Source organism: Streptomyces sp. NPDC057877 (genome assembly GCF_042796855.1).
Taxonomy (GTDB): Bacteria; Actinomycetota; Actinomycetes; order Streptomycetales; family Streptomycetaceae; genus Streptomyces.
The window spans coordinates 167234-223093 of record NZ_JBHVMS010000008.1; the positions used below are offsets into that span (position 1 = coordinate 167234).

Annotated in this window: 53 protein-coding genes (2 of these 53 only partly in view); 23 read left to right on the forward strand and 30 right to left on the reverse strand. The window is 72.4% G+C overall.

Annotation, left to right across the window (positions count from 1 at the left end; all coding sequences use genetic code 11):
• Positions 1 to 63, forward strand: partial view of a DUF5707 domain-containing protein gene (locus tag ACFVQG_RS24985; protein WP_383387477.1) — the 3' end only. The gene continues 792 nt to the left of window position 1, outside the view; 63 of the gene's 855 nt are visible here — the last part of the coding sequence; the start codon falls outside the window, past its left edge; the stop codon is at positions 61 to 63.
• A gap of 131 nt (positions 64 to 194) precedes the next feature.
• On the forward strand, positions 195 to 1076 hold the full coding sequence (locus tag ACFVQG_RS24990; RefSeq protein ID WP_383387481.1) for a hypothetical protein: 882 nt from the start codon (positions 195 to 197) through the stop codon (positions 1074 to 1076).
• Positions 1077 to 1146: 70 nt separating this feature from the next.
• On the opposite strand, the gene ACFVQG_RS24995 is transcribed toward ACFVQG_RS24990, so the two are convergent.
• Together ACFVQG_RS24995 and ACFVQG_RS25000 are read right to left on the reverse strand one after the other, a co-directional pair.
• Positions 1147 to 3549 (reverse strand): HAD-IC family P-type ATPase, encoded by a 2403-nt coding sequence (locus ACFVQG_RS24995; RefSeq protein WP_383387483.1) that lies wholly within the window; start codon positions 3547 to 3549, stop codon positions 1147 to 1149.
• Positions 3550 to 3655: 106 nt separating this feature from the next.
• On the reverse strand, positions 3656 to 3940 hold the full coding sequence (locus tag ACFVQG_RS25000) for a DUF2530 domain-containing protein (protein WP_383387484.1): 285 nt from the start codon (positions 3938 to 3940) through the stop codon (positions 3656 to 3658).
• Positions 3941 to 4113: 173 nt separating this feature from the next.
• On the opposite strand from ACFVQG_RS25000, the gene ACFVQG_RS25005 reads away from it, so the two are divergent.
• The gene (locus tag ACFVQG_RS25005) at positions 4114 to 5568 is read left to right on the forward strand and encodes an NCS2 family permease (RefSeq protein ID WP_383387486.1); all 1455 of its coding nucleotides are present in this window, start codon (positions 4114 to 4116) and stop codon (positions 5566 to 5568) included.
• A gap of 16 nt (positions 5569 to 5584) precedes the next feature.
• Here ACFVQG_RS25005 and ACFVQG_RS25010 read toward each other — a convergent pair whose 3' ends face one another.
• Positions 5585 to 5767 carry a ribbon-helix-helix protein, CopG family gene (locus tag ACFVQG_RS25010; protein WP_383387488.1) on the reverse strand — a complete coding sequence of 61 codons (183 nt, stop codon included), beginning with the start codon at positions 5765 to 5767 and terminating at the stop codon, positions 5585 to 5587.
• Between the two features lie 166 nt (positions 5768 to 5933).
• Here ACFVQG_RS25010 and ACFVQG_RS25015 point away from each other — a divergent pair, with 166 nt between their 5' ends.
• Both ACFVQG_RS25015 and ACFVQG_RS25020 read left to right on the forward strand, forming a co-directional pair.
• The gene (locus ACFVQG_RS25015) at positions 5934 to 6371 is read left to right on the forward strand and encodes a MarR family winged helix-turn-helix transcriptional regulator (RefSeq protein WP_383387490.1); all 438 of its coding nucleotides are present in this window, start codon (positions 5934 to 5936) and stop codon (positions 6369 to 6371) included.
• 76 nt (positions 6372 to 6447) lie between these two features.
• Positions 6448 to 7821 (forward strand): MFS transporter, encoded by a 1374-nt coding sequence (locus ACFVQG_RS25020; RefSeq protein WP_383387492.1) that lies wholly within the window; start codon positions 6448 to 6450, stop codon positions 7819 to 7821.
• On the opposite strand, the gene ACFVQG_RS25025 is transcribed toward ACFVQG_RS25020, so the two are convergent.
• Positions 7822 to 8409: a Uma2 family endonuclease gene (locus ACFVQG_RS25025; protein WP_383387493.1), complete on the reverse strand. Its 588-nt coding sequence runs from the start codon at positions 8407 to 8409 to the stop codon at positions 7822 to 7824. It abuts the gene before it with no gap.
• Between the two features lie 113 nt (positions 8410 to 8522).
• Here ACFVQG_RS25025 and thpR point away from each other — a divergent pair, with 113 nt between their 5' ends.
• A complete protein-coding gene (gene thpR / locus ACFVQG_RS25030; protein ID WP_383387495.1) occupies positions 8523 to 9095 on the forward strand; it encodes an RNA 2',3'-cyclic phosphodiesterase in 573 nt (190 codons plus the stop codon).
• A 126-nt stretch (positions 9096 to 9221) separates the two neighbouring features.
• On the opposite strand, the gene ACFVQG_RS25035 is transcribed toward thpR, so the two are convergent.
• From ACFVQG_RS25035 to ACFVQG_RS25045, 3 genes are read right to left on the reverse strand one after another with little or no spacing between them, the layout of a single operon-like run.
• Positions 9222 to 10217: an aldo/keto reductase gene (locus ACFVQG_RS25035; RefSeq protein ID WP_383387497.1), complete on the reverse strand. Its 996-nt coding sequence runs from the start codon at positions 10215 to 10217 to the stop codon at positions 9222 to 9224.
• A gap of 5 nt (positions 10218 to 10222) precedes the next feature.
• Positions 10223 to 10420: a DUF397 domain-containing protein gene (locus ACFVQG_RS25040; protein ID WP_383387499.1), complete on the reverse strand. Its 198-nt coding sequence runs from the start codon at positions 10418 to 10420 to the stop codon at positions 10223 to 10225.
• Entirely contained in the window at positions 10417 to 11193 is a 777-nt protein-coding gene (locus ACFVQG_RS25045) for a Scr1 family TA system antitoxin-like transcriptional regulator (RefSeq protein ID WP_383387501.1), read from the reverse strand. Before ACFVQG_RS25045 ends, ACFVQG_RS25040 begins: the two co-directional genes overlap by 4 nt.
• A 119-nt stretch (positions 11194 to 11312) precedes the next feature.
• Between ACFVQG_RS25045 and ACFVQG_RS25050 the strand changes: the two genes are divergently transcribed.
• Positions 11313 to 11738: a hypothetical protein gene (locus tag ACFVQG_RS25050; protein WP_383387503.1), complete on the forward strand. Its 426-nt coding sequence runs from the start codon at positions 11313 to 11315 to the stop codon at positions 11736 to 11738.
• Here the strand turns inward: ACFVQG_RS25050 and ACFVQG_RS25055 are convergent.
• Both ACFVQG_RS25055 and ACFVQG_RS25060 read right to left on the reverse strand, forming a co-directional pair.
• Positions 11710 to 12297: a Uma2 family endonuclease gene (locus tag ACFVQG_RS25055; RefSeq protein ID WP_383387505.1), complete on the reverse strand. Its 588-nt coding sequence runs from the start codon at positions 12295 to 12297 to the stop codon at positions 11710 to 11712. The genes ACFVQG_RS25050 and ACFVQG_RS25055 overlap by 29 nt on opposite strands.
• An 87-nt stretch (positions 12298 to 12384) precedes the next feature.
• Complete coding sequence (locus ACFVQG_RS25060; RefSeq protein ID WP_383387507.1) at positions 12385 to 13059, reverse strand: SGNH/GDSL hydrolase family protein; 675 nt, start codon at positions 13057 to 13059, stop codon at positions 12385 to 12387.
• A gap of 88 nt (positions 13060 to 13147) precedes the next feature.
• On the opposite strand from ACFVQG_RS25060, the gene ACFVQG_RS25065 reads away from it, so the two are divergent.
• Positions 13148 to 14143, forward strand: coding sequence for a WD40 repeat domain-containing protein (locus ACFVQG_RS25065; RefSeq protein ID WP_383387509.1), 996 nt, complete (start codon positions 13148 to 13150; stop codon positions 14141 to 14143).
• On the opposite strand, the gene ACFVQG_RS25070 is transcribed toward ACFVQG_RS25065, so the two are convergent.
• A complete protein-coding gene (locus tag ACFVQG_RS25070; protein WP_383387511.1) occupies positions 14121 to 14882 on the reverse strand; it encodes a TetR/AcrR family transcriptional regulator in 762 nt (253 codons plus the stop codon). The two genes, ACFVQG_RS25065 and ACFVQG_RS25070, sit on opposite strands and share 23 nt — an antisense overlap.
• A gap of 90 nt (positions 14883 to 14972) precedes the next feature.
• Between ACFVQG_RS25070 and ACFVQG_RS25075 the strand changes: the two genes are divergently transcribed.
• The 3 genes from ACFVQG_RS25075 (at position 14973) to ACFVQG_RS25085 (ending at position 17231) form a co-directional block, all read left to right on the forward strand.
• Entirely contained in the window at positions 14973 to 15983 is a 1011-nt protein-coding gene (locus ACFVQG_RS25075) for an ATP-binding cassette domain-containing protein (RefSeq protein WP_383387514.1), read from the forward strand.
• Positions 15980 to 16801 (forward strand): ABC transporter permease, encoded by an 822-nt coding sequence (locus ACFVQG_RS25080; protein ID WP_383387516.1) that lies wholly within the window; start codon positions 15980 to 15982, stop codon positions 16799 to 16801. The genes ACFVQG_RS25075 and ACFVQG_RS25080 overlap by 4 nt, the downstream gene beginning before the upstream one ends.
• A 64-nt stretch (positions 16802 to 16865) precedes the next feature.
• Positions 16866 to 17231, forward strand: a complete 366-nt coding sequence (locus tag ACFVQG_RS25085) for a hypothetical protein (protein ID WP_383387518.1) — start codon at positions 16866 to 16868, stop codon at positions 17229 to 17231.
• Between the two features lie 31 nt (positions 17232 to 17262).
• Here the strand turns inward: ACFVQG_RS25085 and serC are convergent, their stop codons facing one another.
• The 7 genes from serC to ACFVQG_RS25120 all read right to left on the reverse strand — a co-directional run bounded on the left by serC (position 17263) and on the right by ACFVQG_RS25120 (position 24115).
• A complete protein-coding gene (gene serC, locus ACFVQG_RS25090; RefSeq protein WP_383387520.1) occupies positions 17263 to 18381 on the reverse strand; it encodes a phosphoserine transaminase in 1119 nt (372 codons plus the stop codon).
• Between the two features lie 100 nt (positions 18382 to 18481).
• Complete coding sequence (locus ACFVQG_RS25095; RefSeq protein ID WP_383387522.1) at positions 18482 to 19732, reverse strand: cytochrome P450; 1251 nt, start codon at positions 19730 to 19732, stop codon at positions 18482 to 18484.
• A complete protein-coding gene (locus ACFVQG_RS25100) occupies positions 19729 to 20961 on the reverse strand; it encodes a cytochrome P450 (RefSeq protein ID WP_383387524.1) in 1233 nt (410 codons plus the stop codon). Before ACFVQG_RS25100 ends, ACFVQG_RS25095 begins: the two co-directional genes overlap by 4 nt.
• A complete protein-coding gene (locus ACFVQG_RS25105) occupies positions 20958 to 21611 on the reverse strand; it encodes an ATP/GTP-binding protein (protein ID WP_383387525.1) in 654 nt (217 codons plus the stop codon). The genes ACFVQG_RS25100 and ACFVQG_RS25105 overlap by 4 nt, the downstream gene beginning before the upstream one ends.
• A complete protein-coding gene (locus ACFVQG_RS25110; RefSeq protein WP_383387527.1) occupies positions 21592 to 21939 on the reverse strand; it encodes a DUF742 domain-containing protein in 348 nt (115 codons plus the stop codon). Before ACFVQG_RS25110 ends, ACFVQG_RS25105 begins: the two co-directional genes overlap by 20 nt.
• Entirely contained in the window at positions 21936 to 22346 is a 411-nt protein-coding gene (locus tag ACFVQG_RS25115; protein ID WP_383387529.1) for a roadblock/LC7 domain-containing protein, read from the reverse strand. Before ACFVQG_RS25115 ends, ACFVQG_RS25110 begins: the two co-directional genes overlap by 4 nt.
• Complete coding sequence (locus ACFVQG_RS25120) at positions 22343 to 24115, reverse strand: ATP-binding protein (RefSeq protein ID WP_383387531.1); 1773 nt, start codon at positions 24113 to 24115, stop codon at positions 22343 to 22345. Before ACFVQG_RS25120 ends, ACFVQG_RS25115 begins: the two co-directional genes overlap by 4 nt.
• 223 nt (positions 24116 to 24338) lie before the next feature.
• Here ACFVQG_RS25120 and ACFVQG_RS25125 point away from each other — a divergent pair, with 223 nt between their 5' ends.
• Complete coding sequence (locus tag ACFVQG_RS25125) at positions 24339 to 27362, forward strand: FAD-linked oxidase C-terminal domain-containing protein (RefSeq protein ID WP_383387533.1); 3024 nt, start codon at positions 24339 to 24341, stop codon at positions 27360 to 27362.
• 16 nt (positions 27363 to 27378) lie between these two features.
• On the opposite strand, the gene ACFVQG_RS25130 is transcribed toward ACFVQG_RS25125, so the two are convergent.
• Positions 27379 to 27831, reverse strand: a complete 453-nt coding sequence (locus ACFVQG_RS25130) for an NUDIX hydrolase (protein WP_383387534.1) — start codon at positions 27829 to 27831, stop codon at positions 27379 to 27381.
• Positions 27832 to 28042: 211 nt separating this feature from the next.
• On the opposite strand from ACFVQG_RS25130, the gene ACFVQG_RS25135 reads away from it, so the two are divergent.
• Positions 28043 to 28993 carry a DMT family transporter gene (locus ACFVQG_RS25135; RefSeq protein ID WP_383387536.1) on the forward strand — a complete coding sequence of 317 codons (951 nt, stop codon included), beginning with the start codon at positions 28043 to 28045 and terminating at the stop codon, positions 28991 to 28993.
• A gap of 12 nt (positions 28994 to 29005) precedes the next feature.
• On the opposite strand, the gene ACFVQG_RS25140 is transcribed toward ACFVQG_RS25135, so the two are convergent.
• Positions 29006 to 30220: an MFS transporter gene (locus tag ACFVQG_RS25140; protein ID WP_383387538.1), complete on the reverse strand. Its 1215-nt coding sequence runs from the start codon at positions 30218 to 30220 to the stop codon at positions 29006 to 29008.
• 316 nt (positions 30221 to 30536) lie between these two features.
• On the opposite strand from ACFVQG_RS25140, the gene ACFVQG_RS25145 reads away from it, so the two are divergent.
• Genes ACFVQG_RS25145 through ACFVQG_RS25180 form a run of 8 tightly spaced genes read left to right on the forward strand, consistent with a single transcriptional unit; the run spans position 30537 to position 40651 of the window.
• Positions 30537 to 31331, forward strand: coding sequence for a TIGR03084 family metal-binding protein (locus ACFVQG_RS25145; RefSeq protein ID WP_383387540.1), 795 nt, complete (start codon positions 30537 to 30539; stop codon positions 31329 to 31331).
• Positions 31328 to 33043, forward strand: coding sequence for an acyclic terpene utilization AtuA family protein (locus tag ACFVQG_RS25150; protein ID WP_383387541.1), 1716 nt, complete (start codon positions 31328 to 31330; stop codon positions 33041 to 33043). The genes ACFVQG_RS25145 and ACFVQG_RS25150 overlap by 4 nt, the downstream gene beginning before the upstream one ends.
• A complete protein-coding gene (locus tag ACFVQG_RS25155) occupies positions 33040 to 34638 on the forward strand; it encodes an acyl-CoA carboxylase subunit beta (protein WP_383387543.1) in 1599 nt (532 codons plus the stop codon). Before ACFVQG_RS25150 ends, ACFVQG_RS25155 begins: the two co-directional genes overlap by 4 nt.
• Positions 34639 to 34649: 11 nt before the next feature.
• Positions 34650 to 36494 carry an acetyl/propionyl/methylcrotonyl-CoA carboxylase subunit alpha gene (locus tag ACFVQG_RS25160; protein ID WP_383387545.1) on the forward strand — a complete coding sequence of 615 codons (1845 nt, stop codon included), beginning with the start codon at positions 34650 to 34652 and terminating at the stop codon, positions 36492 to 36494.
• A gap of 53 nt (positions 36495 to 36547) precedes the next feature.
• Complete coding sequence (locus ACFVQG_RS25165; RefSeq protein ID WP_383387547.1) at positions 36548 to 37681, forward strand: acyl-CoA dehydrogenase family protein; 1134 nt, start codon at positions 36548 to 36550, stop codon at positions 37679 to 37681.
• A gap of 41 nt (positions 37682 to 37722) precedes the next feature.
• Positions 37723 to 39291, forward strand: coding sequence for a 4-coumarate--CoA ligase family protein (locus tag ACFVQG_RS25170; RefSeq protein WP_383387549.1), 1569 nt, complete (start codon positions 37723 to 37725; stop codon positions 39289 to 39291).
• Positions 39288 to 40022 carry an enoyl-CoA hydratase family protein gene (locus tag ACFVQG_RS25175; RefSeq protein WP_383387550.1) on the forward strand — a complete coding sequence of 245 codons (735 nt, stop codon included), beginning with the start codon at positions 39288 to 39290 and terminating at the stop codon, positions 40020 to 40022. Before ACFVQG_RS25170 ends, ACFVQG_RS25175 begins: the two co-directional genes overlap by 4 nt.
• A complete protein-coding gene (locus tag ACFVQG_RS25180; RefSeq protein WP_383387552.1) occupies positions 40010 to 40651 on the forward strand; it encodes a TetR/AcrR family transcriptional regulator in 642 nt (213 codons plus the stop codon). The genes ACFVQG_RS25175 and ACFVQG_RS25180 overlap by 13 nt, the downstream gene beginning before the upstream one ends.
• A gap of 9 nt (positions 40652 to 40660) precedes the next feature.
• Here the strand turns inward: ACFVQG_RS25180 and pdxH are convergent, their stop codons facing one another.
• Positions 40661 to 41344, reverse strand: coding sequence for a pyridoxamine 5'-phosphate oxidase (gene pdxH / locus ACFVQG_RS25185; RefSeq protein ID WP_383387554.1), 684 nt, complete (start codon positions 41342 to 41344; stop codon positions 40661 to 40663).
• A 298-nt stretch (positions 41345 to 41642) separates the two neighbouring features.
• Between pdxH and ACFVQG_RS25190 the strand changes: the two genes are divergently transcribed.
• Complete coding sequence (locus tag ACFVQG_RS25190) at positions 41643 to 42743, forward strand: citrate synthase 2 (protein ID WP_383387556.1); 1101 nt, start codon at positions 41643 to 41645, stop codon at positions 42741 to 42743.
• A 468-nt stretch (positions 42744 to 43211) separates the two neighbouring features.
• On the opposite strand, the gene ACFVQG_RS25195 is transcribed toward ACFVQG_RS25190, so the two are convergent.
• The 3 genes from ACFVQG_RS25195 to ACFVQG_RS25205 form a co-directional block, all read right to left on the reverse strand.
• Positions 43212 to 43535, reverse strand: a complete 324-nt coding sequence (locus ACFVQG_RS25195; RefSeq protein ID WP_383387558.1) for an HIT family protein — start codon at positions 43533 to 43535, stop codon at positions 43212 to 43214.
• A gap of 170 nt (positions 43536 to 43705) precedes the next feature.
• Entirely contained in the window at positions 43706 to 44578 is an 873-nt protein-coding gene (locus ACFVQG_RS25200; protein WP_383388089.1) for an alpha/beta fold hydrolase, read from the reverse strand.
• Between the two features lie 611 nt (positions 44579 to 45189).
• On the reverse strand, positions 45190 to 45882 hold the full coding sequence (locus ACFVQG_RS25205) for a metal-dependent transcriptional regulator (protein ID WP_383387560.1): 693 nt from the start codon (positions 45880 to 45882) through the stop codon (positions 45190 to 45192).
• Positions 45883 to 46143: 261 nt separating this feature from the next.
• Between ACFVQG_RS25205 and ACFVQG_RS25210 the strand changes: the two genes are divergently transcribed.
• A complete protein-coding gene (locus tag ACFVQG_RS25210) occupies positions 46144 to 46899 on the forward strand; it encodes an SIS domain-containing protein (RefSeq protein WP_383387562.1) in 756 nt (251 codons plus the stop codon).
• A 56-nt stretch (positions 46900 to 46955) separates the two neighbouring features.
• Here ACFVQG_RS25210 and ACFVQG_RS25215 read toward each other — a convergent pair whose 3' ends face one another.
• From ACFVQG_RS25215 to ACFVQG_RS25245, 7 genes are all read right to left on the reverse strand, one after another.
• Entirely contained in the window at positions 46956 to 48353 is a 1398-nt protein-coding gene (locus ACFVQG_RS25215) for a PAS domain-containing protein (protein WP_383387564.1), read from the reverse strand.
• A gap of 170 nt (positions 48354 to 48523) precedes the next feature.
• Positions 48524 to 48994, reverse strand: a complete 471-nt coding sequence (locus ACFVQG_RS25220; protein ID WP_383387566.1) for a GNAT family N-acetyltransferase — start codon at positions 48992 to 48994, stop codon at positions 48524 to 48526.
• A gap of 13 nt (positions 48995 to 49007) precedes the next feature.
• The gene (locus ACFVQG_RS25225; RefSeq protein WP_383387567.1) at positions 49008 to 49733 is read right to left on the reverse strand and encodes a hypothetical protein; all 726 of its coding nucleotides are present in this window, start codon (positions 49731 to 49733) and stop codon (positions 49008 to 49010) included.
• The gene (locus ACFVQG_RS25230; protein ID WP_383387569.1) at positions 49730 to 49900 is read right to left on the reverse strand and encodes a hypothetical protein; all 171 of its coding nucleotides are present in this window, start codon (positions 49898 to 49900) and stop codon (positions 49730 to 49732) included. The genes ACFVQG_RS25225 and ACFVQG_RS25230 overlap by 4 nt, the downstream gene beginning before the upstream one ends.
• A 30-nt stretch (positions 49901 to 49930) precedes the next feature.
• On the reverse strand, positions 49931 to 54202 hold the full coding sequence (locus ACFVQG_RS25235) for a CHAT domain-containing protein (protein WP_383387571.1): 4272 nt from the start codon (positions 54200 to 54202) through the stop codon (positions 49931 to 49933).
• 3 nt (positions 54203 to 54205) lie between these two features.
• Complete coding sequence (locus ACFVQG_RS25240) at positions 54206 to 55024, reverse strand: hypothetical protein (protein ID WP_383387573.1); 819 nt, start codon at positions 55022 to 55024, stop codon at positions 54206 to 54208.
• Between the two features lie 85 nt (positions 55025 to 55109).
• A protein-coding gene (locus ACFVQG_RS25245; RefSeq protein WP_383387575.1) for a transporter crosses the window boundary here: on the reverse strand, positions 55110 to 55860 show its final stretch. It continues 842 nt past the right edge of the window; only the last 751 of its 1593 coding nucleotides appear in the window; its start codon lies beyond the right edge, outside the window — the gene reads right to left on this strand; it ends in the stop codon at positions 55110 to 55112.

Genomic DNA, 55860 nt, shown 5'->3' on the forward strand with positions numbered 1-55860 from the left:
TTCGCGGGTCTGACGAGCACCTCCGCGGTCAACGCCACCGGTGACTTCGTCGACGTGAAGTAACCGCCCCCGCGTCACCCGCCCGGTCCCGGAAGCCGTCCGGGGCCGGGCAACCGATCCTCCGCCGCCCCCATCTGACCGGGTGGAGCCGACAACCGGCCCCACGACCACCGGACTTCACCTGGGGGAAGCCCATGCCCACCCGCATCACCGCCGCCGTCTGCGGCGCCCTGACCCTGACCGCCCTCGCCGTCCCGGCGGCACACGCGGACGACGACGGCACGAGGGGCGCGTACCGGGCCCCCGGCCTCGGCAGAGCGGCGGAGGCGGAGGCCCCGTACGACCTCGACGTCACCTTCTCCGCCGTCAAGGTCGCCAAGGCCGTCAAGGTGGGCCCCACCGGCCACCACTCCACCACCGTCACCTACAAGCTGACGCACGGCGCGGACGTCGACATCACCGCCGAGGACTTCCTCACCGGCCCCTACCTCTACCGCGGCGCCTACGGCAGCCCGGACAACACCCTCTTCGGCAACAAGCCCGCCACCTGCACGGCCACCTCGGCGACCACCGCCAAGTGCACCGGGAAGATCGACGTCTATCCGGCCCAGGGCGATCTGCTCAACTCCGAGGCGGGGACGTGGAAGGGCGCCGCCCTCGCGATCGCCTACAACGGCCAGGACCCCGACGGCGACGACTTCGACATCACCAAGGTCGGATACGCCGACCAGGGCGCCCTCGCCACCACCAAGGTCCAGCGCGCCTCGAAGCTGACGGTGAACGCCTCCCCGGAGCCGGTCAGGAAGGGCAGGACCCTCACCATCACCGGCAAGCTGTCCCGCGCCAACTGGGAGACCCGCAAGTACGCCGGATACGCCACCCAGCCGGTGAAGCTCCAGTTCCGCAAGGCGGGCACGAGCACCTACACCGACGTCAGGAACGTGACGACCACGAGCAAGGGCGAACTGAAGACGACCGTGAAGGCCTCCGCCGACGGCCACTACCGCTTCACCTTCGCGGGGACCGGGACGACTCCGGCCGTCAACGCCAAGGGCGACTTCGTCGACGTCCGGTAAGGCCCTACGACACGGGCAGGCTGGCCCTACGACACGGGCAGACGGGCCCTACGACACGGGCAGGCGGGCCCTACGACACGGGCAGGCGGCGGCCCACCCACCTCCACAGCACCTCCAGGGTGGCCGCCGCCACCGCCGCGATCGCCACCGCGATCCACGGCATCGTCATCCCGACCAGCTTCAGCGCGAAGAACTCCTGGAGCCACGGCACCACCAGCACCAGCAGGAACCCGGCGCCCATCGCCGCGACCAGCGCGATCCGCCACCAGGTGTAGGGGCGGGCGATGATCGCCAGGACCCACATGGAGATCAGGAACAGGGTCAGCGTGGCCGCGCTGGTCTCCGCGTCCAGGGCCCCGGCGCCGGTGTAGTGCTCGCGGGCGATGAGGTACGAGGCGAAGGTGGCCGTCCCCGCCACCACGCCGCCGGGGATGGCGTAGCGCATCACCCGGCGGACGAAGTGCGGCTGCGCCCGCTCCTTGTTGGGGGCGAGGGCGAGGAAGAACGCCGGGACGCCGATCGTCAGGGTGGAGAGCAGGGTGAGGTGGCGGGGCAGGAACGGGTACTCCACCTGCGAGCAGACCACCAGCACCGCCAGCAGCACCGAGTAGACCGTCTTGACGAGGAACAGCGTCGCCACGCGCGTGATGTTGCCGATCACGCGGCGGCCCTCGGCGACCACCGACGGCAGGGTGGCGAAGCTGTTGTTCAGCAGCACGATCTGCGCGACCGCGCGGGTGGCCTCGGAGCCGGAGCCCATCGCCACGCCGATGTCGGCGTCCTTGAGGGCGAGGACGTCGTTGACGCCGTCGCCGGTCATGGCGACCGTGTGCCCGCGGGACTGCAGGGCGCCGACCATGTCCCGCTTCTGCTGCGGGGTGACCCGGCCGAACACCGTGCCCTCGTCGAGCGCGGTCGCCATGCCGTCCTTGTCGGCGGGAAGGCTGCGGGCGTCGACGACCGTGCCGGACAGCCCGAGCTTGCTCGCCACCGCGCCGACCGAGACCGCGTTGTCGCCGGAGATGACCTTGGCGTGCACGTCCTGCTCGGCGAAGTAGCGCAGGGTGTCGGCGGCGTCGGGGCGCAGCCGCTGCTCCAGGACGACCAGGGCGGCGGGCTTGGCGTCCCTCGTCGGCTCGGGGTCGTCTAGGTCGCGGGCGGCGCGGGCCAGCAGGAGGACGCGCAGGCCCTGCTCGTTGAGGCGGTCGGTCTCGGCCAGGGCGGGGTCGTCGGGGGGCAGCAGGACGTCGGGGGCGCCGAGCAGCCAGGTGCTGGTCTCGCCGTTGCCCTCGCTGAAGGAGGCGCCGCTGTACTTGCGGGCGGAGGAGAAGGGCAGCGACTCCACGCACCGCCATTCCTCGCTGTCCGGGTAGGCGTCGATGATCGCCTTCAGGGATGCGTTGGGCCTCGGGTCGGACTCGCCGAGGGCGCCGAGGACCTGGCGGACGTACGACTCGTCGTTGCCGCCGAGGGGGCGCAGGTCGGTGACGTCCATGCCGCCCTCGGTGAGGGTGCCGGTCTTGTCCAGGCAGACCGTGTCGACGCGGGCGAGGCCCTCGATGGCGGGGAGTTCCTGGACCAGGCACTGCTTGCGGCCGAGCCGGATCACGCCGATCGCGAAGGCGACGGAGGTGAGCAGGACCAGGCCCTCGGGGACCATCGGGACGATGCCGCCGACGGTGCGGGCGAGGGAGTCCTTGAAGGCGTTGTCCTTGACGACGAGCTGGCTGATGATCAGGCCGATCGCGGTCGGGACCATCATCCAGGTGACGTACTTGAGGATGGTGGAGATGCCGCTGCGCAGCTCGGAGTGGACGAGGGTGAAGCGGGACGCCTCCTCGGCGAGCTGGGCGGCGTAGGCCTCGCGGCCGACCCTGGTCGCCTGGAACGCGCCGCCGCCCGCGACCACGAAGCTGCCGGACATCACCTGGTCGCCGGGTTGTTTGACGACCGGGTCGGCCTCGCCGGTGAGCAGCGACTCGTCGATCTCCAGGCCGTCGGCCTCGACGCACACCCCGTCGACGACCACCTTGTCGCCGGGGCCGATCTCGATCAGGTCGTCCAGCACGATCTCGGAGGTGCTGATCCCGGCCGCCGTCCCGTCGCGGCGGACGGTGGGTCTCACCTCGCCGATCAGGGCGAGGGAGTCGAGCGTCTTCTTCGCCCGCCACTCCTGGATGATCCCGATGCCGGTGTTGGCGAGGATCACGAAGCCGAAGAGGCTGTCCTGGATCGGCGCGACGAAGAGCATGATCACCCAGAGCACGCCGATGATCGCGTTGAACCGGGTGAAGACATTGGCGCGGACGATGTCGGCCATGGACCGGCTGCTGCGCACGGGCAGGTCGTTGACCTCGCCGCGCGCGACCCGCTCGGCGACCTCACTCGCGGTCAGTCCGGCCATGGCGGTCGGCGTGGGCACGCGCACGGGGTGCACGGGATCGAGTTCGGCGCCCGCGTCGATGTGGGTCATGCCATCGACGGTACGTGCGGAGGCGGGCGTTCACCCCTGGAACGGGGTGAAGATCCGACTACGGGAGGACGGCCGTAGTGCGGAGGTTGTAGAGCGGTACGAGTGCTCAGGCGGTGGTCTCCGGGTGGGCGCCCTGAGCGCCCTGAGCGCCCTGGGCCCGCTTGAGGGCGGTGTCCCTCTTGCGGACGTACCAGATGCCGATCAGACCGAGGCCGCCCCCGGCCAGGCAGGTCCACAGCCACCAGGTGTGGCCGTGGTCGTCGAACCAGCCGTAGAACGGCAGCTGGGCGAGGAAGAGGACGAACCACAGGATGGTGCCGCCGGTGATGGTGGCGACCACGGGGCCCTCCAGGGGCTCCGGCGCCTCGTGCTTGGGGGTCCACTTCGCCATGGGCACAGCTTACGAGGCGGTCGGTGTGAGGCAGATCGCGACCGTTTCTACGCGCGGAGATGTGCCTTCGGGGCTCTCATATGTTCATACTGAAACCGTTTGCCGTTGACCGCTTTCATTCGTAGAAAACTCCAAGGGCCCCGGGGGGAAGGCCACTGGAGATGAGGTCCCGCATGTCCACCTCGGCCACCGACGCCAAGGTCCCCGCCCCCGAGCAGCCGGGCGGCCGTCCCGCGTACGGCGCGCTCGACCGCTACTTCAAGATCTCCGAGCGTGGCAGCACGCTCGCCCGTGAGGTGCGCGGCGGCTTCGCCACCTTCTTCGCGATGGCCTACATCATCGTGCTGAACCCGATCATCCTCGGCAGTGCGAAGGACATCTACGGGAACCAGCTCGACAACGGGCAGCTCGTCACGGCCACGGCGGTGACAGCGGCGTTCACCACGCTGCTGATGGGTGTCATCGGCAACGTGCCGATCGCGCTCGCCGCCGGACTCGGTGTGAACTCGGTCGTCGCGCTCCAGCTCGCCCCGCGGATGTCCTGGCCGGACGCCATGGGCATGGTGGTGCTCGCCGGTTTCGTGGTGATGATCCTGGTGGCCACGGGTCTGCGCGAACGCGTCATGAACGCCGTCCCCTACGGCCTGCGCAAGGCCATCGCCATCGGCATCGGCCTGTTCATCATGCTGATCGGCCTGGTCGACTCCGGCTTCATCAGCCGCATCCCGGACGCCGCCCACACCACCGTCCCGATGCAGCTCGGCGCCGACGGTCACCTCAACGGCTGGCCGGTGCTGATCTTCATCCTCGGCGCGCTGCTGACGTACGCGCTGATCCTGCGCAGGGTGGCCGGTGCGATCCTGCTCTCGATCGTCGCCATGACGGTCCTGGCCATGATCATCAACGCGGTGGCCGAGGTGCCGTCCTGGGGTCTGACCACCCCGACCTGGCCCGGCAACCCCGTCGCCAGCCCCGACTTCGGGCTGATCGGCGAGGTCAGCCTGTTCGGCGGCTTCGAGAAGGTCGGACTGCTGACCGGCGTCCTGTTCGTCTTCACCGTCCTGCTGTCCTGCTTCTTCGACGCCATGGGCACGATCATGGGCGTCAGCGACGAGGCCAGGCTGACCGACGCCCAGGGACAGATGCCCGGCATCAACAAGGTGCTGTTCATCGACGGTGTCGCGGTCGCCGCGGGCGGTGCCAGCTCCTCCTCGGCCACCACCGCGTTCGTGGAGTCCACGGCCGGTGTCGGCGAGGGCGCCCGGACCGGCTTCGCGAACGTCGTCACCGGCGCGCTGTTCGCCGTGGCCCTCTTCCTGACGCCGGTCGCCACGATGGTCCCGTCCCAGGCCGCCACCCCGGCGCTGCTCGCGGTGGGCTTCCTGATCCTGGCCGGTTCGATCAAGGAGATCGACTGGGCGGACCACACGATCGCCATCCCGGCCTTCGTGACCATGGTGATGATGCCGTTCACGTACTCGATCACCAACGGCATCGGCATGGGCTTCATCACCTTCACCGTGCTGCGGCTGGTGGCGGGGCGGAGCCGGGAGGTTCCGGTGGCGATGTACGTGGTGTCGGCGGTGTTCGCCTTCTACTACCTGATGCCCGCCCTGGGTCTTACCTGAGCGAGGGCGGCTTGGCTCAGGTGAGCCCGTAGAACCTCTCCGTCTCCTCGACGGCGGTCTGGAACCGTTCGTCGAAGTCATCGCGAATGAGCGTCCGGACCACATAGTCCTGGACGCTCATTCCGCGTTTGGCGGCATGGTGCCGCAGGCGTTCGAGCAGGTCGCCGTCTATCCGCAGGCTGAGCACGCTGGTCCCCATGGAGACGAGGGTCGGGGACGGGTCCCCGGTGGTGCGCCGGTTTCCGCTTCCAGATCACCCGTATGGGCGATGGGGATGGCGCCGTGGCGAGCGTCACGTCATAGGGGGCCGTTCCGGAGGCACCCCAGGTGGTCCTTAGGGAGAGTAATGAGTTACCCTAAAGAACATGCCGGACCTCACCCATGGCGACGACGCTGCCGCCGTGAACTCCCTGCGCTCCGCGATCATGCGGCTGTCCCGTCGGCTCAAGCACCAGCGGGTCGACGAGTCGCTCAGCCCCACCGAGATGTCGGTGCTGGGCACCCTCGCCAAGCACGGCCGGGCGACCCCGGGCGAACTGGCCCGCAAGGAACATGTGCAGCCGCCGTCCATGACCCGCATCGTGGCGCTGCTCGAAGCCAAGGGGCTGGTCCGTCTGGAGCCACACCCCGAGGACCGACGGCAGAAGGTCGTCACCCAGACCGAGCAGGCCGAGGCCATGCTGGAGGAGAGCCGCCGCAAGCGGAACGCCTTCCTGGCCACGCTGGCCGAGGACCTCGACGAGGACGAGTGGGCGAGGCTCCGCGCCGCCGCGCCCGTGCTGGAGAAGCTGGCACACCTGTAGGCGCTGCCCACCCGCTCGTCAGCACTGTCCGCCCACCCGTGGACACCGTCCGCCCACTGCCCAGGAGGCGACCCTTTTGAGTACGGGACCCGGAGCACACTCCGCCCCCGGACCTGACACCACCGACCCGCTGACCGCCCCCCACGACCGCACCACCCGCAAGTCCTCGATGTTCAGCTCCCTGAAGATCCGCAACTACCGGCTGTTCTTCATGGGCCAGGTCGTCTCCAACATCGGCACCTGGATGCAGCGCATCGCCCAGGACTGGCTCGTCCTCAGCCTCACCGGCTCCGCCACCGCCGTGGGCGTCACCACCGCCCTCCAGTTCCTGCCGATGCTCCTCTTCGGCCTCTACGGCGGTGTCCTCGTCGACCGGCTCCCCAAGCGCCCGGCGCTCCTCGTCACCCAGACGTCGATGGCCGTCACCGGCCTCGCGCTCGCGCTGCTGACCATCACCGGGCACGTCGAGGTCTGGCACGTCTACGTCGCCGCCTTCGCCGTCGGTCTGGCCACGGTCGTCGACAACCCGGCCCGGCAGTCCTTCGTCAGCGAGATGGTCGGCCCCGGCCAGCTCCAGAACGCGGTCAGCCTGAACTCCGCCAACTTCCAGTCCGCCCGCCTGATCGGCCCCGCCGTCGCGGGCCTGCTGATCACCGGCGTCGGCACCGGCTGGGCGTTCCTCTTCAACGGCCTGTCCTTCATCGCGCCCATCACCGGCCTGCTGCTGATGCGGGCCCGCGAACTGCACGCCGTCGAGCGCGCCCCCAGGAGCAAGGGCCAGCTCCGCGAGGGCCTGCGCTATGTCGCCGGACGCCCCGACCTGATCTGGCCGATCATCCTCGTCGGTTTCGTCGGCACCTTCGCCTTCAACTTCCCCGTCTACCTCTCCGCCTTCGCCGACGACGTCTTCCACGCGGGCGCGGGCGCGTACAGCCTCTTCAACACGCTGATGGCGGTCGGCTCGGTGACGGGCGCCCTGATCGCCGCGCGCCGGGGCCGGGCCCGGCTGCGCGTCCTGAGCACGGCGGCCGTGGTCTTCGGCGCCCTGGAGATAGTGACGGCGCTGACCCCGGCCCTCTGGATCTTCGCCCTGATGATGATCCCGCTCGGCATCTTCGGCATGACGGTCAACGTCACCGCCAACACCAACATCCAGATGTCCACCGACCCCGCCATGCGCGGTCGGGTCATGTCCCTCTACATGATGGTCTTCCTCGGCGGCTCCCCCGTCGGCGCCCCGATAGTCGGCTGGATCACCGACACCTACGGCGCCCGGGTGGGCCTGGCGACCGGCGGCGCGATCGCCGCGCTGGCCGCCGTCGTCATCGGCCTGATCCTGGCCCGGGTGGGCGGGCTACGGCTGGCGGTGGGCTGGCACCGGGGGCATCCGAGGGTGCGCTTCGTGCCGCGCGAGGAGGGGGAGCCGGAGCGGGTGGCCGTGGCGGCGTGATCAGTCGCGGGGGAAGTCGTCGGTCTTGAGGGTGAGACCGACGACCGTGCCCGTCAGGTCGATGTCGTCGCCGAAGCCGAAGCTGACCTCGGCGTGGTACTCGCCGTCCTTCGGGAGGGTGTGCAGGTGCCACTCCGCGGTGTACGGGTTCACGATCAGGTACACCGGTACGTCGGCGAGAGCGTAGGCGGTCTTCTTGGGGCCGTAGTCGTTGGCGGCCGTGTCCTTGGAGATCACCTCGGCGACGAACTCGACGTCCTTGTACTGCCAGCGGCCCTTGTCGTCCTTCTGGGCGTCCTCCGCAAGGGCCGTCACGTCGGTGGCGAACCCGTTGAGATGCCCGGGATAGTCGATGCGGACGTCGGACTTGACGCGCTTGCGCGGGTACTTGGTGCGTAGTTGCTCGACGATTTCCAGGATGATGTCCCAGTGGCTGTCTCGCTGCGGCGACATGAAGATGTGCCCCCCGACGATCTCGGTCTTGTATCCCTCGGGGACGGGCATTTTCTCCAGCCACTCGAACAGCATGTCGAGCGTGAGTTCGCTGCTGCTTTCGGCCATCTCGATCCTGTCGTCAAGGACGGTCATCGTGGCGCTCCTCCCCGGCCGCCGCTCGTTCACGACAACCGCGCGGTACAACGATACGAACGGCGGCCGGGACACGCCCGGACGTACATGTGTACGGCGGGCACACTGGCCCCATGAGACTCTTCGCCGCCGTGCTCCCGCCCGACGAGGTGACCCGGGAACTCGCCGCCGAGATCGACCGGCTGGGGAAGCTGCCCGGGGCGGACGGGCTGCGGTGGACCGGGCGGCCCGGGTGGCACTTCACGCTCGCCTTCTACGGGGAGGTGGACGACGCCGTCGTACCGGAGCTGTCGGCGCGGCTGGAGCGGGCCGCGGGCCGGAGCGAGCCGTTCGGGCTGGCGTTGCGCGGTGGGGGGCAGTTCGGGCGAGGGCGGGCCCTGTGGGCCGGGGCCGAGGGCGACCTGGACGCGCTGCGGCTGCTGGCCGAGCGGTCCGAGGCCGCGGCCCGTCGGGCGGGCGTGGACATGGGCGAGCACCGGCGGTACAAGCCCCACCTCACCATCGCCCGCAGCCGGGACGCGACGGACGTACGGCCGTATGTCGCGGCCCTGGCCGATTTCACCAGCAGCACCTGGACCGTCGCGGAGCTGGTGCTGGTGCGCAGCAACCTGCCGAGGTCCGGGGAGGCGGGCGAGCAGCCCCGTTATGAGGCGGTCGCCCGCTGGGCGCTCGGCGGGGCGGGTTAGTCTCGGTACGTGGACCCGAAAACCCGGAACCGGATCATGGCCGGTGCGCTTGTGCTGATGTTCGTGGTGGTGGCGGTGGCGGCGGCCTTCGGAGGCTAGCCGCCGCCCCCGCCGTGCTCGCGCTGACTACCAGGCGAAGGCTTCCGGAGACGGCCCCGGCCCCGGGAAGATCTCGTCCAGCCCGGCCAGCACCTCCTCGCTCAGCTCCAGCTCGACCGCCCGCAGCGCCGACGCGAGCTGCTCCGCCGTGCGCGGCCCGACGATCGGGCCGGTGACGCCGGGACGGGTGAGCAGCCAGGCCAGCGCGGCCTCGCCGGGTTCGAGGCCGTGCTTCTCCAGCAGGTCCTCGTACGCCTGCACCTGCGCCCGCACGGCGGGGTCGGTGAGCGCCTGGGCCGTACGGCCGCTGGACCGGCGACCGCCCTCCGCCTCCTTCTTGATCACCCCGCCCAGCATGCCGCCGTGCAGCGGCGACCACGGGATGACGCCGAGTCCGTAGTCCTGTGCGGCCGGGATGACCTCCATCTCGGCGCGGCGCTCGGCGAGGTTGTACAGGCACTGCTCGCTGACGAGCCCGATGGTCCCGCCGCGCCGGGCGGCGATCTCGTTGGCCTGGGCGATCTTGTAGCCGGGGAAGTTGGAGGATCCGACGTAGAGGATCTTCCCCTGCTGGACGAGGGTGTCGATCGCCTGCCAGATCTCCTCGAACGGGGTCGCCCGGTCGACGTGGTGGAACTGGTACACGTCGATGTAGTCCGTCCGCAGCCGTCGCAGGCTGGCGTCGACCGCCCGCCGGATGTTCAGCGCGGAGAGCTTGTCGTGGTTGGGCCAGGCGGGGGCGCCGTCCAGCCCCATGTTCCCGTACACCTTGGTCGCGAGGACGACCTTGTCCCGACGGTCACCGCCCTTGGCGAACCAGTTCCCGATGATCTCCTCGGTACGGCCCTTGTTCTCGCCCCAGCCGTACACGTTCGCGGTGTCGAAGAAGTTAATGCCCGCGTCCAGCGCCGCGTCCATGATGACGTGACTGTCGGCTTCCTCGGTCTGCGGGCCGAAGTTCATCGTCCCGAGGACGAGTCGACTGACCTTGAGCCCGGTGCGTCCTAGCTGCGTGTACTCCATGGGACTCAAGCCAACGGCTTGGAGTGCGCTTCAGGCAAGTGACGGAGGAAGGCGGACCAGGTGGTGGGGGTGAGGTGGATGGTGGGGGTGGGGTGTTTGGAGTCGCGGATGTGGATGGTGGTGGGGGTGAGGGCTATTTCGAGGCATTCGCCGCCCTGGTCGCCGCTGTAACTGCTCTTGAACCAGTTCAGTTCGGTACTCATAGTTCGCGTGCCACCCGTTCGATCAGCTTCATGGACTCTTCGGGGCTGAGGGCCTGGGCTCGCAGGATGCCATACCGCGCGAACAGGTCTCCAAGGTCGGGCTGTTCGGCCACGAAGTAGCCTCCGCTCGGTCCGTCGACGTAGGCGACTTGGGTTCTCTCGGCCGTCTCCAGAAGAATCATCGGGCCGTTCAGTCCGGCATGTGCCTCACGGTTCAGCTCGATCACCGTGATCTGCACGTTGCGCCGTTGGCCGATGTCGAGAATGTGGGCCAACTGCTCCTTCAGAGCCACCGATCCGCCCAGTGGGCGGGACAGAATGTGCTCCTCCAGTACGAAGCTCACGGTCGGAGCGGGCTTGCGCTGCAACACCTGCTGTCGTCCCAGCCGAGCCGCCACGCGGGCCTCGATCTCGTCGTCCTCGGGAGCGGGCAAATGTGAGCCGAAGATGGCCCGGGCGTACGACTCGCTCTGGAGCAGGCCCGGGATCACGTGGGTGGCGTACATGTAGATGCCGATGGCTTGCGCTTCCAACTCGGCGTAGTCCTCGAACCATGACGGGAAACGGCTGACCTTGAGCTTCTGCGCCGCCGCGAGAAGTGCACCTTGTGCACTCAGGGTTTGGTCGGCGACTTCGACGAACCGCCCCTTCGGGGGCCGTTCTCCCCGCTCCACCATGGCCACTTGCGACTTGGAGTACCCGACGTACTTGCCCAGCGCCTCCTGCGTCATCCCGGCCCGCTCGCGAGAGAACCGCAGCAACGAGCCGAACATCTCCAGGTTCCCCGTACTCCGTCCACCGGAACGCACACCGACCTCCCCAACTGCACAGCGCGGCACCACCCTTGCGTACCCCCGGTCACAGTATGTGACCGCACGCAACGATCTGCGTCATGAACGAGAGAATCACCGCCCCCTGGATCCCGACGTGGATCCCCGCCTCCGGCCACACCCTCCGTCACGCGGGCGTCCACTTCGACGCCGTACGGATCAGAGGCGAACTGGGCGCGCGCGTCGCCACGGAGTTGGTGCTCTGCACGGACTTCCGGGCGGGCCCGATCGTCCAGGAGGTCTCGGGCGAGCGGGGCATGTACTTCCTGCTCCCGCCCGGCACCGCGTCGGTCTTCGACTGGCCCCCCGGCGTCCGGGCGCTGACCCGCAGGGCCGGCGTCCAGGCGTACGTCGGCGTACCGGCGCTGACGGGCGTGACCTGGCCGCGGGGCTGGCGCTCGGTGCCGTCGCCGGAGGCGTTGTTCGTGGAGGGCGAGGTGCTGTGGGACGCGGTGGCCCTCAGTCGCGGGGGAAGTCGGTGGTTTTGAGGGTGAGGCCGAGGGGGGTGTTGGTGAGGTTCACGTCTGCGCCGAAGGGGACCGTCGTTTGGGTGATGTAGTCGCCGTCCTTGGGGTCGGTGAAGGTGTGGCACCTGCCCTGATAGGGATCGACGATGAGGTAGACGGGAACCTCGGCCTCGGCGTAGGCGGTCTTCTTGGGGCCGTAGTCGTTGGCTGCCGTGCCCTGCGAGATGACCTCGGCGACAAATTCGATGTCGTCGCACCGCCAGCGACCTTCTTCGTCCTTCGTGGCGCTGTCCCGGAGCTTGGCCAGGTCAGGGCAAAAGGCGTTCTGGTGGCCTGGGAAGTCCATGCGGACGTCAGAGAAGATCGGCGCGTCCATCCCGTACTTGTCTTCCAGGGGCCGTGCGATTCGCCGGATGATGTTCCAGTGGATGTCCCGCTGCGGTGTCATGTAAACGCTGCCCTCGACGATCTCGACCCTGAAACCTTCGGGGACGGGCATCCGCTCTAGTCGCTCGAACCACTCGTCCAAGCTCTGATGGTCGACCTCGGCCATGGCGATCCTGTCGTCTACGACGGTCATCGTGGCGCTCCTCCCCGGCTGCCCCTGAACAAGTGCAGCCGCGCAGTACAACGATACGCACGGTGACCGGGCAACGGCGGGATTCGGTCAGCCCGCGTACTCGCCGCCCAGCCCCCACCCCTGGAACAACGCCTCCGCGAACGCCCCCGCGATCTTGTGTTCGCCGCTGGCGTTGGGATGCGTGCCGTCGTACGTGTCGGAGTGGATGTCGTACGAGGCCGGAAGCGAGGCCAGCAGCAGGGGGGAGCGGGGTTCGTCCAGGTCGGCGAACGTCTTCGCGAGGAGGTCGTTGAAGGTGGACACCTGCTCGGCGAAGGGCGCGTCCGACGCCGCCCGGATGTTGGGGATCACCGGCAGCACTGCCATCCGCACGCGCGGGTTGGCCTCCCGCGCCCCGGCCACGAACCCCCGCACGTTCTCCGCCGTCTGTTCGGCGTTCGTGTAGAAGCCCAGGTCGATCAGGCCGAGGGAGATCAGCAGCACGTCCGCGCGGGACGTGCGGACCGCCTCGCCGATGAGGGGGGCCATGTGCAGCCAGCCCTCGCCCCAGCCCGCGAGGTGGCCGCGGGGGAAGTCGGGGTCGGCGTAGGCGTGGGAGGTGGGGGCGTCGGCGGTCTTGTCGTGGAGGGTCTCGCGGGGGCCCACGATGCCGAACGGGCCGCCGTACGTACGGCACAGGTGCTGCCACAGCCGGTAACGCCAGGTGTGCTCGCCCGCGCTGCCGATCGTCATGGAGTCGCCTACGGGCATGAACCTGAGCATTCGCTCATGATGGACGATCGCGGGGGCGGGCGGGGCGTGAGGTCCACCACCCTCCGTCAACCCTCGCCCGGGGTGGCAGTCTTGGGGCATGCGCCGATCCTTCGTTCGCCTGCTGAGGGCCCTGATCCCGGTCCTCCTCGTCAGCGCGGTCGCCGCGCCGTCCGCCTCCGCCGCCGACGGCGACGACGGCTTCACCATCAAGGACGCGCGCATCACCGAGTCCAGCGGACTCGCCGCCTCCCGCCAGCACCCCGGCATCTACTGGACCCACAACGACAGCGACGACGGTGCGTATCTGTATGCCGTGGACGGGGGGAGTGGTGAGACCGTCGCCACCATCACCCTGACCGGGGTGGGGCAGCCGCGTGATGTCGAGGCCATTTCCATTGGGCCCGGGAATCAGATCTTCGTGGGGGACATCGGGGACAATCTCGGCGGTACGTGGGATTACGTATGGATCTATCAGCTTCCCGAGCCCGCGCAGCTCAAGGATCAGACCATCCGGGCCACTCAGTACGTCGTGAACTATTCCGACGGGGCCCGTGACGCCGAGTCCCTCGTCGTGCATCCCAAGACCGGGCGCGTTTATATCGTCGACAAGAACGCGGAGGGCGGGCGGCTCTATCGGGGGCCCGAGGGACTGTCCGCCTCCGGGCGTAATGTCTTCACCCCCGTCGCCGAGCTGCCCGACCTGGAGGCCACCGACGCCACCCTCTCCCCGGACGGCGAGATCCTCGTCGTCCGCAGTTACTTCGGGTCCGTCGCCTACGAGTGGAACGACGGGAAGCCGAAGAAGCTCCAGCGGGTCGGGGTGCCCTTTCTCGGGCAGGGGGAGTCCGTCACCTTCACCGCCGACGGGGAGCGGTTGATGTACGGGGCGGAGGGCGCCGACAGCCGGGTGGAGCCCGAGGACGCGCCGGGGGCGGCGGCGGACGGGTCCTCGCCGTCCGGTGAAGGCGGCGCGTCCGAAGCCGCCGACGAGAGCGACGGCAGCCAAGGGCTGAAGATCGGTGCCGTCGCCGCGGCGGCCCTGCTGCTGGTGGCGTTCGGGTTCCGGCGCGCTACTCGTTCGCGCGGCGAGTGACCGCGACCTCCAGGCCGTCCAGGATGCGCTGGAGGCCGTACTCGAAGTGGTCGAAGTCGGGGCCCCAGGTGTTCTCGTCGAGGCCCATCAGCAGGGGATAGCGGCCGGTCGTCATGACCTCCTGGAGGACCGGCCACTGGGCCTCGAAGAACTCCGCGGTGGTCAGGCCCGTCGTGCGTTCCGCCTCCTCCGCGTAGACCTGGGTGCGTGCGGCTCCGACCACGTAGGCGTCGATCATGATGATCGCGGAGACCAGTTCGGGGTCGGTCAGGCCCATGGGCTTGATGCGGGCGAGGACTTTCTCCATGCCGTCCAGGGCGCTCGGCCCGAGGATCGGGCGGGACTGGTTGACCTTGAGCAGCCAGGGGTGGCGGCGGTACAGGGCGAGGGTGGCGCGGCCGAGGGCCTGGAGGGCCGAGCGCCAGTCGCCCTCTCCCAGGTCGGCGGGGTTCTCGGAGGGGCGCTGGACGCGGTCCAGCATGAGGTCGAGCAGTTCGCCCTTGCCGGGGACGTAGCGGTACAGGGACATCGTGCCGGTGCCCAGTTCCGTGGCGATACGGCGCATGGAGACGGCTTCCAGGCCGTCGCGGTCGGCGACCTCCACGGCCGTGTCCACGATCCGCTCCAGCGTCAGGCCCGGCTTGGGGCCACGGCTCCGCCGCTTCCCGGTGATCCACAACAGTTCTAGCGTGCGGCCGATGTCGCCGCTGCCGCTGGTCCCGTCCGTGCTGCTCGCCATGGGTGCAGTCTAGGTCCGCCGAAAAAACTGGGTACGGCGTACGCGCAATCGGGTACGGTGTACCCAGTTACAGGGAAGGGGGACTCACTCATGACGAGCGACACGACCGGCTCGACCGGCACGACCGACGGCGACGGATACGCCGTACTCGCCGAAGGGCTCCAGAAGCGCTACGGCGACAAGCGCGCCCTCGACGGCTTCGACCTCGCCGTGCGCGAGGGCACGGTGCACGGACTGCTCGGGCCCAACGGCGCGGGAAAGACCACCGCCGTCCGCATCCTGTCCACGCTGGTCCGGCTGGACGGCGGGCACGCGCGCGTGGCGGGGCTCGACGTGGCCCGGCAGCCGCGTGCGGTGCGCGCGCGGATCGGGCTGACCGGGCAGTACGCGGCGGTGGACGAGGTGCTCACCGGACGGCAGAACCTGGAGATGTTCGGGCGGCTGTTCCACCTGGGCGGCAGCCGGGCCCGGCAGCGGGCCGTCGAGCTGCTGGAGCAGTTCGACCTGACCGACGCCGCCGACCGGGGCGTGGGCAAGTACAGCGGCGGTATGCGGCGGCGGCTGGACCTCGCCGCCTCGATGATCCTCGCCCCGGCGGTGCTGTTCCTCGACGAGCCGACGACCGGGCTCGATCCGCGCAGCCGCGGCGAGGTGTGGGAGTCGGTACGGGATCTGGTGGCGCGCGGTACGACCGTGCTGCTGACGACCCAGTACCTGGAGGAGGCCGACAAGCTCGCCTCCCGGATCACGGTGATCGACCAGGGGCGGGCCATCGCCGACGACACCCCGGACGGGCTGAAGAACCGCGTCGGCGGGGACCGCATCGAGGTCGTGGTCGCCGAGCGGGCCGACATCGCGCGGGCCGTGAAGGTGGTCGCGCGGGTCTCCGACGGTGAACCGGAGTCCGACGAGACCGAGTTGCGGGTGCACGCGCCGGTCGCCGACCGGGTGGCGGCGCTCACGGACGTGGCCCGCACCCTGCAGGACGAGGGTGTCCGGGTCGAGGACATAGGGCTGCGCAGGCCCAGCCTCGACGACGTGTTCCTGCGCCTGACCGGACACCGCACGGAGCGCGCGCAGCAGCAGGAGGCCGCCGTATGACCACCGTCGACCTCGACGAGACCGCCGTGCGCGGGCGCGCGTACTGGATGCTCTCCGACTGCTGGAACATCGTCCGCCGCGGACTCACCCACTACCAGCGCCAGCCCGTCAACATCGCCTGGCAGCTGGGCTTCCCGATCCTCTCCGTGCTGCTGTACGGCTATGTCTTCGGCAGCGCCATGCAGGTGCCCGGCGGCGGGGACTACAAGGACTTCCTGATGCCGGGCATGTTCGTGATGACCATGGCCTTCGGCTTCATCAACACCGCCACGGTCGTCGTCTACGACGCCACCAAGGGCGTGATCGACCGGTTCCGCTCGATGCCCATGGCGTCGTCCGCGGTGGTCGCCGGGCGCGGGGTGACCGATCTGCTGGTGGCCTGTGCCGAGCTGGGGATCATGATGCTGACCGCGTTCGCCATGGGGTGGCGGCCGGACGGGGGCTGGGAGTTCCTGGCGGCGTTCGGGCTGCTGCTGTGGCTGCGGTTCGCGCTGATCTGGGTCGGGGTGTGGCTGGGGCTGATCGTGCCCAACCCGGAGGCGGCCGGTGGGCTGTTCGCGGTCGCCTTCCCGCTGACGATGATCTCCAGCATCTTCGTCGCGCCGCAGCTGATGCCGGACTGGCTGGGCTGGGTGGCCGCCTGGAACCCGATCTCCTCGACGGCCGCCGCGACCCGTGAGCTGTTCGGCACGCCGGTCGGCGGCGGCGACTCCTGGGTCGAGCAGCACGCGCTGCTGATGGCGGGGGTGTGGCCGGTGGTGCTGACGGCCGTCTTCCTGCCGCTGGCGGTACGGCGGTTCCAGAAGCTCAGCCGCTGATCCGGTGGGTGTGCGGGCTGTCCGCCCCCGCGGGAGACTGGGGAGGGGGAGCTTGGAGGAACCCGTGACAGTGGCGACGAAGGACGGCACCGCGGTCGCTCTGGAGGGCGGCGGCGTCGAACTGCGCAAGGCCGAGATCGGCGGGGACATGAGCGTCGCGTTCATCCGCCTCCCCAAGGGGACGGACATGGGCCCGGCCGTTCAGGGACTGCCCGACGACATGTGCCAGTGCCCCCACTGGGGCTATGTGCTCTCCGGCCGACTGGCCCTGCGGACCCCCCGGGGCGACGAGACCTACGAGGCGGGCCAGGCGTTCTACTGGGCGCCCGGCCATGTGCCGGTGGCGCTGGAGGACGTGGAGTACGTGGACTTCTCGCCCACGGCCGACTTCGAGCGGGTCGTCGACCATGTGAAGGCGCGGATGGGGTGAAGGGGGGCCGCCACCGCGGCCCCCCTCGGGGTCACAGCTTCTCGATGACGTAGTCCACGCACTTCGTCAGCGCCTCGATGTCCGCCGGGTCCACCGCCGGGAACATCGCGACCCGCAGCTGGTTGCGGCCGAGCTTGCGGTACGGCTCCGTGTCGACGATGCCGTTGGCGCGCAGCACCTTGGCGACGGCCGCCGCGTCGACCTCGTCGGTGAAGTCGATGGTGCCGATCACGGCCGAGCGCTTGGCCGGGTCGGTGACGAACGGGTTGGCGTACTTGATGTCCTCGGCCCAGCCGTACAGGGTGCGCGCGGACGTCGCGGTGCGGCGCACCGACCAGTCGAGGCCGCCCTGGCCGTTGATCCACTCCAGCTGCTCGTTGAGCAGGAACAGGGTGGCCAGCGCCGGGGTGTTGTACGTCTGGTTCTTGCGGCTGTTGTCGATCGCCGTGGGGAGGCTGAAGAACTCCGGGACATGGCGGCCGGAGGCGTGCACGCGCTCGGCGCGCTCGATCGCCGCCGGGGAGAACACGCCGATCCACAGGCCGCCGTCGGAGGCGAAGGACTTCTGCGGGGCGAAGTAGTAGACGTCCGTCTCGGCGATGTCGACGGGCAGGCCGCCCGCGCCGGAGGTGGCGTCCACGAGGACCAGCGCGCCCTCGTCGGCGCCCGCCACCCGCTGGATCGGCATCGCGACACCGGTGGAGGTCTCGTTGTGGGTGAACGCGTAGACGTCGACGCCCGCCTCGGCCTCGGCGAGCGGGTGCGAGCCCGGGTCGGCGGAGAGCAGGGTGGGCTCGGCGAGCCACGGGGCGAGCTTGGCGGCCTTGGCGAACTTGGAGGAGAACTCGCCGAACGTGAGGTGCTGCGACTTGTTCTCGATCAGCCCGTGCGTCGCGATGTCCCAGAACGCGGTGGAGCCGCCGTTGCCGAGGACCACCTCGTAGCCGTCGGGCAGTTGGAAGAGGTCGCGGATGCCTTCGCGGACCTTGCCGACCAGGTTCTTCACCGGAGCCTGGCGGTGGGAAGTGCCCATGAGGGACGTGCCGGTCGCCGCCAGTGCTGCCAGCGCCTCCGTCCGCACCTTGGAGGGGCCCGCGCCGAAACGACCGTCCGCGGGCTTGATGTCAGAGGGAATCTGGATCTCAGCCACGATCGGGAGCCTATCGGCTTCGCGAAACGCGGGTGAAACGTCGTCCGGCGGATGAGACGCGCTGTCCGGGGGGCGGGCACGACCGCCCCCCGGAGCCGGTTCAGGCGCCGAGCTTCACCGGCAGCTCGAACAGGTCGTTCTGGGTGACCACCGGCTTGTTGCGCAGCTCGCTCGCCGGGACCGCCAGGTCCAGGCCCGGGAAGCGGGCGTACAGGGCGGGCAGCGCCACGCCCGCCTCCAGGCGGGACAGGGCGGTTCCGGGGCAGACGTGGGGGCCGTGGCCGAAGGAGATGTGGCGGGTCTCGGTGGACCGGGTGATGTCGAACTCCCCGGCGGTCGGGCCGTGCGCCCGCTCGTCCCGGCCGATCGCGGCGTACGACACGATCAGCGCGTCTCCCGCGGGCAGCACCTTGTCCCCGACCGGTATGTCCTCGGTCGCGAACCGGATGAGGACGTGGGAGGTCGGCGTGGACCAGCGGAGGGTCTCCTCCACCACCGCCGACCAGTCCGCCTTGCCGGTCAGGACCAGCTCCCGCTGCTCGGGGTGGGTGGAGAGGTTGACGACCGCGTTGACGATCAGGGAGATCGTCGTCTCGTGGCCCGCCGCGACCATCAGCTGGAGGGTGGAGACGATCTCCTGGTCGGTGAGGCGGTCGCCGTTCTCCGAGGCCGCGATCAGGGCGGAGGTCAGGTCGTCGCCGGGGTTCTCGCGCTTCTCCGCGACCGTGTCCGCCATGATCCCGGCCAGCTCGGTGAGGGTCGCGATGACCTCAGCCGGCGGGGTCTGGGTGGAGAAGAACTTCTCGAACAGCTCCTTCAGGCGCGGCAGCCGCTCCTCCGCCAGGCCCATCAGGTCGGCGATCACGTACATCGGCAGCGGGTAGGCGAACTCCGCCTTCAGGTCGACCGCGTCACCGTCGTACGCGGCCAGGCGGTCCAGCAGACCCTCCGTCAGCTCCGTGATCCGGCCGCGCATCGACTCCACCCGGCGCGGGGTGAGCGCCTGTGCGACCAGGGTGCGCAGGCGGCGGTGGTCGGCGCCGTCCACGGTCAGCATGGAGCGACCCGGGTTGGCCAGCCCGATCAGCGGCCAGTCGGCGGCTATCTCACCGCGCTGCCAGGCGCCCCAGACGTTGATGTCCTTCACCAGCCGGGGGTCGGTGAGCAGCTTCTTCGCCTCGGCGTGGTGCGTGACCGCCCAGACCGGGACGTCACCGGGCAGCATCACGGCGGCCAGCGGCCCGGCCGCCCGCAGCGCGGCGCTCTCCGCGTCCAGGTCGGTGACGAAGGGGTCCAGGTGGATACGGGTCTGCTCGGCGCCGGATCTCGGCGTGTCCGTACCAGCCGTCATGTGCGCGTGCCTCCCAGGGCGGGGGTGGGTGTGAAGGTCACCGGTAGGTCCGTCAGGCCCCGCAGCCATGGTGAGGGGCGGCGGGTCAGCTTGTCGGCGGGCACCGCGAGGTCGATGTCCGGCAGCCGGTCGAGCAGCACCTCGATGCCGGTCCGGGCGATCACCTCGGCGATCTCCTGCGCCGGGAAGGGGCAGCGGTGCTCCCCGTGGCCGAAGGAGAAGTGCGCGTTGTTGCCGCCGGTCAGCGAGCCGTCGGTGCGGACCTGGGGGTCGGAGTTGGCGCCCTGGAGGCCGAGCAGCAGCAGGTCGCCCGCGCGCAGCCGACGCCCGCCCAGCTGGGTGTCGCGGGAGACCCAGCGCCCGGCGACGTTCTGCGTCGGGGTGTCCTCCCACAGGACCTCGTTCATGGCCTCGGCGACGCTGTTGCGGCCCCCGAACAGGGAGGCGGCGAACCGGCCGTCGGTGAGCATCAGATGCAGGGAGTTGCCGATCCAGTCGGCGGTCGGCTGGTGGCCCGCCGCCGTCATCACCATCAGGTCCTGGCAGATCTCCTCGGCGGTGAACCCGGAGGGGTCGGCGAGCATCCGGGACACCACGTCGTCGGCGGGGGTCTCCCGCCGGGCCGCCACCAGCTCCGTCATCGACGTGAACAGGTGGGTCTGCCCGGCGATCGCCTTCTCCCGGCCGTCGATCATGTCGTTGAGGGCGGTGACCAGGCCCGGCCCCTGCTCGTCGGTGAAGCCGAACAGCCGCGCCAGCACCCGCACCGGCAGCAGCGTCGCGTACTCGGCGATGATGTCGGCGCTGCCCTTGGCGGAGATGCCGTCGATCAGCTCGTCCGCGAACTTCTCGGCGTAACCGCGCAGTTCGAACGGGTCGACGGCGTCCAGCGCGTTGCCCAGCATGGCGGCGCGCTCGCGGTGGCGCTCGCCGACGGTGTAGAGGATCGACGGCTGCTTACGGCCGATCATCGGCAGCAGCGGCCAGTCGTCGGGGATGTTCTCCCACTGGTTCCACAGGTCGGAGTCGCGGCTGAACAGCACCGGGTCGCCGGTGACCTGGTGCAGCTCGCGGTAGCCGAGCACCAGCCAGGCCGGTACGTCGCCGTCGAGCAGCACCGGCACCACGCTGCCGTGCTCGCGCCGCATCTCCCGGTAGACGCGGGCCGGTTCGCCCTGGAGGGCCGGGCCGCTCAGGTAGACGGGGGTGGGGGTGGGGGCGGAGGTCACACCAGCTCCTGACGGGGGGCTCGGGAGGGATCGGCGTACCGGGCCTGGATGTGTTCCACCAGGGTGATCAGCACCAGCTTGCTCGAGGCCCGGGAACGCGCGTCGCACCGCACCAGCGGGACGTCCGGGTCGAGGTCGAGGGCCTCGCGGACCTGCTCCGGCGGGAAGGCGGGGCCGCCGAAGTCGTTGCAGGCCACGATGAACGGCGTGCCGTGCTTCTCCAGGCGGTCGATGGCGTACCAGGAGTCGTCGATGCGCCGGGTGTCGACGAGGACGACCGCGCCGAGCGTGCCGGAGAACAGCCGGTCCCACAGGAACCAGAACCGCTCCTGGCCGGGCGCGCCGAACAGGTACAGCACATTGCGCGCGTCCAGCGTGATGCGGCCGAAGTCGAAGGCGACCGTGGTCGCGGTCTTGCCGCGCACCTCGCTGATGTCGTCGACCGCCTCGCCCGCCTGCGTCATCGTCTCCTCGGTGTTGAGGGGACGGATCTCGCTGACCGAGCGGACCAGCGTCGTCTTGCCGACGCCGAAGCCGCCCACGACCACGATCTTGAGGCCGTTGTCGGCCGACGCGCCGAGCGGCGTACGCACGTCAGCGGGGGCAGGCGTCTCAGAGGCCGTGCGCGTTTCAGAGGTTGCGGAGTCCAACGAGCACCTGCTCCAGGATGTCGGGGTCGGGAACGGCTGCCATGCGGGGGTGACGGGCGCTGACGCGGCCCGCCGCTTGGAGGTCGGCCAGCAGGATCCGGGTGATGCTCACCGGCAGCTTCAGCTCGGCCGCGATCTCCACGACCGCCGTGGGGCGTTCGGTCATGCGCAGGATCGCCGCGTGCTCGGACTGCATGCCGGGCACCGGGTCGCCCTCGGCGACGACCAGCGTCACCAGGTCGAAGGGGTTGCCCGGGCCGGACCGGGTGCGTCCGCCGGTGAGCGTGTACAGCCGGTCCGGGGCGTCGTCCCTGCCGGGCCTGCTCATGAGCTGCTGCGGGGCAGGGCGGTGAGGTGCTCGCCCAACTGCTCGACCAGCTCGCTCATGTTGTGCCCCACGAGCCCGGGATCGGCCTCCTCGGTGGTGACGACCGCGAGGTGCGCGCCGTCACCCGCCTCCACGATGAACAGCACGCCCCCGTAGAACTCGGTCATCGCCGACCGCACGCCCCCGCTGCCGTCGCCGAACTCCACCGACGCGCCGTGCGACAGCGACTGGATACCGGCCGCGATGGCGGCGAGCTGGTCGGCCTGGTCCGCGGACAGCTCGGGGGTACGGCACAGCTTCAGCCCGTCGCGGGAGAGCACGAGCGCGTGCCGCGCGCCGGGGGTGCGCTCCAGCAGGCCTTCTATCAGCCAGGTGAGCTTGTCGTCGGCGGTGGTCGTGCCGGTCATGTGGTGGGGTCGCCTTCCGGGTGCGGGGTTGCGGGGGATTCGGCAGTGGCCTGCGCGGGGGTGGTGACGTCGTCTTCCGCCGCCACCTTGCGGACGGCCTCGCGGAAGCTGCTGAAGCGTGCGGTGCGGGCCCGGGTCTCCTCGGCCGTGGGGGCGGGTCGCGGTTCCCGGGTGGCGGAGCCGTTGGACCGGGTGCGCTCGGCTTCGGCGAGGGTCCGGCCGCGGCGGCGCCGGGGCAGTTCGCGCGGGGGCGCCGGGTCGGTGTCGTCGCCCGCGGACTCATGGGTCGGGACCGGCTCGGGGTCCACGTCGCGCCGCAGGGTGAGGGTGGGGTCCGGGTCCAGGTCGAGGGGCGGGAGCGGGGGCGGCGTACGGCGGCTGGCGGGCGCGGGGGCTTCCTCGCGGCGGGTGTGCTCCGGCTCCGGGGCCGTGGGGACGGTCGACGCCTCCTGCGGCGCGAGGATGTCCTGCGGTACGAGCATCAGCACGCCCGTGCCGCCGCGCGCCGAGGGGCGGTAGGAGACCTTCAGCCCGTACCGCACGGCCAGCCTGCCGACCACGGTGAGGCCGAGCCGGGTGCCGGTCAGGCCGCCGAGGTCGGACGACTCACCGGAGACCGCCCGCTCGGCGCGGCGCAGTTGCGCCTCGCCCATGACGAGGCCGCTGTCCTCGACGGAGATGATGACCCCGGCGGGGACCTCCTCGACGTACACGTGGACCTCGGCGGTCGGCGGCGAGAAGTTCGCGGCGTTGTCGAGGAGTTCGGCGAGCGCGTGCATGACGCCCTCGGCGGCGTGCCCGGCGACGGCGGTCTCGCTGGTGGAGTGGATCCGCACCCGCTGGTAGCCGCCGATCCGGCCCATGGCGCCGCGCAGGATCGACTCCATGCCGATGGGCCGGGCCCAGCGGCGGCCGGAGCGGGCGCCGGTGAGGACGGCGACGGAGTCGGCGAGGCGCCCGGCCTGGGCGGTGCGGTGGTCGAGGTGCAGGAGGTCGGCGAGGACTTCCTCGTCGGCGTGCTTCTCCTCCATCCCGCGCAGGTCGGCGAGCATGCTGGTGGCCAGCGCCTGCATGCGTCCGGCGGCGTTGGCGGTGGCGGAGAGGGCGGCGGCCCGCGCGGTGGTGGCCTCGCGCAGCCGGGTGGTGAGCCGGGCGTTCTCGGCGACCAGGCGTTCGCGTGCCTCGGTGAGCTGCGCGGTGCGGGCGGCGTGCTCCTCGGTGAGGCGGGTCGTCTCCTGGGCGTGCGCGGTGGTGAGGCGGCCGACCTCCTCGGCGTGCGCGGTGGTGAGGCGATCGACTTCCTCGGCGTGTTCGGCGGTGAGGCGGCCGATGTCCGCGGTGTGTTCGGCGGTGAGGCGGTCGCGTTCGGCGGCGACGTCTTCGGCGAGGTGGGCCCGTTCGCGGTCGAGTTCGGCGGCCAGCCGGGCACGCTCGTGGCTCAGCTCGCCGGTGAGCCGCTCGTGCTGCCGATGGGAGTCCTCGGCCAGCCGGGCCCGTTCCTGGAGCAGTCTGCCGATGTCCTGGGTGACGGAGTCCAGCCGACGGCGGGTCGCCCGCGCCGACTGCCTGCCGTGCACACCGAGGGTGACGGCCGCGCACAGGGCCAGCGCGGCCACCGCGCCGACGCCCGCCACGTAGCCGTGTGCGTCGTCCGGCGCGAGCGCGGCGGCGACGACGACGCCGAGCGCACCGAGTGCCGCCGTCACCAGGGGTACCGGGAGCAGGCCGCGGAGGGCGGGGCGGTCGCCGGGGAGCGTGGGGGAGGTCATGAGAGGTGTCCTCGGTCGGGTCTGGGCCGGTCGCATTCGGGCGGGAGCCGACACTCACGCGCAACTGGCGGCCACTATAGGTGAGTTATAGGGGAGTTACTGATCGACTTGAGACGTTTCTTGAGTTGTTCTTGGGACGAGGGTCTTGAGTTGTTCCTGGGGTGAGGGGACCGGGGTGCGCGCGGTCGACTGCCCCGCCCGGCGGCCGGGGCATGCTGGGGGCATGACGGATCTCGAAGCGGACCTGAGTGCGGCCGTCCGGGGCGAGGTGGGGTTCGGCGTCACGGACCGGGCGCTGACCACCATGGATGCCTCCAACTACCGGCGCGTCCCGCTCGGTGTCGTGGCCCCGCGCGACGCCGACGACGTGGCCGCCGTACTGGAGGTGTGCCGGGCCCACGGGACGCCGGTCGTGCCGCGCGGCGGCGGTACCTCCATCGCGGGGCAGGCGACCGGGACGGGCGTCGTGCTGGACTTCACCCGGCACATGAACCGGTTGGTTGCCCTGGATTCCGCGTCCCGCACGGCGGTCGTCCAGCCCGGACTGGTCCTCGACCGCCTCCAGGAGGCCGCCGCCCCGCACGGCCTGCGCTTCGGCCCCGACCCGTCCACGCACAGCCGCTGCACCCTCGGCGGCATGATCGGCAACAACTCCTGCGGCGCCCACTCGGTGGCCTGGGGGACGACGGCCGACAGCGTCCGCGAACTGTCGGTGCTCACCGCGCGCGGGCGACGGCTGCGGCTCGGGCCGGACTGGGAGGGCGCCCCGGCGGGCCTGCGGGAGCTGGCCGAGGGCGAACTGGCGCGCCTGCGCACCGGCTTCCCCGACCTGCCCCGCCGTATCTCCGGCTACGCGCTCGACGCCCTGCTGCCCGAGCGGGGCGCCGACGTGGCCCGGTCCTTCTGCGGCTCGGAGGGCACCCTCGGCGTGCTCACGGAGGCCGTCGTGGCGCTGGTCGAGTCCCCACGCGCGCGTGCGCTCGCCGTACTCGGCTACGGCGACGAGAGCGCGGCGGCGCAGGCGGCGGCGGGCCTGCTGCCATGGGGGTCCCCCCGCTCGAGCGGAGCCGAGAGTGGGGGAGGGCCGCTCACGGTGGAGGGCATGGCGCGGGATCTGGTGCCGGACGCGGCCGGGCTGCCGCGCGGCGGGGCGTGGCTGTTCGTGGAGACCGGCGGGGAGTCGCAGGGGGAGGCACGCGCGCGTGCGGAGACGATCGTGCGGGCCGCCGACGCCCTGGACGCCGCCGTCGTCACCGACCCGGCCGGACAGCGCGCCCTGTGGCGCGTCCGCGAGGACGCCAGCGGTACGGCGACCAGGATGCCGGACGGCTCGGAGGCCTGGCCCGGCTGGGAGGACTGCGCGGTGCCGCCCGCCCGGCTGGGCGCCTACCTGCGCGACTTCCGCGCCCTGCTGGCCGCCCACGGACTGCGCGGCACCCCGTACGGCCACTTCGGCGACGGCTGCGTCCACGTCCGCATCGACTTCGACCTCCTGACGGAGCCGGGCGTCGCCCGCTTCCGGCGCTTCTCCGAGGAACTCGCCGCCCTGGTCGTGGCCCACGGCGGCTCCCTGTCCGGAGAGCACGGCGACGGACAGGCACGGGCGGAACTCCTCCCCGCGATGTACGGGGCGGAGACGGTCCGCCTCTTCGAACGCGCCAAGGACGTCTGGGACCCCGACGACCTCCTCAACCCGGGCATGCTGGTGCGCCCCGCCCGCCTGGACGAGAACCTGCGCTTCGCGCCGCTGCCCCGCGAACCCGTCGACGTCACCTTCGGCTACCCCGCCGACGGCGGTGACTTCTCGGCGGCCGTCCGCCGCTGCGTCGGGGTCGCCAAGTGCCGTACGACGACGGCGACCGGGCCCGCCGTGATGTGCCCGTCCTTCCGCGTGACCGGCGAGGAGGCGCACTCCACGCGCGGGCGCGCCCGGCTGCTGCACGAGATGCTGGCGGGCGAGGTGGTGACCGACGGCTGGCGCTCCACGGAGGTCCGCGACGCCCTCGACCTGTGCCTGTCCTGCAAGGGCTGCCGCTCGGACTGCCCGGTCGGCGTCGACATGGCCACGTACAAGGCGGAGTTCCTGCACCACCACTACGCCGGGCGCCGCCGCCCCGCCGCCCACTACGCGCTGGGCCGGTTGCCGGTGTGGCTGCGGTGGACGGCGCGCACGCGCACGGCGTCGGTGGTCAACCTGCTCGCGCGGGTGCGGCCCCTGGCGGCGCTGGTCAAGAGGGTGGGCGGGATCGCGCCGGAGCGGGGGATCCCGCGGGTGGCGGGGGAGACGTTCAGCGCGTGGTGGCGCGGGAGGGCGAGCGGGAAGGAAGGCGGGAGGGCGAGGGAGAAGGCTGGCGGGAGGGCGAGCGAGGAGGCTGGCGGGAGGGCGAGGGAGAAGGCTGGCGGGAGGGCGAGCGAGGAGGCTGGCGGGAGGGCGAGGGAGAAGGCGAGGGAGAAGGCTGGCGGGAAGGCGGGCGGGGCGCTGGTCGTGCTCTGGCCCGACACCTTCACCGAGCACCTCTCACCGAGCGCGGGGCAGGCCGCCGTACGCGTCCTGGAGGCGGCGGGGCTGCGGGTGGCGCTCCCGCCGACGCTGCGGCTGTCGACGGTCGGCGACGCCTCGTCGAGGCTCCTGAACCCGCTCGCCGCGGTCCGCCGCTCCCGCGTGTGCTGCGGCCTCACCTACATGTCCACCGGCCAGCTCGACCAGGCCCGCGAGGTGCTGCGCCGCACGCTGGAGCTGATGACGCCGGTGCTGGAGGCGGACGTACCGGTGGTGGTGCTGGAGCCGAGCTGCGCGGCGGCCCTCCGCGCGGACGTGCCCGAGCTGCTGGGCGACGACCCGCGCGCGGCGACGCTGGCGTCCCGGGTGGTGACGTTCGCGGAGGCGCTGGAGCGGTACGCGCCCGACTGGCGGCCACCCCGGCTGGACCGTCCCGTCGTCGGGCAGACGCACTGCCACCAGCACGCGGTCCTCGGCGACGCGGCCGACCGCCGACTGCGCGCCGCGGCCGGGCTCACGGGGGAGCTGAGCGGCGGCTGCTGCGGGCTGGCGGGGAACTTCGGCTTCGAGAAGGGGCACTACGAGGTCTCGGCGGCCTGCGCGGAGGAGCGGTTGCTGCCCGCGGTGCGCCGGGCGCCGGGGGAGGCGGTGGTGCTGGCGGACGGGTACTCGTGCCGGACGCAGCTGGAGCAGTTGGCGGGGGTGCGGGGGAGGCATCTGGCGGAGGTGCTGGCGGAGCACCTCTGAGGCGGGCGCCCGGGGCTCAGACGGTGGTCTCGCCGCGCACCAGCGGACGGCACACGGGCTGGACGTCCTCGGGCAGTTCGTCCGGGTGGCACCAGCGGGCCTCCAGGATCTCGAACGGGTCGAGGCGCAGCTCGCCGCCGAGCAGCTCCGCCTCGTAGGCCACCTCCAGGCGGGTGTGGAAGCCGCTGTTCAGCATGATCAGGGGACCCGCCGCCACATCGAGGCCGGTCTCCTCCTTGACCTCGCGGACGAGGGTGCGCCGGAAGTCCTCGTCCTTGTGCGCGAACCCGCTGGGCAGCCCCCACTGCCGCCCCGGCGGCCACATCCGGTGCCTGAGCAGCAGCACCCGCCCCTCGGCGTCGCGCACGACCCCGGTCACGCCGACCACGAACTTGGCGTTCAGACACCAGACCAGACGGTGCTGCACGGGGCGCAGGGCGCGCCACAGGGCGACCAGGAGTCGTCGCACGGGGCCTCCGGAGGAAAACTAAGAGGGGGTGGAGGGGACGGTATCGGGTGACGGGGGGCCGGGCTGTCCACGGGGTGGTAACCCGTTGACAGTGACACGCCCCACGCCTGACAGTTGCGTCAGAGGGCTACACGCCTGACGTAGTCCACTACTGTGGACATGCAAGTACAGTGAACTGGACGATCTGACCGCGTACCGATCCGGAGCCGCCGTGACCACCCCCAGTGCTCTTCCCGGTCCCTCGACCTCCGCCGCCGTCCCGGCCCCCGCCGGACCCGCCGCGGACGGCTCCCCCGGCCGACGCGGCGCCCTCGGCCCGGTCGGCCTCGTCCTGGCGGGCGGCATATCCGTCCAGTTCGGCGGCGCGCTCGCGGTGAGCCTGATGCCGCGCGCCGGGGCGCTCGGCGTCGTGGCGCTGCGGCTGCTGGTCGCCGCGATCGTGCTGCTCGTGGTCTGCCGACCCCGGCTGCGCGGCCACTCCCGCACCGACTGGAACACGGTCATCCTCTTCGGCCTCGTCATGGGCGCGATGAACGGCCTCTTCTACCAGGCCGTCGCCCGCATCCCGCTGGGCCCGGCCGTCACCCTCGAGGTCCTCGGCCCGCTCGCCCTCTCCGTCCTCGCCTCCCGCCGCGCGATCAACATCCTGTGGGCCGCCCTCGCCCTCGCCGGGGTGTTCCTCCTCGGCGGCGGCGTCGGCGACCTCGACCCGGTCGGCGCGGCCTTCGCGCTGGGCGCGGGCGCCATGTGGGCGGCGTACATCATCTTCAGCGCCCGCACCGGCCGCCGCTTCCCCCAGGCCGACGGGCTCGCCCTCGCCATGGCCGTCGCGGCGGTGCTGTTCCTGCCGCTGGGCATCGCCGAGTCGGGCACCAAGCTCCTCGACCCGGTGACGCTCTCGCTGGGCGCGGCGGTGGCCATCCTCTCCTCCGTCCTGCCCTACACCCTCGAACTCCTCGCCCTGCGCCACCTGCCCGCCTCCACCTTCGCCATCCTGATGAGCCTCGAACCCGCCCTCGCCGCCGCGGCGGGCTTCCTCGTCCTCAGCCAGGCCCTCACCGCCACCGAGGCCGCCGCGATCGCCCTCGTCATCGCGGCGAGCATGGGGGCGGTGCGGACCCAGGTGGGGCGAGGACGGGCGAAGGCGAAGGAGAAGACCTGACCCGTGCGGGCGTCAGGACTTGCCGCCCCTCCCGCGCGTGAGTACCAGCACCACCCCCGCCACCCCGTACGGCACCGACAGCACCACGAACGCCGTCCCATGGGACGCCCCCGTCGTGAGCGCCGCGTACGAGGCGAACACGGCGATGGTCACCAGCTCGGTCGCCACCCCCGCCAGTGAGGTCACCGTGGCGCGGGCCGGGCCGGTGATGGTGTGCTGGAGGCGGGCGTCGGCCAGGACGGTGGCCAACTGGAAGCCGCAGAAGGCGACCCCGATCAGCCCGACGCCCACCGGCGTGCCCATCCCCGCGCCCACGGCCATCGCCACGCCGGACCCGGCCAGCAGCAGCCCCAGGCGTACGGCGCCCAGCCGTGCCGCCCGCCCGGCCAGCAGCCCGCCGACCGTCGCGCCGGTGTAGATCACCAGCAGCAGCCACGGCACGGCCAGGTCCGCCACGCCCGTCTCCCGCACCAGCAGCGGCGTGTACTCGTCCAGCGCACCCCAGACGCCGGTCACCACCGGTACCAGGAGCAGCGCGCCGAGCACCGTCCGGCTGCCCCGCACCTCCGTGACGCCGTCCTTCAAGGCCGCCGCCCAACTGCCCCCGTTCTCCCCGCGCGCCCCGTCCCCCCGGTGCTCCGGCAGCCACCACGCCGCCACCGCCGTCAGCAGGCACCCGGCGACGCTCGCCGCGCCCACGGCCTCGTACCCACCGGCGGCGAAGACGGGCCCCGCCACCGCCATCGCCGTCACGACGCCGAGCAGGCCGAGCGCCTGCACGCGCCCCATGACGTGCGCGTACCGCTCGACGGCGCCGAGCCGGTCCAGCTCCTCGTACACCAGCGCCTCCAGGGCGCCGGAGCCCAGCGCGCCCTTGATGCCCCACAGGACGAAACCGGCGGCGAAGGCCAGATAGGACGGGGTGAGGATCCACAGGGCGTAGCCCACGGCGGTGATCAGCGGGCCGAGCCAGAGCAGCAGCCGCCGTGACACGGCGTCGGCCCAGGCGCCGGACGGCACCTCCAGGACGACGGAGGTCAGCGACCACAGGGCGAACAGTGAGGCGATCTGCCAGCCGGACATGCCGCTGTCGGCGAACAGCAGCGCGTACACCGGGTAGAGCAGGACCAGCTCGTCCAGGAACGCGTAGCAGTACAGCGGGCGCGTCAGGCGCCGTACGTCACTGCCCCGGCCGGTCGCGGGCTCGCGGGCGGGTGAAATGGTCATGAGGCCTTCCCACAGGGTCGATTCGGACGCCGGAGATACGGCTCCGAAGGCGGCCCTCGGGAGGCATGACGCGTGCAGCGGCCGGTGGAACGGCTTGTGAAGCGGCCGGTGGAACGGCTCGTGGAACGGCTTGTGGATCAATGTCGCCAGGTCATACGCCGATGGTAGGCATGGGTGACGCCCGGCGGCACTGCTTTTCCCGGGGTCGGTTACCCGGGGCCGGTTTCCTGGGACCAATTCATGCAAGCACGCTTGATTGTTTCTGCCCCCGCTGCCATGCTCCCCCTCACACCGCCGTCCCCCGAGGGAGCCCGCCGTGTCCGACCCCACGCCCGTGATCGACGATCTGCGCCGGGAGAGTGCGGAACTCGACGCCCTGGTAGGGGAGTTGAGCGAGAAGGAGTGGCGGCGGGACACGCCCGCGCCGGGCTGGACCGTGGCCCACCAGATCGCCCACCTCGCCTGGACCGACCGCGCGTCGCTGCTCGCGGTGACCGACGCGGACGGGTTCCAGGCGATGGTCGAGAAGGCGCTCGCCGCGCCGGACTCCTTCGTCGACCAGGGCGCCGAGGAGGGCGTCCAGGCGCCGCCCGCCGCGCTCCTGGAGAGCTGGCGGGAGAGCCGTACCGCCCTCGACCACGCCCTGCGCGCCGCCCCGCGGGGCGCCCGTTTCCCCTGGTACGGCCCCCCGATGTCCGCCGCCTCGATGGCCACCGCCCGGCTGATGGAGACCTGGGCGCACGGCCTGGACATCGCGGACGCGCTCGGCGTCGCCCCCGCCCCCACCGACCGCCTGCGCCACATCGCCCGGCTCGGCTTCCGTACCCGGGACTTCGCCCACACCGTGCACGGCCTGCCCGCCCCCGCCGACCCCTTCCGCGTCGAACTGACCTCACCGTCCGGCGAACCCTGGACCTACGGCCCCGAGGACGCCCCCCAGCGCGTCACCGGCCCCGCGCTCGACTTCTGCCTCCTGGTCACCCAGCGCGCCCACCGCGCCGACCTCGCCCTGCGCGCCGAGGGCCCCGACGCCGACCGCTGGCTGGACATCGCCCAGGCCTTCGCGGGCCCGCCCGGCGAGGGACGCGCCCCCAAGGGGGCCGGAGCGTGACCCCCCGCGCCTCCCGCACCTCCCGCACCCGCCGCACCCTCCGTATAGGCAACGCCTCCGGCTTCTACGGCGACCGCTTCGACGCCCTGCACGAGATGCTCACCGGCGGCGAACTGGACGTCCTCACCGGCGACTACCTCGCCGAGCTGACCATGCTGATCCTGGGCCGGGACCGGCTGAAGGACCCCCGCGCCGGGTACGCGCGCACGTTCCTGCGGCAGTTGGAGGAGTGCCTCGGCCTCGCGCGGGAGCGCGGTGTGCGCCTCGTCGCCAACGCGGGCGGCCTGAACCCGGCCGGGCTCGCGGACGCCGTACGGGAGCTGGCGGACCGGCTCGGCGTCCCGGTGCGGGTCGCGCACGTCGAGGGCGACGACCTCACCGGGGCGTTCCCGGGGAGCCTCACCGCGCACGCCTACCTCGGCGGGTTCGGGATCGCCGCCTGTCTGGACGCGGGCGCGGACGTCGTCGTCACCGGGCGCGTGACGGACGCCGCGCTGGTCAGCGGACCGGCCGCCGCGCACTTCGGCTGGGGTCCGGCCGACTTCGACCGGCTCGCGGGCGCCGTCGTCGCCGGGCATGTGCTGGAGTGCGGGACGCAGGCCACGGGCGGCAACTACACCTTCTTCCGGGAGGTCGAGCAGGACCTCGCGCGTCCCGGCTTCCCGCTCGCCGAGATCGCGGACGACGGCTCCTGCGTCATCACCAAGCACCCCGGCACCGGCGGCCTCGTCGACGTCGGCACGGTGACGGCCCAGCTCCTGTACGAGACCGGCGGCGCCCGGTACGCGGGCCCCGACGTCACCACCCGCCTCGACACCGTCCGTCTCACCCAGGACGGCCCCGACCGGGTACGGATCGACGGCGTGCGCGGCGAGGCCCCGCCGCCCACCCTCAAGGTCGGCCGCACCCGCCTCGGCGGCTACCGCAACGAGGTCGTCTTCGTCCTCACCGGCCTGGACATCGAGGCGAAGGCCGAGCTGGTCCGGGCCCAGATGACGCGGGCGATGGCGAAACGACCGCCCGTCGACGTGCGCTGGGAACTGGCCCGCACCGACCGCCCCGACGCGCCCACCGAGGAGACCGCGAGCGCCCTGCTCCGGCTCGTCGTGCGCGACCCCGACGAGGGGGCGGTGGGGCGCGCGCTCAGCGGCGCGGCGATCGAGCTGGCCCTCGCCAGCTACCCCGGCTTCCACGTCACCGCGCCGCCCGGCAAGGGCAGCCCGTACGGGGTCTTCGAGGCGTCCTACGTCGAGCAGACCGCCGTAGAGCACGTGGCGGTCCTCCATGACGGGCGGCGGGTTCCGGTGCCTCCGGCCCACGAGACCCTCGTCCTCGAGCCCGTGCCCGAGCCCTTCGTCGAACCGCCGTCGGCCGGGCTGCCCACCCGTCGGGCGCCGCTCGGGCTGGTGGCGGGGGCCCGCAGCGGGGACAAGGGCGGGGACGCCAACGTCGGGGTGTGGGCGCGGTCGGACGAGGCGTGGCGGTGGCTGGCGCACACCCTCACGGTCGAGCGGTTCCGGGAACTCCTGCCGGAGACGGCGGACCTGACCGTCGTACGGCACGTGCTGCCCGGTCTGCGCGCCCTCAACTTCGTCGTCGAGGGCGTCCTCGGCGCGGGCGTCGCCGCCCAGCACCGTTTCGATCCGCAGGCCAAGGCGCTCGGCGAATGGCTGCGCTCCCGCCACCTGGACATCCCGGAGACCCTGCTGTGACGGTTCTTCAGACCTCCCTGGACACCACCAGCCCCGACTACGCGGCCCACCGCGAGGCCATGCTCACCAAGCTCGCCGCGCTCGACGCCGAGCACGCCAAGGCCCTCGCGGGCGGCGGCGAGAAGTACGTCGAGCGGCACCGCAAGCGCGGCAAGCTGCTCGCGCGGGAGCGCGTCGAGCTGCTCCTGGACCCGGACACGCCCTTCCTGGAGCTGTCGCCGCTCGCCGGGTGGGGCAGCGAGTACACGGTCGGCGCCTCGCTCGTCGCCGGGATCGGGGTCGTCGAGGGGGTGGAGTGCCTGATCACCGCCAACGACCCGACCGTGCGCGGCGGCGCCTCCAACCCCTGGAGCCTGAAGAAGGCCCTGCGCGCCAACGACATCGCGCTGGCCAACCGGCTGCCCTGCATCAGCCTGGTCGAGTCCGGCGGCGCCGACCTGCCGTCCCAGAAGGAGATCTTCATCCCCGGCGGGGCGATCTTCCGGGACATCACCCGGCTGTCCGCCGCCGGTATCCCGACGGTCGCCGTCGTCTTCGGCAACTCGACGGCGGGCGGGGCGTACATCCCCGGGATGTCCGACCACGTGATCATGGTCAAGGAGCGCGCCAAGGTGTTCCTCGGCGGGCCGCCGCTGGTGAAGATGGCCACCGGCGAGGAGAGCGACGACGAGTCGCTGGGCGGCGCGGAGATGCACGCGCGCGTGTCGGGGCTCGCCGACTACTTCGCCGTCGACGAGCGCGACGCCCTGCGCCAGGCGCGCCGGGTCGTCGCCCGCCTCAACCACCGCAAGGCGTATCCCGATCCGGGCCCGGCCATCCCCCCGAAGTATGACGAGGACGAACTCCTCGGGATCGTCCCCGGCGACCTCAAGGTCCCCTTCGACCCGCGCGAGGTCATCGCCCGTGTCGTCGACGCCTCCGACTTCGACGAGTTCAAGCCGCTGTACGGCAGCAGCCTGGTCACCGGCTGGGCGGAACTGCACGGCTATCCGGTCGGCGTGCTCGCCAACGCCCAAGGGGTCCTCTTCAGCGAGGAGTCCCAGAAGGCCGCCCAGTTCATCCAGCTCGCCAACCAGCGCGACATCCCGCTGGTCTTCCTGCACAACACCACCGGCTACATGGTCGGCAAGGAGTACGAGCAGGGCGGCATCATCAAGCACGGCTCGATGATGATCAACGCGGTGAGCAACAGCCGGGTCCCCCATCTGTCGGTCCTCATGGGGGCGTCGTACGGCGCCGGTCACTACGGCATGTGCGGACGCGCCTACGACCCGCGCTTCCTGTTCGCCTGGCCCAGCGCCAAGTCCGCCGTCATGGGCCCCCAGCAGCTCGCGGGCGTCCTGTCGATCGTCGCCCGGCAGTCGGCGGCGGCCAAGGGCCAGCCCTACGACGACGAGGCCGACGCCGCCCTGCGCGCGATGGTCGAGCAGCAGATCGAGTCCGAGTCGCTGCCGATGTTCCTGTCCGGGCGGCTGTACGACGACGGCGTCATCGACCCGCGCGACACCCGCACCGTCCTCGGCCTGTGCCTGTCCGCCGTGCACACCGCGTCCTACGAGGGCGTGCGGGGCGGCTTCGGCGTCTTCCGGATGTGAGGGAACCCGACGTGATCACTTCTCTGCTCGTCGCCAACCGGGGCGAGATCGCCTGCCGCGTCTTCCGCACCTGCCGTGAGGTGGGAATCCGAACGGTCGCCGTGCACTCGGACGCGGACGAACACGCCCTCCACGCGCGCGTGGCCGACGCGACCGTACGACTGCCGGGCGCCACGCCCGCCGACACCTATCTGCGCGGCGACCTCATCGTGAAGGCCGCCCTCGCCTCCGGGGCCGACGCCGTCCACCCCGGCTACGGCTTCCTCTCCGAGAACGCCGACTTCGCCCGCGCGGTCCTCGACGCGGGCCTGACCTGGATCGGCCCACCGCCCGAGGCGATCGAGGCGATGGCGTCCAAGACCCGCGCGAAGGAACTCCTGGGACTCACGCCCCTGCGCGAGGTCACCGAGTCCGACCTGCCGGTGCTGGTGAAGGCCGCGGCGGGCGGCGGCGGGCGCGGCATGCGCGTCGTACGCCGCCTCGCCGACCTCGACGCCGAGCTGACGGCCGCCCGCGCGGAGGCGCGGGCCGCCTTCGGGGACGACGAGGTGTTCATCGAGCCGTACATCGAGGACGGCCGCCACGTCGAGGTGCAGATCCTCGCCGACACCCACGGCACGGTGTGGGCGCTCGGCACCCGCGACTGCTCCCTCCAGCGCCGCCACCAGAAGGTCATCGAGGAGGCCCCCGCTCCCGGCCTCACCGAGGCCCTGACGGCCCAACTGCACGACACGGCCGTACGAGCGGCCCGCGCCGTCGACTACACCGGCGCCGGAACCGTCGAGTTCCTCGTCGCCGACGGCAGGGCGCACTTCCTGGAGATGAACACCCGCCTCCAGGTGGAACACCCGGTGACGGAGGCCGTCTTCGGCCTCGACCTCGTCGCCGCCCAGATCCGCGTCGCGGAAGGCACGGCCCTCGACACCGAGCCCCCACGCGCGCGTGGCCACGCCATCGAGGCCCGCCTCTACGCCGAGGACCCCGCCCGCGACTGGGCCCCGCAGACCGGCACCCTGCACCGCCTCGCCGTCCCGGACACCGTCCGCCTGGACACCGGCTACACCGACGGCGACGAGATCGGCGTCCACTACGACCCCATGCTCGCCAAGGCCGTCGCCCACGCCCCCACCCGCGCGGAGGCCGCCCGCCGCCTCGCCGCCGCCCTCGAACGCGCCACGCTCCACGGCCCCGTCACCAACCGCGCCCTCCTCGTCCGCTCCCTGCGCCACGAGGAGTTCACGTCCGCCCGCATGGACACGGGCTTCTACGACCGCCACCTCACCGAGCTGACCGACCCGGCCCCCGACCCCCACGCCCCGCTCGCCGCCGCCCTCTCCGACGCCCACGCCCGCTCGCGTTTCGGCGGTTGGCGCAACCTGCCCTCCCAGCCCCAGACCAAGCGGTACGAGAGGGCGGGCCAGGAGCACGAGGCCCGCTACCGCCCCACCCGCGCGGGCGGCTACGAGGCCGACGGGGTGGCGGTCGTGCACGTGGACGCCCGTCTCGTCGTCCTGGAAGTGGACGGCGTACGCCACAAGTACGAGATCGCCCGCTACGGCGACCGGATCCACGTGAACGACACCCCCCTCACCGCCCTCCCCCGCTTCCCCGACCCAACCGCCCAGCACGCCCCGGGCTCCCTCCTGGCCCCCATGCCGGGCACGGTGGTACGAGTGGCCGACGGCCTGACCGTGGGAGCCGCCGTAAAGGCCGGGGACCCCCTCCTCTGGCTGGAGGCGATGAAGATGCAACACCGGATCACAGCCCCGGCGACAGGCACACTCAGCGCCCTGAACGCGGTACCTGGCCAACAGGTGACGGTCGGCTCTCTGCTGGCGGTGGTCGAGACCACCTAGGGGGCGGGGAACTGCGCGACCAGCCACGAACAAGCCGCACGCGGAGGACGACAATGACCACCCTCATCGAGACCGAAGAACACAAGGCCCTACGAGACGCCGTCTCATCCCTCGGCGCCCGCCACGGCCGCGACCACAACCGCGAACGGCTCTGGGCCGAGGCGGGCAAACTCGGCTACCTCGGCGTCAACCTCCCCGAGGCCTACGGAGGAGGCGGCGGTGGCATCACCGAACTCTCCATCGTCCTGGAGGAACTCGGCGCCGCGGGCTGCCCCCTCCTCATGCTCGTCGTCTCCCCGGCCATCTGCGGCACGGTGATCGCCCGCTTCGGCACGGACGCCCAGAAACAGGAGTGGCTCCCCGCCCTGGCGGACGGCACCCGCACCATGGCCTTCGGCATCACCGAACCCGACGCGGGCTCCAACTCCCACCGCATCACGACCACCGCCCGCCGCGACGGCGGCGACTGGCTCCTCACCGGCCGCAAGGTCTTCGTCTCCGGCGTGGACATCGCCGACGCGACCCTCATCGTCGGCCGCACCGAGGACGCCCGCACCGGCAACCTCAAGCCCTGCCTGTTCATCGTCCCGCGCGACGCGCCCGGCTTCCAGCGCCACCGCATCGACATGGAACTGCAGGCCGCGGAGAAGCAGTTCGAGCTGGTCCTGGACGACGTACGACTGCCCCCGGAGGCCCTCGTCGGCGACGAGGACGCGGGCCTGCTCCAACTGTTCGCTGGCCTCAACCCCGAGCGCATCATGACGGCCGCCTTCGCGATCGGCATGGGCCGCTACGCGCTCGCGCGGGCGGTCGAGTACGCCCGTGAGCGCACCGTGTGGAAGACCCCCATCGGCGCCCACCAGGCCATCGCCCACCCGCTCGCCCAGGCGCACATCGACCTCGAACTCGCGCGGCTGATGATGCAGAAGGCGGCGCACCTGTACGACGCGGGCGACGACGTCGGCGCGGGGGAGGCGGCCAACATGGCGAAGTACGCCGCCGCGGAGGCCAATGTGAAGGCGGTCGACCAGGCCGTGCACACCCTCGGCGGGAACGGCCTCACACGCGAGTTCGGCCTCGCCTCGTTGATAACGGCCGCGCGCGTGGCTCGTATCGCACCGGTGAGCAGGGAGATGATTCTCAACTACGTCTCCCACCAGACCCTGGGTCTGCCGAAGTCGTACTAGTTCGCGTCCTGTCCGGCACAGCGTCGTGCGAGGAGGAACCGATGTTCCGCAGCGAGTACGCAGACGTCCCACCCGTAGAACTGCCCATCCACGAGGCGGTCCTCGGCCGCGCCGCCGAGTTCGGGTCCATCCCGGCCCTGATCGACGGCACCGACGGCACCACCCTCACCTACGAGCAGCTGGACCGGTTCCACCGGCGCGTCGCCGCCGCGCTCGCCGAGACGGGCGTCCGCAAGGGCGACGTACTCGCCCTGCACAGCCCCAACACGATCGCCTTCCCCACCGCCTTCTACGCGGCCACCCGCGCGGGTGCCTCGGTCACCACCGTGCACCCGCTCGCGACCGCCGAGGAGTTCGCCAAGCAGCTCGGCGACTCCGCCGCCCGCTGGATCGTCACCGTCTCACCGCTGCTGGAGACCGCACGCCGGGCCGCCGAACTCGCGGGCGGCGTCCGGGAGATCTTCGTGTGCGACAGCGCACCGGGGCACCGCTCCCTGATCGACATGCTGGGCTCCACCGCCCCCGAACCCCAGGTGGAGATCGACCCGGCCGAGGACATCGCCGCCCTGCCGTACTCCTCCGGCACCACCGGCACCCCCAAGGGCGTGATGCTCACCCACCGGCAGATCGCCACCAACCTCGCCCAACTGGAGCCCAGCATCGGCGCCAGTCCCGGCGAACGCGTCCTCGCGGTGCTGCCGTTCTTCCACATCTACGGCCTCACCGCCCTGATGAACGCCCCCCTGCGCAACGGCGCCACCGTCGTCGTACTGCCCCGCTTCGACCTGGAGCAGTTCCTCGCCGCCATCCAGAACCACCGCATCACCGCGCTGTACGTGGCCCCGCCGATCGTGCTCGCCCTCGCCAAGCACCCGGCCGTCGCGCAGTACGACCTGTCGTCCCTGAAGTACGTCATCAGCGCCGCCGCCCCGCTGGACGCCGCCCTCGCCGCGGCCTGCTCGCAGCGGCTCGGCCTGCCGCCGGTGGGCCAGGCCTACGGCATGACGGAACTGTCCCCGGGCACCCACGTGGTCCCCCTGGACGCCATGCGCGAGGCCCCGCCCGGCACCGTCGGCAAGCTGATCGCGGGCACGGAGCTGCGGGTGGTCTCGCTCGACGACCCCGGCAAGGACCTCGGCCCCGGGGACAGCGGCGAGATCCTGATCCGCGGACCCCAGGTCATGAAGGGCTACCTCGGCCGCCCCGACGCCACCGCCGCGATGATCGACGAGGACGGCTGGCTGCACACCGGCGACGTCGGGTACGTCGACGAGGGCGGCTGGCTGTTCGTCGTCGACCGGGTGAAGGAACTCATCAAGTACAAGGGCTTCCAGGTGGCCCCCGCCGAACTGGAGGCCCTCCTGCTCACCCACCCCGGCATCGCCGACGCCGCCGTCATCGGCGTCTACAACGACGAGGGCAACGAGATACCGCGCGCCTTCGTCGTCCGCCAGCTCTCCGCGTCCGACCTCTCCGAGGGGGAGGTCATGATGTACGTCGCCGAACGCGTCGCCCCCTACAAGCGCGTCCGGGAGGTCGTCTTCATCGACGACGTGCCCCGCGCCGCGTCCGGCAAGATCCTGCGCCGACAGCTCAGGCAGGCCACATGACCGCGATCGGACGTACACGCGCGCGTGCCGTCGAGGTCGTCAGCCTCGACTCGCCGGACACCCGCAACGCCCTGTCCGCCGCGCTCGTCGACGCCCTCACGGGGGCACTGGCCGAGTGCGGCAAGGACGACGGCGTCCGCGCGGTCGTCCTCACCCACACCGGCAACACCTTCTGCGCCGGAGCGGACCTGCGCGACCCCCCGCACCCCGACGCCCTGGTGGACCTGCTGCGGCGAATCGTCGAGCTGCCGAAGCCGGTCGTCGCGCGGGTCACCGGCCACGTCCGCGCGGGCGGCCTGGGCCTGCTGGCCGCCTGCGACATCGCCGCCGCGTCCACCGCGGCCACCTTCGCCTTCACCGAGGTACGGATCGGGGTCGCGCCCGCGGTGATCTCCCTGCCGCTGCTGCCCCGCACCGACCCGCGCGCCCTCGCCCGCTACTACCTCACCGGCGAGCGCTTCGACGCCCCCGAGGCGGCCCGGATCGGCCTGCTGACGGCGGCGGGCGACGACGTCGACGCCGTCCTCGCACCCGTCCTGGACGGGCTGCGCCGATCCGCCCCCCAGGCGCTCGCCGAGACGAAACGGCTGCTCACGGCTAGGGTGCTGGAGGCATTCGACCGGGACGCGACCGAGCTGACCGCGCTCTCGGCCCGGCTGTTCACCTCCGCGCAGGCCCGCGAGGGGATGACGGCCTTCCTCGAACGACGGGATCCGGAATGGTTGGTGTGAGCACGGCCGAGCGCGCCGGAGGTGCGGAGCAGCGGGCCGAACGCAGGCCCAAGCAGGACCGCAGCCGGGCCACCCGGCAGCGGCTCCTCGAAGCCGCCGTGGCCTGCCTCGCCGCACACGGCTGGGCGGGCTCCACGGTCGCCGTCGTCGCCGAACGCGCGGGCGTCTCGCGCGGGGCCGCGCAGCACCACTTCCCGACCCGCGAGGACCTGTTCACGGCCGCCGTCGAGTACGTCGCCGAGGAGCGGTCCGAGGCCCTGCGCGCCCTGTTCCCGCAGGGCGCCCAGGGCGCGGGGGCCGACCGGCGGGCCGTCGTCGCCGCGCTCGTCGACCTGTACACCGGCCCCCTGTTCCGGGCCGCCCTGCACCTGTGGGTCGCCGCGTCCAACGAGGAGCAGCTACGAACCCGGGTGACCGAGCTGGAGGCCCGCGTGGGCCGGGAGACGCACCGTATCGCCGTGGAGCTGCTGGGCGCGGACGAGTCCCGGCCCGGCGTCCGTGAGACCGTCCAGGGCCTGCTGGACATGGCCCGCGGGCTCGGCCTCGCCAATCTGCTCACCGACGACGGACAGCGCCGGGAGCGCGTGGTGAGCCAGTGGGCGGTGCTGCTGGAGGAGACGCTCGGCTGAGGCCCCGGTTCAGGGCGCGAGCCGCTCCACCCGCCAGCTGCCGTCCGCCTGGGCGACGTACCGCAGCCGGTCGTGGAGCCGGTTCTCGCGGCCCTGCCAGAACTCCACCGTCTCCGGCGCCACCCGGAAGCCGCCCCAGTGCGGCGGCACCGGTACCTGCTCGCCCTCCGGATAGCGGGCGGCCAGCTCGGCGTACGAGGCGTCGAGTTCCGCGCGGGTGGCGACCACCGAGGACTGGGCGCTGGCCCAGGCGCCGAGCTGGGAGCCGTGCGGGCGGGTGCGGAAGTAGGCGGCGGTCTCGTCGCGGCCGGTGCGCCGCGCCACGCCGGTGACGATGACCTGGCGGGCCATGGGGTGCCAGGGGAACAGCAGCGAGACGTACGGGTTCGCGGCGAGGTCGCGGGCCTTGCGGGAGTCGTAGTTGGTGTAGAAGACGAAGCCCTGCTCGTCGAAGTGCTTCAGCAGCACCGTGCGCGAGCTGGGCCGTCCCTCGGCGTCGGCGGTGGCGACGACCATGGCGTTCGGCTCGAACAGGCGGCCCTCGGTCGCGGCCTGCTTGAACCAGCGCGCGAACTGCTCCACGGGCGTGGCGGCCAGGTCGTTCTCGGTGAGGCCCTGGGCCCGGTACTGCTTGCGCATCGCGGCGGGGTGGGGGACGTCGTCGGCGGGCAGGGCGGCGGCTGCGTCGGTCACGCGGTCATCTTGCCGTATGCACGGCGGCCGTTCGCCGTGGTGTCCGGCGGCTACGGTGTCCTTCGTCACTCCATGGCACTGAGTGCCGCAAAGTCTCCCCAGAAGTGGCACTCAGGGATATCGTGCGACCGCACGGGGCATCACAGGAGGGACGCGTCCAGGACCGCGAGCCGCACCGCACCCCGGCCGTGGATCCCAGGGCGTCAGGGCGTCAGGGCACCTCTCCACCCCGCCCGTCCGCCAGCCCACCTGTTCGTCGACAACCCCATCCGTCGCACACATCATGAGGAGCCGCCTGATGTCCGACTTCGTACCCGGACTCGAGGGAGTCGTCGCTTTCGAGACGGAGATCGCCGAACCGGACAAGGAGGGCGGTGCCCTCAGGTACCGCGGCGTCGACATCGAGGACCTCGTCGGCCATGTCTCGTTCGGCAACGTCTGGGGCCTGCTCGTCGACGGGGCCTTCAACCCCGGCCTGCCGCCCGCCGAGCCGTTCCCGATCCCCGTCCACTCCGGCGACATCCGCGTCGACGTACAGTCCGCGCTCGCCATGCTCGCGCCCGTGTGGGGCCTGAAGCCCCTCCTCGACATCGACGCCCGGCAGGCCCGCGACGACCTCGCCCGCGCCGCCGTGATGGCCCTGTCCTACGTCGCCCAGTCGGCGCGTGGCCAGGGGCTCCCCATGGTGCCGCAGCGCGAGATCGACAAGGCCCACTCCGTCGTCGAGCGCTTCATGATCCGCTGGCGGGGCGAGCCCGACCCCAAGCACGTCGCGGCCGTCGACGCCTACTGGACGTCCGCCGCCGAACACGGCATGAACGCCTCCACCTTCACCGCCCGCGTCATCGCCTCGACGGGCGCGGACGTCGCCGCGGCCCTCTCGGGTGCCGTGGGCGCGATGTCCGGCCCCCTGCACGGCGGCGCCCCCTCCCGCGTGCTCGGCATGATCGAGGAGATCGAGCGCACCGGAGACGCCGAGGCGTACGTCAAGCGTGCCCTCGACAAGGGGGAGCGCCTGATGGGCTTCGGCCACCGCGTCTACCGCGCCGAGGACCCCCGCGCGCGCGTCCTGCGCCGCACCGCCCGCGAACTGGGCGCCCCGCGCTTCGAGGTCGCCGAGGCCCTGGAGAAGGCCGCCCTCGCCGAACTCCACAGCCGCCGCCCCGACCGCGTCCTGGCCACCAACGTCGAGTTCTGGGCGGCCATCGTCCTGGACTTCGCCGAGGTCCCCGCGCACATGTTCACTTCCATGTTCACCTGCGCCCGCACAGCGGGCTGGTCCGCCCACATCCTCGAACAGAAGCACACCGGCCGCCTGGTCCGCCCCTCGGCCCGCTACGTCGGCCCGGGCACCCGCGACCCCCGCGAGATCGAGGGCTACGCGGACATCGCCCACTGACCCCCGCACGCAGACGACCCGCGAGTCTGGTTCCTCCAAGGAGGAGCCGGCCGGACGTACCGGCGACTCGCGGGTCGGGTGACTGCTGGGATTGGGCCGGCTGTACGCGTCTGTCACGCACGGGTCCGGCACCGCACTGGATGTGGTGACGGGCCGCTAGCCCGCAGCCACCTCACGCGTCCGGTATTCATACATTCGCCGGATCACCTCCCTTCGGTGTGCTTCACACCCTAGGAACCGGCCGACCACCGATCAACCGTTTTTTCGAGGCTTTGGGTTATGGCTTCGGAAGCTTCGCTTTCGAGGCGCCGGTGGCTTCGGCGGTGTCGTCCGGTGCGCTACCGGCGCTGAACCGTCACGCTCGGTGGTCTCGCGGGTGATCGCTCATCCGTGCGTACTTCCATGAATCGTCGAACGTGTGCACGGCGCGGGTGCTGAGCGATCCGCCTGCCGACCCCGGGGCGGCGGTCAGGCCAGCGCCTTCCGCAACCGGTCGCAGACCCGTTCCACGTCCGCCGCCTCGGGGAGGCACCCCGCCTCGCCCATGGCGACCTGCAACGCGGGACCGAAGGCGTCGAATCTGGCCATGTCCTCCGCCCTCGCGGGCTGCACGACGAAGTGGATGTGGCCGGGAACCCCCTGGGCGTGCGACCACAGGCACACGTAGACCTGCTCCGGGGCCATCACCTCGGTGACGGCGGCGCTGACCCGTCGCAGGAGAGGGCCCAGTTCGCTGGACTCCTGGGCGGTCAGCTCGGCGACGTGCACCACATGCCGGGCCGGTTTGACCACGGCCGTCCCCAGGCCCAGAGGTCCGACGCAGTGCTCTACCACCCATGCCCCAGTCCGCAGCAGGGTCCCACCCGGCAGCGGAGTCCTGCCCGCCGTGAGGTCACACGCCATGCACCCACCGGCCCGCAGGGGCATTCCTCTCGTCGTCGAAGCTTTCCGGCCATCACCGTTCACCGGGTGAGCACCCCGTCCAAGAACGGCTCGATCGCCGTCCGCCAGGACTCCGGCTGGTCGTAGTGGACCAGGTGGCCCGCGTCGGCGACCTCGGCGTATTCGCCGTGGGGGAGGACGCGGACCATTTCCTGGGCCTCGGCGCGGCCCAGTTCGCCGTCGAGGCCGCGGACGACGAGGGTGGGGCACTGGACCTGGGCGAGTTCCTCCCAGTGGGCGTCGTAGACCCAGGTCTCCCGGGACTTCAGCATCTGGGCGGGTTCGAAGACGGGGCGCCAGCCGTCGGGGCACTCGTGCATGACCTCGGCGTAGAACGCGCCGCGGGCCGGGTTGGGGCGTTCCACCCAGGGGTCGTCCTCGCCGAACCACTTGCGGACGTCGGCGAGGGTGGCGAAGGGGGTGGGCCAGGACTTGAACCAGTCCTCCCACTCGCGCTGGGAGGCGGCGCCGAGAGCGGAGGCCCGCATGTCACAGATGATCAGGCCGCGGACCAGGTCGGGGCGTTTGGCGGCGAGCTGCCAGGCGGTCAGGGCGCCCATGGCGTGGCCGATGAGGACGGCCGGGGCGAGGTCGAGCTGTTCGAGGGCGGCCTCCGCGTCCTCGACGTAGGCCTCGCGGGTGTAGAAGGCCTGTGGGGGCTTCTCGCTCTGGCCGTGGCCGCGCTGGTCGAGGGCGACGGCGCGGTGGCGGGCGGAGAGCCAGCGGGCGGTGGACGCCCAGTGCGAGGCGCGGCCCATCAGGCCGTGGAGTAACAGCACTCCGGGGGAGCGGTGGTGGGGATCGCTGTGCGGGTCGGGCTTCGGGGGGTCGCCGAACTCCCAGGCCGCGAGGCGTACGCCGGTCGCCCCGGTCACGTCGATGCGCCGCACCATTCGTTCTGGCACCCCCAAGCTCCGCTCGGACCGCTGTCGTGTGCGCTGTCGGTACCGCTGCCGCTCCGGCTGTTCTCCGGGCTCCCCCGTTCGTGTGCGCCGCCCCCGCAGGCTATCGAACTGCTATTCGAGATTGGGCCCTCGGTGAGCAACACCCCTCGTTCGAGTGACACCGCTCAAGGAATGATCCACGTCGCCGAGGGGAGATCTTCAGCGGGAGGCGGACCGCTCGGGGAAACCGGTCCGAGGGGAATGACCCTGAGAGCTCGGGGCTCCGGGTCAGAACAGGGGAGGACAGGCCCCGGCGCCGCACGGCGCCGGGGCCTTCAGCTCGTCCGCGGTGCATCCGCCCACCCCCTTGGGTCATATGCCCGGTCATATGCCCCCTGCGACAGCGTGGCACGCGAACCGGCCGAGCGCTGCGCTTCGGTACACCAAATCCTGGATGGGAATCCCGGATTGGATGCGATCGGTGACGCTCCGAGTGCTTGTCCGAGCGCTTCACCGAGTGCTTCTCCGAGCGCTTCACCGGGGGCGGTCGCGCGGCACCACCATACGGCGCTCCCCGGCGCTTCAACCGTCCCCGGAGCCCCGGGAGTTGACGCCCGTCGTCAGCGCTTGGCGACGAACACGTGCGACGCGACGTCCGACTCCAGCTCGGCCGCCTCGCCGCCGGAGCCCACCAGCACCCCGCCCGCGGACTCCGTCACGCTGACCACCGACCCGGGCTGCACGCCCGCGCGGCGCAGCGTGTACATCAGCTGCGCGTCCGTCTGGATCGGCTCGCCGATACGGCGCACCACGACAGTCTTGCCCTCCAGGCCCGGGTCGAGATCGGCCAGCGAGACCATGCCCTCGTCGAGGAACGGGTCCGCGCCGTCCTTCTCGCCCAGCTCCTCCAGGCCCGGGATCGGGTTGCCGTACGGCGACTCGGTCGGGTGGCGCAGCAGCTCGAGCACCCGGCGCTCCACCGCCTCGCTCATCACGTGCTCCCAGCGGCAGGCCTCGGCGTGCACCTGCTCCCACTCCAGGCCGATCACGTCGACGAGCAGGCATTCGGCGAGCCGGTGCTTGCGCATCACCCGGGTGGCCAGCCGACGGCCCTCGTCGGTCAGCTCCAGATGCCGGTCGGCGGCCACGGACACCAGACCGTCGCGCTCCATCCGCGCCACCGTCTGGCTGACCGTCGGCCCGCTCTGGTCGAGCCGCTCGGCGATCCGGGCGCGCATGGGGACCACACCTTCCTCCTCCAGCTCGAGGATGGTGCGGAGATACATCTCCGTGGTGTCGATCAGTCCGGACATACGTGCCCCTCGATGAGATCTGCCGAAGGCTGGACGGCCTTGCGGCGCGTGCGCTGGCCCTGGACTCAATTCTGACGCATAGCGCTGACAACCGTGCCGCGCCGCTGAAACGCGGGGGTTACGCCGGTCCGCGCCCGGCCCGGCGGGGCCCGGCGGGACCCCTTCGGCGCGCCGGGGGCGCACAGGTCGCGGCCGTATTGACACGGCACTGGTCCAGACCGCACCGTGATCCGCGACACTTCCACCGCGAAGGGGCACCGCATGGGCGACAGTACGCCGGCCGACCAGTACTTCGACGCCGCGATCGGCCTGCTGCAGCGGGTGCGCGACGAGGAGGCCGGGGCCATCGCCGCCGCGGGCACGCTCCTCGCCGACACGGTCGCCGCGGGCGGACGGCTGTTCGCGTTCGGTGCGGGGCACTCCTCGCTGCCCGCGCAGGATGTCGTGTACCGGGCGGGTGGCCTCGCCCTGATGAACCTGCTCGCCGCGCCCGGCGTCGTGGGCGTCGACGTGATGCCCGCCACCCTCGGCTCGGCGCTGGAGCGCGTCGAGGGGTTCGCGAGCGCGGTCCTGGACAGCTCGCCGGTCCGCGCGGGCGACGCACTGGTGATCATCTCCCTGTCCGGCCGTAACGCGCTGCCGGTGGAGATGGCCCTGCACGCCCACACCCTCGGTGTGAAGGTGATCGGCGTGACCTCGGTGGCGTACGCCAGCGAGACCGCGTCGCGGCACGTCTCGGGCACCTTCCTGAAGGACCACTGCGACATCGTCCTGGACTCGAAGATCGCCGTCGGCGACGCGGAACTCACCCTCGACACGGTCCCCGCCCCCTTCGCCCCCGCCTCCACGGTCGTCACCTCGGCCCTCCTCCAGGCCGTCATGGCCGAGACGGCCGCCACCCTCGCCGCCCGCGGCACCGAGCCGCCGCTGCTGCGCTCGGGCAACGTGGACGGCGGTCTGGAGTGGAACAGCCACGTCTTCCAGCAGTACGGGGACCGGATCTTCTACCGGCACTGATCCCTCTCCGGTCGCCGGTTCTCCCTCTCCTGCGGCGCTGATCCGGCCCGGCGGCCCTATGCGTCCCGGTCCATGCCCGCCACCCCCGCCAGATCCAGCGCCGCCGCGATCCGCCCGGCGACGTCCTCGGCGTAGGCGAGGTCGGAGCGTTCGAACTGGGTTCGGCCGCCGCCGCGCAGGAACGTCACGACGCCGAGTGTGCGCCCCCGGCTGCGCAGCACCGCGCACAGCGCGTGCACGGTGTCCGGCGGCCACTGCCGGGCCGTCGCCCACGCGCGTGCCTGGTCGGCCGGTACGGCGCCGACCCCGGCCCGCACCGTGCCGGAGCGTTCGACGCACTGGAGGGCGGGGTGCCCGTCGCCGTACCGCACGGGCAGCCCGGCGCCCGAGGCCGCGAGGCTGGGACCCGGGGCGCCCGAGGGGGTGGCGGCGAACCGCACCAGCCGGACGGGCCCGGCGGTCGCCGCGTCGGTCAGCGGGCCGCCCGCGACCTTGTCGACCAGCGCGTGGTCGGCGAACCCGGCGAGCGCGAAGTCCAGATGGACGGTGGCCGCCTCGGCGGGGTCCTCGCACTCGGCGGCGGCCCGTGCGGCTCTGTGCAGCTGGTTGGTGCGGAACCGCAGCAGGGACGCCTCCTGCTCGCCCTGCTTGGCCTCGGTGACGTCCTGGAACAGCCACCCGACGCCGAGCGGCACCGGCTCCTCCGCGAGCGGCGAGGCCAGCCGGACGAACCCGCAGCGCCAGCAGCGCCGCTTCTCGCCGTCCAGGGTGCGCACGCTCACCCAGATCTCGGCGGGCGCGGGCGGCGCGCCCTCGGCCAGCACATGGGTGAGCGCGCTCTCCAGCTCCTCCACGCCCTGCGCGAGCAGCTCTCCGAGAGGCCGCCCCAGGACCGCCGTACGGCCGATGCCGAGCGCGCGGGCCGCGTGCGCGTTGACGACCGCGGGCCGCAGATCGGCGTCGACGAGGACGACACCCCAGCTGGCGTCCTCGAACAGGGCCTCGCTCAGCGCGATGGACCGCTCCAGGTCGATCTGCGCGTGCACCTCGCTGAAGGCGCAGTACACGCCCGCGGGCTTGCCGTCCGGGCCGCGTACGGCCGCCGACTGGGTGCGTACGAGGACCCGGCCGCCGTCCTTGGTGACCAGCGCGAACTCGTGCACCTGGCGGCCGGGGGCGTGCATCGCGGACATCAGGCGCGCCTCGACGTCCTGGGCGTCGGCGCTGCGCACGGCCCAGCCGGTCAGGCCCTGCCGCCCGACGGCCTCGGTGGCGCTCCAGCCGAGGATCCGCTCCGCCTCGCGGTTCCAGTGGGTGACGACGCCGTCGGCGTCGAAGGCGCACAGGGCGGCGTCCATGCCGTCGAGCAGGGCGGCGAGGAGATCGGCACCATCGCGCTCGGGCTCGTCGGGGCCCAGTTCGTCGGTGGTCCCACTACGCCGGGAAGCACTCACCTGGACCCCCTGAACGCTGCGTCCGCACGTTACGGAGCGTCGGTTTGCTCACTTGCGGTCATTCAACTTGAACGTGATGCAGCCCACATATGGTTCCCGCAAAGATTGCGAGGAATCGTTGCACAGCGGAAACGTTTCGGCCCTCTTTGGTCCTCGCCGGTCACGGGCTGTCAGCGATCGTCGGCGGCCCGTCGCAGATCGACCCACTCGTCGCTCTCCCCGGGCAGCACGTACCGCTCGACTTCGGCGAAGCCATGTGCCGCAGCGAACCGCAACCCGTCGGCGTTGGCCGCCAGGACGACCGTGTCGATCACCTCGGCGCCCAGCACGCGCGCCTGCGCCACGCCCTGCTCGTAGAGCGCGGTACCGATGCCCCGCCCCCGGTGGGCGGGCAGCACGCGCGCGATGACCGTCGCCGCGTTCGCCGTACCGTCCTCGGCCGTGGCGGGCGGTCGCACGGTCGAGCAGCCGACGAGTACGTCACCGAGGTAGGCGTTGGCCAGCCGGTACCGTCCGGCGCGCTCCCGGGCCTCGTCCAGGGACATCGCGGCGGGCGGCACGATCGCGTCGTGGACGTGCCGCCACTGCTCCAGCATCGCCTCCCCGTCGACGGGTTCGATCCGCAGCCACTGAGGTGTCATGGACGGAACTCTGTCAGTTCCCGGTGACCGTCAGGAACCCCACCGCCCCCACCGCCACCAGCAGCACCGCGAGCAGGCACCAGCGGCGCGCGAGGTGCAGGGCGGCGCGGATCTGCCAGACGTGCGCCATGGCGAGCAGCCAGCGCACATACGGATCGGTGCGCGCCACGTTGGTGCGGGCGCGCCCCAGATGGTGGCGGAGCAGTTCGCGCAGCCGCGGGTCGGTCTCGGCGGCCAGCGCGCGCTGGATGTTCGCGGCGATGACGCGGTGCCGCAGCAGGTCGTCGACGCCGGTGGCGGCGGTGCCGAAGAAGTCGGCGGGGGCGGAGTCGATCAGCTCCCGCAGCCCGCGCAGCGCCGGGTCGGCGAGCGTGGCGGTCGTCGTCACCGGCGGCACCAGCACCCGGCTGACCTGCCAGACAGCCAGGCACACCCCGGCCAGCGCGAGCAGCAGCGCGGCACCGGCGACGGCCGCCTCACCGAGCCCGTGCACCTTGCCGACGGCGACCAGCGGGCCCCCGCCGATCAGCGCGGCACCGACCGCGCCGAACGCGCCGATCATCCAGCGCGCCGCCGCCCGCAGCTCGGGCACGGCGTCCAGCGGCGACGGCAGCGCGTCGAACGGGGTGCCCGGGAAACCGGTCGGGGTGCCCGTGAAGCCGGTCGGGGTGCCCGTGAAGCCGGTCGGGGTGCCCGCAACACCAGCGGCGGCCGGTTGTTCGGGCGGCGGGGAGGTCACGCCGTATCGCCGTCCCCCCGGCTGACCTGGCCGGTCCGGCTCACGGCACCCGGCTGCCACACCTCCTCGGGCACGTCCGGATACGGCACCCACTCTGCCCCGTCGTAGAACTCCAGGCTCCCGTCCGGCCCGTGCCGAACGGCGTTGACCTGCGGCTCCTCCTCCATACGACCCCCTCAGTCCGTGCCGCCACTATCTCAGCCCACCTTTCCCCCGATCCCGGTGAGGTAGTGCAGCACCGCCGTCACCACCGCCCGCTGCACCGGCTCCCGCAGCCGGTCCACGAGCCCGGGGTCCCGGCTGCCGTCGAGGATGTCGGCGAGGACGGGCGCCAGCGGGGCGAACACGGGGTCGGACCGCATGGACGTGAGGTTCTCGCGGGTGGCGTCGGCGGTGCCGGGGTCGCCCGCCGCCGCGCCGACGAGGTTGCCGAGCGCCAGGCTCATGTGCAGCGCGGGCCACAGGGCGACCGGCACCTCCGCCTCGCCGCGCAGCGCGGCCAGCGCGCGGGCCGCGACGGGCGCGTCCAGTGGCCCCAGAGCGTCGGCCACGCGCGCGTGCCGCTCACCGTCCAGCAGTCGCCGCACCACCCCGGCCAGCGGCGCGAACACCGGCGCCATCGCCTCGTAGCGGTCCAGGTGCTGACGCAGCTTCACCTTCGCCGCCGTGTTGCCGCCCGCGGCGGACACCAGCGCCGCGAGCGCGGGCTCCCACACGATGCCCCACGCCGCCGCCGCGACGGCCGCACCGGGGGCCGCGGTGACCGCCTCGTCCCGCGCCCTGCCGGTCAACCCCGCCAACAGCTCCCGCACCCGGCCCGCTTCGGGCGCCAGCCGCTCCAGCAGCCCGTCCAGGGCCACGCCGGGCACCTCGGCCACCCGCGCGCACAACTCGCGCGGGCCGTCGGGCGGCTCCGCCGACGGCCCGAACTCCCGCAGGTCGCCCACCACCGACTCCAGCGCGGCCACGGTCCGCCCACCGGTGAGGACCCCGAGCAGCGCCCCCGCCAGATGGTGGGCGACGGCACCGGCGCCGTCACGCGCGTGGGAGTGCAGATACGTGCCGAAGTTGGCGTGGGAGACGGCGATCGTCGCCGGGACGCCCGCGCGGTAGGCGTAGCGCAGACAGTCCCGGCCCCGCGCGAGAGCCGCCGCCCCGCGCCCGCGCGCGTCCTCCACGGTGGCGAACGCCCCGAACACCTCCCCCAGGTGCAGATCGTCCCCAGCGGCCTCGAAGACCTCCCGGCACTGCTCCAGCACCGCCAGCGCCTCCGCCGTACGGCCGAGCCGCAGCAGCGGCATGTACGCGGGGAAGCGGGCCTGCGCGAGATCCGTGGCCGCCGCCCCGCGCCCCGCCTTGACCGCGCACAGCTCCGCGTTGTACTCGACCGCCCGCGGCCACGCCTCCGCGTCGATCGCGGCCCGTTGGGCGGTGTCGCACAGCTCCTCCCACACCTCCCACCACGCCACCCCCTCCCCGGGCACGAACTCCCGTGGTGTGGCCCGCATGCGGCGCAGCAGGACGGCCGCCTCGTCCAGTACCCGGCCGCTCTCCGCCCGCTCCACCAGTACATGCAGCCGGTGCACCTCGCCGAGCAGCCGGGTCCAGGCGCAGAGACCGGCCACGCGCGCGTGCTCGATCTCGGCGTCCGCCAGGGCGAGCGCCTCGTCGAGCCGTCCGGTGCGCAGACACAGCCCGGCCAGCGCGCCCGCCGCCTCCGCCGCCGCCGCGTGGTCCCCGCGCGCCACGGCGGCGGCCAGGCCCGCGCGGTACTGCCGTTCCGCCGCCGTCGGGTCGGTCGCCCACAGCACCTCACGGAGCGCGCCGGTCGGCGGTGGCGCGCCCTGCCCCGTGGCGGCCAGCGCGGCGAGCTGCCGCAGCACGGGCAGGACGCGGGCCCGCGTGGGCTTGCTGTCGTCCCGCCGCAGTACCGCCTGCAGCAGCGCCTCGGCGCCCTCCCACAGCCGCGTCCGGATCAGATACGGCGCCGCCGACAGCCCCGCCCGCGCGAGCAGCGGACCGGCCAGCGGAGCCCCCTCGGCGCCGGTGCCCTCGCGCTGCCACGCCAGCTCGAAGACGCGGACCCAGTAGCCGGACATCCGGGTGTCCACCAGTTCCCGGAACGTCCGCCCGGCGCGGGCCCGCCCCTGTGCGGCGACGGCGGACTGGACGGCGTACGAGGGCTGCCCGCCCGCCGGTCCGGCCCACCGCGTCACCAGGCCGCAGGCGACCAGCGCGTCCAGTCCGGCGTCCAGCCCGGCGTCGGGGGAGTCGGCGGGGTGGCCGAGGCGGGCCCGCAGGTCGGGCCAGTTGTGGTCAATGGCGGGGCGGGTGCGATCGGCCTCCTCCAGGCAGCACAGGAACCGGAACAGGTCGCGGTGGGCGGGCGGCAGGCCGTCGGCGATCGCGTCGGTCCACGCGCCCAGGATCCGCAGCTGGTCGTCGTCGCCCGCGCCGTCCCGGCCGGTGCGGAAGAACCCCTCGGGCAGATCCCCGCCCGTCGGCCAGGCCCACCCCGTGGACCCCAGCAGCCCCGCCAGCCGCGCCGGGTCGGCCGCCTGCGCGTCGGCCAGCTCCAGCAGCCCGGGATGGCCCTGGGTGACGTCCAGTACGCCGGTGACGTAACGCCGCGCGGCGGCCGGTGCCGCGCCCGGCAACCGCCCTTTGGCGAGCCGCGCGAGATGCGGCAGCTCCCGCACGAGCAGTACCGCCTCGTCCGCCGTCAGCAGGTCCACCGGCACCGTGGGCACGCCCGCGCCCGGCCCCGGGGGCCGCGCCCGCCCGGTCAGCACCAGCCGCCCGGGCCCGCCGTGCGCCGACAGCGCGGCCAGCAGCGGCCCCCACCGCCCGTCCCGCCAGTCACCCTCGGCGGTGAGCAGCGCGTCCACGTCGTCCACGACGACCAGCAGCCGCCGCCGCTCCAGACACCCGACGACGGCCGCCACGAACCCCTCGAACCCCCCGCCACCCCCGTCCCCGCCCTTGTCCCCGCCCCCCTCCCCGCCCTTGTCCCCGCCCTCGTCCCCGCCGAGCAGCCCCACCCACCCGACCCCAGGCACCGCCCGCTCCAGCGCCACCGCGAACTCCACGAGCACGCCCCGCGCGTCCGTCTCCCGCCGCTTGGGCACCGCACACCACACGACAGCCTCGAAGGCGTGCTCGTGCGTGGCGACCAACTCGCGCGCGCACGCGGTCTTCCCGACGCCGGGCATCCCCACCAGTGCCACCCCGCACAGCCCACTGCGCGGCGCGAGCGCGGCACTGGCCCGCGCGAGCGGCCCGACCCGGCCGACGAAACGCTCCGGCAGCCCCGGCAGCCCGGCGCCCCCCGCCCCCGCCTCCACCTCCCCGGGCGGCGCCCCCAGCCGCAGCCCCACCGCCCGCTCCCCGAACAGCGCCGGAGTCACCACCTCCAGCGCCGAGCCGCCCGCCGAGTCACCCAGCGCCCCCGCGAGGGCGCTCGGCAGTGGCCGCCCCTCCACGATCAGCGCCCGGTACAGCCGCTCGGCCAGCCCGATCGCGAAGTCGTCCGCCACCGGAAACCGCATCGCCAGCACCGCGCACCCCAGCCGCCCGGCCAGCTCCCCCGCGAGCGCCCCGACCACCTCGGGAGCACCGTCCGCGCGGGCCTCCTCCTCCGGCCCGCCCGGCACCCCCAGCTCCCGCCACCGCTCCCGCACCACCACCGCCCCCGACCAGCAGGCCGACAACGTCACCAGCGACACCCCGCGAGCCGCCCCCAGCAGCTCCGCCAGCTCCCGCGCCCCCACCCGGTCCGGCCGCCCGGCGTCGTCCTCCAGGAGCAGCTCACCCGGCGTCCCGTGCGCCGAGATGTGCAGCACGTCCCAGCCCCGCGGGCGCTCCAGCACCGTACGGAGCCGCTCACGCGTGACGCCGTACTGGAGGGTCCGCACCTCCACCGCGCGCCCGCACCCGCCGAACAGCCGGGTCAGAGCGACCCGTTCGCGCCGCAGGTTCAGCACCCGGCTGCCCTCCGGCAGGCTGAACAGCGCCAGCACCCGCACGGGCCGCCCGGCCTCCCGCGCGGGAGGCACGGCACCGCCACCCACCCGCATCACGAGCGTCACCCCCCGCCCGGCCAGCGGCCCGCCACCCGCGTGGGCCAACTCCAGCGGCACGGACAGCAGGGCGCGCGCCTCGTCCGGCGCCACCACCCGCACCACCGCCGGAGCCGCCGCGAGCAGCGCCCCCGCCACCGGCCCCAGGACCCGCGCGCCGATCCACGCGCCCAGCTCCCGTACGATCTCCCGCTCCCGTGCCACCCGCTGGTCGGGTGGCGCATGGCGGCGTACGTGCCCGGGGAGGTCGAGGAAGGCCTCGTACTGCGGGCTGTCGCGGTCGAGCCGTACGTCGTGACCGGCGAGGACCCGTCCGTCCGGCCCGGTCAGCTCCCAGCGCCACCGGTCGAGCCCGGTGAAGTCCCGGACGGCGAGGACGAGTTCCCGCACGGCTCAGATCCCCAGGGTCCGCCGCAGGTAGCGGATCCGCTCCACCGCCCCCTGGACCTGACCGCGCGCGGGATGCGAGCGCGGGAACCTCCGCAGCGCCTCCTCGTACATCCGCTGCGCCTCGGCGGCGTGCCGCAGTTGCCCGGTCTGCACCAGCGCCAGCAGCACGCCGCCGAGGTTGACCGCGCGGACCGGGTACATCGGGTCCTTCTGCGGGGTGTCGTCCAGTGCCGCACGCGCGTGCGTGAGGGCCTCGTCCAGGGTGGCGGCGTCGGGGAACTTCTGGGCGCGGCGCAGCAGCGAGTTGGCGAGGTTGGACTCCTGACCGGCGTGCTCGGGGTGGCCGGCCGGGAGGATGTCGAGGCAGGAGCGGTACAGGGCGATGGCCTCGTCGATGTCCTGCCGCCGTCCGCCGCGGTCGAAGGCCTCCTGCAGGGAGGTGGCCAGCGAGGACATGTGGCGGCCCAGTTCGGGGTCGCCGGGCGGTGAGGCGTCGACGGCCTGTCTGCCGTAGGTCAGGGACCGCTCCAGCAGCGCGGGGTCGCGTTCGCGTTCCCAGCGCAGCCGGTACAGCATGCACAGCGCGGACAGCGCGGAGGCGTGGTGCGGATCGTCGGCGGGGTACTGGCCGCGGGCCGTCTCGGCCGCCAGTACGGCCCTGCGCAGCAGCCCCTGGTCGCCGGTGCGGCCGTAGGCCAGCCGCAGCGCGTCGGCGGTGTTCAGCGGATCGTCTTCCGCCTGCCCGGCCGCCCCCGCCCGTCCGGCCGGACCGGACGCATCGGAGTCACCGGACTTCCCGGACTTGCCGAACCATCTGGCCACACCCGCCCCCTACGCGTCGGTGGACGTCGATGGTACGGCCGCGGGCCCCAAGTCGACCCGGTACTGGGCGAGTTAATCGCTTACGTCAGCCCTTGCTCACCGCCGTCAGGATCTCCGGCAGCCGCGCGGCCGTCCGTGGCGCGGCGAGCCGCAGCCCCGCCAGGGTGATCGCCGCCCCGTACACCGCGCCGCCGGGCAGCAGCAGCCACGTCCAGTCGTCGCCGCCCGCGCTGGTGTGCAGCCAGATCGCCGCGGCGATGACCGGCGCGCACAGCAGGGCCGCCGCGACCATGCCGCCGAAGATGGAGATCCAGGCGAGCCCCGCCTGCCCGGGAGCGACGTTCTTGTAGCCCTCCTGCGGGATGGAGTACGGGAACCGCGCCGACGCCCACGCCCCGGTCGCCAGCATCGCGCCGAGCAGCGCGAACGACAACCCCAGCACCTCCGGCAGGCGCGCCCAGTCGCCGAGCATGGCCGTGGTCAGGACGGTGACGAGGGTGGCGTACGGCAGTGTGATCACCAGCAGGGCGAGGGCACGCGCGCGTAGTTCGACGTAGGCGTCACGCGGCGACGAGATGGTCATCGCGACCATCCAGAAGGCGGAGGTGTCCTGCCCGAACTGGTTGTACATGAGGATGCCCAGCATCCCGGCGGCGAAGCAGGCGAGGTAGACCGACCCGGTGCCCTGCAGGGCGTTGAACACCGGCACGATCAGCCCGATGGCCAGCGAGGTCACCCACGCGGCCTTGGTCTTCGGGTCGCGCCACACATAGCGCAGACCGCGCTCCATCACGGTCCCGGTCCGCCCGGCGGGCAGCAGCCGCGCGAGCCCGCTC

Excerpts from the sequence above, each read along its gene's own strand:
- ACFVQG_RS25035 (WP_383387497.1), bottom strand. The coding sequence starts at position 10,217 with ATGGAGTACACGCAGCTAGGACGCACCGGGCTCAAGGTCAGTCGACTC.
- ACFVQG_RS25000 (WP_383387484.1), bottom strand. The coding sequence starts at position 3,940 with ATGGCGAAGTGGACCCCCAAGCACGAGGCGCCGGAGCCCCTGGAGGGC.
- ACFVQG_RS25055 (WP_383387505.1), bottom strand. The coding sequence starts at position 12,297 with ATGACCGTCGTAGACGACAGGATCGCCATGGCCGAGGTCGACCATCAG.
- ACFVQG_RS25070 (WP_383387511.1), bottom strand. The coding sequence starts at position 14,882 with ATGGCGAGCAGCACGGACGGGACCAGCGGCAGCGGCGACATCGGCCGC.
- ACFVQG_RS25190 (WP_383387556.1), top strand. The coding sequence starts at position 41,643 with ATGTCCGACTTCGTACCCGGACTCGAGGGAGTCGTCGCTTTCGAGACG.
- ACFVQG_RS25115 (WP_383387529.1), bottom strand. The coding sequence starts at position 22,346 with ATGACCGGCACGACCACCGCCGACGACAAGCTCACCTGGCTGATAGAA.
- ACFVQG_RS25110 (WP_383387527.1), bottom strand. The coding sequence starts at position 21,939 with ATGAGCAGGCCCGGCAGGGACGACGCCCCGGACCGGCTGTACACGCTC.
- ACFVQG_RS25220 (WP_383387566.1), bottom strand. The coding sequence starts at position 48,994 with ATGACACCTCAGTGGCTGCGGATCGAACCCGTCGACGGGGAGGCGATG.
- ACFVQG_RS25200 (WP_383388089.1), bottom strand. The coding sequence starts at position 44,578 with ATGGTGCGGCGCATCGACGTGACCGGGGCGACCGGCGTACGCCTCGCG.
- ACFVQG_RS25180 (WP_383387552.1), top strand. The coding sequence starts at position 40,010 with ATGGTTGGTGTGAGCACGGCCGAGCGCGCCGGAGGTGCGGAGCAGCGG.
- ACFVQG_RS25170 (WP_383387549.1), top strand. The coding sequence starts at position 37,723 with ATGTTCCGCAGCGAGTACGCAGACGTCCCACCCGTAGAACTGCCCATC.
- ACFVQG_RS25075 (WP_383387514.1), top strand. The coding sequence starts at position 14,973 with ATGACGAGCGACACGACCGGCTCGACCGGCACGACCGACGGCGACGGA.
- ACFVQG_RS25005 (WP_383387486.1), top strand. The coding sequence starts at position 4,114 with ATGTCCACCTCGGCCACCGACGCCAAGGTCCCCGCCCCCGAGCAGCCG.
- ACFVQG_RS25060 (WP_383387507.1), bottom strand. The coding sequence starts at position 13,059 with ATGCTCAGGTTCATGCCCGTAGGCGACTCCATGACGATCGGCAGCGCG.
- ACFVQG_RS25045 (WP_383387501.1), bottom strand. The coding sequence starts at position 11,193 with ATGTTCGGCTCGTTGCTGCGGTTCTCTCGCGAGCGGGCCGGGATGACG.
- ACFVQG_RS25175 (WP_383387550.1), top strand. The coding sequence starts at position 39,288 with ATGACCGCGATCGGACGTACACGCGCGCGTGCCGTCGAGGTCGTCAGC.
- ACFVQG_RS25120 (WP_383387531.1), bottom strand. The coding sequence starts at position 24,115 with ATGACCTCCCCCACGCTCCCCGGCGACCGCCCCGCCCTCCGCGGCCTG.
- thpR (WP_383387495.1), top strand. The coding sequence starts at position 8,523 with ATGAGACTCTTCGCCGCCGTGCTCCCGCCCGACGAGGTGACCCGGGAA.
- ACFVQG_RS25080 (WP_383387516.1), top strand. The coding sequence starts at position 15,980 with ATGACCACCGTCGACCTCGACGAGACCGCCGTGCGCGGGCGCGCGTAC.
- ACFVQG_RS25165 (WP_383387547.1), top strand. The coding sequence starts at position 36,548 with ATGACCACCCTCATCGAGACCGAAGAACACAAGGCCCTACGAGACGCC.
- ACFVQG_RS24990 (WP_383387481.1), top strand. The coding sequence starts at position 195 with ATGCCCACCCGCATCACCGCCGCCGTCTGCGGCGCCCTGACCCTGACC.
- ACFVQG_RS25210 (WP_383387562.1), top strand. The coding sequence starts at position 46,144 with ATGGGCGACAGTACGCCGGCCGACCAGTACTTCGACGCCGCGATCGGC.
- ACFVQG_RS25095 (WP_383387522.1), bottom strand. The coding sequence starts at position 19,732 with ATGACGGCTGGTACGGACACGCCGAGATCCGGCGCCGAGCAGACCCGT.
- ACFVQG_RS25015 (WP_383387490.1), top strand. The coding sequence starts at position 5,934 with ATGCCGGACCTCACCCATGGCGACGACGCTGCCGCCGTGAACTCCCTG.
- ACFVQG_RS25125 (WP_383387533.1), top strand. The coding sequence starts at position 24,339 with ATGACGGATCTCGAAGCGGACCTGAGTGCGGCCGTCCGGGGCGAGGTG.
- ACFVQG_RS25040 (WP_383387499.1), bottom strand. The coding sequence starts at position 10,420 with ATGAGTACCGAACTGAACTGGTTCAAGAGCAGTTACAGCGGCGACCAG.
- ACFVQG_RS24995 (WP_383387483.1), bottom strand. The coding sequence starts at position 3,549 with ATGACCCACATCGACGCGGGCGCCGAACTCGATCCCGTGCACCCCGTG.
- ACFVQG_RS25230 (WP_383387569.1), bottom strand. The coding sequence starts at position 49,900 with ATGGAGGAGGAGCCGCAGGTCAACGCCGTTCGGCACGGGCCGGACGGG.
- ACFVQG_RS25205 (WP_383387560.1), bottom strand. The coding sequence starts at position 45,882 with ATGTCCGGACTGATCGACACCACGGAGATGTATCTCCGCACCATCCTC.
- ACFVQG_RS25065 (WP_383387509.1), top strand. The coding sequence starts at position 13,148 with ATGCGCCGATCCTTCGTTCGCCTGCTGAGGGCCCTGATCCCGGTCCTC.
- ACFVQG_RS25025 (WP_383387493.1), bottom strand. The coding sequence starts at position 8,409 with ATGACCGTCCTTGACGACAGGATCGAGATGGCCGAAAGCAGCAGCGAA.
- ACFVQG_RS25010 (WP_383387488.1), bottom strand. The coding sequence starts at position 5,767 with ATGGGGACCAGCGTGCTCAGCCTGCGGATAGACGGCGACCTGCTCGAA.
- ACFVQG_RS25050 (WP_383387503.1), top strand. The coding sequence starts at position 11,313 with ATGAACGAGAGAATCACCGCCCCCTGGATCCCGACGTGGATCCCCGCC.
- ACFVQG_RS25140 (WP_383387538.1), bottom strand. The coding sequence starts at position 30,220 with ATGACCATTTCACCCGCCCGCGAGCCCGCGACCGGCCGGGGCAGTGAC.